Annotated in this window: 36 protein-coding genes, 1 tRNA gene and 1 pseudogene; 19 read left to right on the top strand and 19 right to left on the bottom strand. The window is 49.9% G+C overall.

Annotation, left to right across the window (positions count from 1 at the left end):
• Positions 1 to 532 precede the first annotated feature (532 nt).
• Positions 533 to 1,120, bottom strand: a complete 588-nt coding sequence (locus HMPREF0860_RS05995; RefSeq protein WP_021330484.1) for a hypothetical protein — start codon at positions 1,118 to 1,120, stop codon at positions 533 to 535.
• Positions 1,121 to 1,416: 296 nt separating this feature from the next.
• On the opposite strand from HMPREF0860_RS05995, the gene HMPREF0860_RS05990 reads away from it, so the two are divergent.
• Complete coding sequence (locus HMPREF0860_RS05990) at positions 1,417 to 2,907, top strand: acyl-CoA carboxylase subunit beta (RefSeq protein ID WP_021330424.1); 1,491 nt, start codon at positions 1,417 to 1,419, stop codon at positions 2,905 to 2,907.
• Positions 2,908 to 3,090: 183 nt separating this feature from the next.
• On the opposite strand, the gene HMPREF0860_RS05985 is transcribed toward HMPREF0860_RS05990, so the two are convergent.
• The 6 genes from HMPREF0860_RS05985 to HMPREF0860_RS05960 form a co-directional block, all read right to left on the bottom strand.
• Positions 3,091 to 4,026, bottom strand: coding sequence for an AEC family transporter (locus HMPREF0860_RS05985; RefSeq protein ID WP_021495593.1), 936 nt, complete (start codon positions 4,024 to 4,026; stop codon positions 3,091 to 3,093).
• 73 nt (positions 4,027 to 4,099) lie between these two features.
• The gene (gene lsrF / locus HMPREF0860_RS05980) at positions 4,100 to 4,984 is read right to left on the bottom strand and encodes a 3-hydroxy-5-phosphonooxypentane-2,4-dione thiolase (protein ID WP_021330480.1); all 885 of its coding nucleotides are present in this window, start codon (positions 4,982 to 4,984) and stop codon (positions 4,100 to 4,102) included.
• A 161-nt stretch (positions 4,985 to 5,145) separates the two neighbouring features.
• The gene (locus HMPREF0860_RS05975; RefSeq protein ID WP_021330428.1) at positions 5,146 to 6,222 is read right to left on the bottom strand and encodes a substrate-binding domain-containing protein; all 1,077 of its coding nucleotides are present in this window, start codon (positions 6,220 to 6,222) and stop codon (positions 5,146 to 5,148) included.
• A 76-nt stretch (positions 6,223 to 6,298) separates the two neighbouring features.
• A complete protein-coding gene (locus tag HMPREF0860_RS05970; protein WP_021330450.1) occupies positions 6,299 to 7,336 on the bottom strand; it encodes an ABC transporter permease in 1,038 nt (345 codons plus the stop codon).
• A 3-nt stretch (positions 7,337 to 7,339) separates the two neighbouring features.
• Positions 7,340 to 8,311: an ABC transporter permease gene (locus HMPREF0860_RS05965; protein ID WP_231364364.1), complete on the bottom strand. Its 972-nt coding sequence runs from the start codon at positions 8,309 to 8,311 to the stop codon at positions 7,340 to 7,342.
• 33 nt (positions 8,312 to 8,344) lie between these two features.
• Positions 8,345 to 9,841, bottom strand: coding sequence for a sugar ABC transporter ATP-binding protein (locus tag HMPREF0860_RS05960; RefSeq protein WP_021330444.1), 1,497 nt, complete (start codon positions 9,839 to 9,841; stop codon positions 8,345 to 8,347).
• Positions 9,842 to 10,130: 289 nt separating this feature from the next.
• On the opposite strand from HMPREF0860_RS05960, the gene HMPREF0860_RS05955 reads away from it, so the two are divergent.
• The 5 genes from HMPREF0860_RS05955 to HMPREF0860_RS05935 all read left to right on the top strand — a co-directional run bounded on the left by HMPREF0860_RS05955 (position 10,131) and on the right by HMPREF0860_RS05935 (position 16,283).
• Positions 10,131 to 11,057 (top strand): sugar-binding transcriptional regulator, encoded by a 927-nt coding sequence (locus tag HMPREF0860_RS05955; protein WP_021330437.1) that lies wholly within the window; start codon positions 10,131 to 10,133, stop codon positions 11,055 to 11,057.
• Positions 11,058 to 11,088: 31 nt separating this feature from the next.
• A complete protein-coding gene (lsrK, locus tag HMPREF0860_RS05950) occupies positions 11,089 to 12,663 on the top strand; it encodes an autoinducer-2 kinase (protein ID WP_021330465.1) in 1,575 nt (524 codons plus the stop codon).
• Positions 12,664 to 12,757: 94 nt separating this feature from the next.
• Positions 12,758 to 13,111, top strand: coding sequence for a cupin domain-containing protein (locus HMPREF0860_RS05945; RefSeq protein WP_021330467.1), 354 nt, complete (start codon positions 12,758 to 12,760; stop codon positions 13,109 to 13,111).
• Positions 13,112 to 13,211: 100 nt separating this feature from the next.
• Positions 13,212 to 14,987, top strand: a complete 1,776-nt coding sequence (locus HMPREF0860_RS05940; protein WP_021330466.1) for a hypothetical protein — start codon at positions 13,212 to 13,214, stop codon at positions 14,985 to 14,987.
• Positions 14,988 to 15,164: 177 nt separating this feature from the next.
• A complete protein-coding gene (locus tag HMPREF0860_RS05935) occupies positions 15,165 to 16,283 on the top strand; it encodes a CobW family GTP-binding protein (protein WP_021330470.1) in 1,119 nt (372 codons plus the stop codon).
• A gap of 73 nt (positions 16,284 to 16,356) precedes the next feature.
• On the opposite strand, the pseudogene HMPREF0860_RS05930 reads toward HMPREF0860_RS05935, so the two are convergent.
• From HMPREF0860_RS05930 to HMPREF0860_RS05915, 4 genes and pseudogenes are all read right to left on the bottom strand, one after another.
• Positions 16,357 to 16,614, bottom strand: a pseudogene (locus HMPREF0860_RS05930) (type II toxin-antitoxin system YafQ family toxin); the annotation flags it as partial.
• Positions 16,615 to 16,632: 18 nt separating this feature from the next.
• Positions 16,633 to 16,899 (bottom strand): type II toxin-antitoxin system RelB/DinJ family antitoxin, encoded by a 267-nt coding sequence (locus HMPREF0860_RS05925; RefSeq protein WP_021330427.1) that lies wholly within the window; start codon positions 16,897 to 16,899, stop codon positions 16,633 to 16,635.
• Positions 16,900 to 17,040: 141 nt separating this feature from the next.
• Entirely contained in the window at positions 17,041 to 17,961 is a 921-nt protein-coding gene (locus tag HMPREF0860_RS05920; protein WP_021330443.1) for an SPFH domain-containing protein, read from the bottom strand.
• 14 nt (positions 17,962 to 17,975) lie between these two features.
• Positions 17,976 to 18,416, bottom strand: coding sequence for an NfeD family protein (locus HMPREF0860_RS05915; protein ID WP_038081138.1), 441 nt, complete (start codon positions 18,414 to 18,416; stop codon positions 17,976 to 17,978).
• Positions 18,417 to 18,585: 169 nt separating this feature from the next.
• Between HMPREF0860_RS05915 and HMPREF0860_RS05910 the strand changes: the two genes are divergently transcribed.
• From HMPREF0860_RS05910 to rpmB, 4 genes are all read left to right on the top strand, one after another.
• Positions 18,586 to 19,941, top strand: coding sequence for an FAD-dependent oxidoreductase (locus tag HMPREF0860_RS05910; protein ID WP_021330423.1), 1,356 nt, complete (start codon positions 18,586 to 18,588; stop codon positions 19,939 to 19,941).
• A 144-nt stretch (positions 19,942 to 20,085) separates the two neighbouring features.
• Positions 20,086 to 21,141, top strand: a complete 1,056-nt coding sequence (locus tag HMPREF0860_RS05905) for an NAD(P)-dependent alcohol dehydrogenase (RefSeq protein ID WP_021330461.1) — start codon at positions 20,086 to 20,088, stop codon at positions 21,139 to 21,141.
• A gap of 79 nt (positions 21,142 to 21,220) precedes the next feature.
• Positions 21,221 to 22,123: a CobW family GTP-binding protein gene (locus tag HMPREF0860_RS05900; protein WP_021330459.1), complete on the top strand. Its 903-nt coding sequence runs from the start codon at positions 21,221 to 21,223 to the stop codon at positions 22,121 to 22,123.
• 64 nt (positions 22,124 to 22,187) lie between these two features.
• Positions 22,188 to 22,442, top strand: coding sequence for a 50S ribosomal protein L28 (rpmB, locus tag HMPREF0860_RS05895; protein ID WP_021330439.1), 255 nt, complete (start codon positions 22,188 to 22,190; stop codon positions 22,440 to 22,442).
• Between the two features lie 197 nt (positions 22,443 to 22,639).
• Here rpmB and HMPREF0860_RS05890 read toward each other — a convergent pair whose 3' ends face one another.
• The 6 genes from HMPREF0860_RS05890 to HMPREF0860_RS05865 all read right to left on the bottom strand — a co-directional run bounded on the left by HMPREF0860_RS05890 (position 22,640) and on the right by HMPREF0860_RS05865 (position 28,701).
• Positions 22,640 to 23,563, bottom strand: coding sequence for an MBL fold metallo-hydrolase (locus HMPREF0860_RS05890; protein ID WP_051169957.1), 924 nt, complete (start codon positions 23,561 to 23,563; stop codon positions 22,640 to 22,642).
• Positions 23,564 to 23,818: 255 nt separating this feature from the next.
• Complete coding sequence (locus HMPREF0860_RS05885) at positions 23,819 to 24,514, bottom strand: class II aldolase/adducin family protein (protein ID WP_021330422.1); 696 nt, start codon at positions 24,512 to 24,514, stop codon at positions 23,819 to 23,821.
• An 86-nt stretch (positions 24,515 to 24,600) separates the two neighbouring features.
• Positions 24,601 to 25,995 carry a GntP family permease gene (locus HMPREF0860_RS05880; protein ID WP_021330489.1) on the bottom strand — a complete coding sequence of 465 codons (1,395 nt, stop codon included), beginning with the start codon at positions 25,993 to 25,995 and terminating at the stop codon, positions 24,601 to 24,603.
• A 19-nt stretch (positions 25,996 to 26,014) separates the two neighbouring features.
• A complete protein-coding gene (locus HMPREF0860_RS05875; RefSeq protein WP_021330472.1) occupies positions 26,015 to 27,232 on the bottom strand; it encodes a Tm-1-like ATP-binding domain-containing protein in 1,218 nt (405 codons plus the stop codon).
• A 12-nt stretch (positions 27,233 to 27,244) separates the two neighbouring features.
• Positions 27,245 to 28,042 carry an N-acyl homoserine lactonase family protein gene (locus tag HMPREF0860_RS05870; RefSeq protein WP_021330441.1) on the bottom strand — a complete coding sequence of 266 codons (798 nt, stop codon included), beginning with the start codon at positions 28,040 to 28,042 and terminating at the stop codon, positions 27,245 to 27,247.
• Positions 28,043 to 28,113: 71 nt separating this feature from the next.
• Positions 28,114 to 28,701, bottom strand: coding sequence for a class II aldolase/adducin family protein (locus tag HMPREF0860_RS05865; RefSeq protein ID WP_021330454.1), 588 nt, complete (start codon positions 28,699 to 28,701; stop codon positions 28,114 to 28,116).
• A 235-nt stretch (positions 28,702 to 28,936) separates the two neighbouring features.
• Between HMPREF0860_RS05865 and HMPREF0860_RS05860 the strand changes: the two genes are divergently transcribed.
• The 9 genes from HMPREF0860_RS05860 to HMPREF0860_RS05815 all read left to right on the top strand — a co-directional run bounded on the left by HMPREF0860_RS05860 (position 28,937) and on the right by HMPREF0860_RS05815 (position 37,716).
• Positions 28,937 to 29,668: a FadR/GntR family transcriptional regulator gene (locus HMPREF0860_RS05860; protein WP_021330476.1), complete on the top strand. Its 732-nt coding sequence runs from the start codon at positions 28,937 to 28,939 to the stop codon at positions 29,666 to 29,668.
• Between the two features lie 186 nt (positions 29,669 to 29,854).
• Positions 29,855 to 31,114: a ribose-phosphate diphosphokinase gene (gene prs / locus HMPREF0860_RS05855; RefSeq protein ID WP_021330486.1), complete on the top strand. Its 1,260-nt coding sequence runs from the start codon at positions 29,855 to 29,857 to the stop codon at positions 31,112 to 31,114.
• Positions 31,114 to 32,334, top strand: a complete 1,221-nt coding sequence (locus tag HMPREF0860_RS05850) for an FGGY-family carbohydrate kinase (RefSeq protein WP_038082285.1) — start codon at positions 31,114 to 31,116, stop codon at positions 32,332 to 32,334. Before prs ends, HMPREF0860_RS05850 begins: the two co-directional genes overlap by 1 nt.
• Positions 32,331 to 32,987 (top strand): HAD family hydrolase, encoded by a 657-nt coding sequence (locus tag HMPREF0860_RS05845; RefSeq protein WP_021330458.1) that lies wholly within the window; start codon positions 32,331 to 32,333, stop codon positions 32,985 to 32,987. Before HMPREF0860_RS05850 ends, HMPREF0860_RS05845 begins: the two co-directional genes overlap by 4 nt.
• 52 nt (positions 32,988 to 33,039) lie before the next feature.
• The gene (locus tag HMPREF0860_RS05840; protein WP_231364381.1) at positions 33,040 to 33,894 is read left to right on the top strand and encodes an MBL fold metallo-hydrolase; all 855 of its coding nucleotides are present in this window, start codon (positions 33,040 to 33,042) and stop codon (positions 33,892 to 33,894) included.
• Positions 33,895 to 33,936: 42 nt separating this feature from the next.
• Positions 33,937 to 34,010: transfer RNA gene (locus tag HMPREF0860_RS05835), tRNA-Arg, on the top strand.
• 346 nt (positions 34,011 to 34,356) lie between these two features.
• Positions 34,357 to 35,388 carry a thiamine ABC transporter substrate-binding protein gene (locus HMPREF0860_RS05825; RefSeq protein WP_038081117.1) on the top strand — a complete coding sequence of 344 codons (1,032 nt, stop codon included), beginning with the start codon at positions 34,357 to 34,359 and terminating at the stop codon, positions 35,386 to 35,388.
• A complete protein-coding gene (locus HMPREF0860_RS05820) occupies positions 35,385 to 37,025 on the top strand; it encodes an ABC transporter permease (protein WP_021330478.1) in 1,641 nt (546 codons plus the stop codon). The genes HMPREF0860_RS05825 and HMPREF0860_RS05820 overlap by 4 nt, the downstream gene beginning before the upstream one ends.
• Positions 37,018 to 37,716: an ABC transporter ATP-binding protein gene (locus HMPREF0860_RS05815; protein ID WP_021330435.1), complete on the top strand. Its 699-nt coding sequence runs from the start codon at positions 37,018 to 37,020 to the stop codon at positions 37,714 to 37,716. Before HMPREF0860_RS05820 ends, HMPREF0860_RS05815 begins: the two co-directional genes overlap by 8 nt.
• Before the next feature lie 119 nt (positions 37,717 to 37,835).
• Here HMPREF0860_RS05815 and lysS read toward each other — a convergent pair whose 3' ends face one another.
• Both lysS and HMPREF0860_RS05805 read right to left on the bottom strand, forming a co-directional pair.
• The gene (gene lysS, locus HMPREF0860_RS05810; RefSeq protein ID WP_021330460.1) at positions 37,836 to 39,431 is read right to left on the bottom strand and encodes a lysine--tRNA ligase; all 1,596 of its coding nucleotides are present in this window, start codon (positions 39,429 to 39,431) and stop codon (positions 37,836 to 37,838) included.
• A gap of 306 nt (positions 39,432 to 39,737) precedes the next feature.
• The gene (locus HMPREF0860_RS05805; protein WP_021330438.1) at positions 39,738 to 41,399 is read right to left on the bottom strand and encodes a putative manganese-dependent inorganic diphosphatase; all 1,662 of its coding nucleotides are present in this window, start codon (positions 41,397 to 41,399) and stop codon (positions 39,738 to 39,740) included.
• Between the last annotated feature and the right edge of the window lie 224 nt (positions 41,400 to 41,623).

Genomic DNA, 41,623 nt, shown 5'->3' with positions numbered 1-41,623 from the left:
TACGGGCGGTGTTCCGCCTCCGCCTGAATCGCTGCCGTTCGAGCAGCTTATCGCCAGACCTGTAAGCAAAAGTGCGGCTGAGACGAGCGCCGCAACTCTCGTTTTCTTGTTGCTTGAGTTAAATCCGCTCATAAAAAACTCCTCTTAAATGATTTTGTTTGCAAAATAAAAAGCGCACCGAAGAGATGATTCTTTTCGGTACGCTTGTTGTGTAAGAATTTGAAAAGAGAGTAAGTTCCGGTATGGACGCCGGCAGAGTTGTTTGTCGATTATTTACGGATTTTGTGTTTTGAAAACAATTTACGCTACGCGAACGAACGAACGAACGAACGAACGAACGAACGAACGATTATACGGCGCCCGCGCGCTTTGTCAAGTACCCGAACGGGACTTTGTGCCTTTTGTTTTACATTGTGTCGCGCAAGGGGTGCAATGTTACGGAGCGGAATACTGTGTGCGCTGCGGTATTGTTCCATACTGGATATTATAACATAATTCGAGCAAAAAACAAGTTTTATGCCGAATTAATTGATTATATATTTTCCACTTCCTGCTTGGAAAGACCGGTGGCTTGCGTGATAATATCGATGGAAACACCGAGCCGTTTTAAGTTGCCTGCATCCTCTAAGGCTTTTCGGTGTGAACCGTCGGAGAAGCCTTGTTTGATTCCTTGTACAATGCCTTGTCTTCTGCCTTTGCTCATTCCGGCAACAACGCCTCTTTCAAAGCCGATTTTCTCGCCTATAAGGGAACCTTGTCTGAGTAAATCATCTCTATGAATATTCAATGACATATACACACTCCTGAACTTTTCGTTGTTTTTGGTGCTCTCAACAAGTCCATCGATAGTCTGCGTAAAATGACTTGTTGCCTGTTTTTCGCAAAGATAGCGCAGCAGTGCATGTAATTCATCGTCTTTTTCTTTGCCGTATGCACTTGCATTATAAAACACTTTATAGGATTTGTCAGCAAGAAAAAGGCCGCTCTCTTCTCTGCACGTATTTTCAAAGGTGTATACGGGAAACCCTTTGTTGAAAGGGTCTTGCGTGCAGATAAAGAGTACGTAACTGTCCTTGAGTTCGGCATAACTCTGCCCGCGCAGTAAACAATCTACGTCCATGAGGCTTTGATAGTACCGAACATAAAATCATCGGTAAAGGTAAGTTCCTCTACGCTTTTGTGACGGGGAAGAGAATCCATGTGCGCCTCCTTTAAACATAGGGTTTGAGCAGATAACCGCTCATCTTTATTATAGGCGCGGACAGTGCAAAAAGCGGAACAAAAGGGAAAAGTTTTTGCAATTATTGTCCCGGTACGACTTCGACATAAAATTGATTTTTGTCATATTGACAGCGCGGAAACGATGGGTTATCATAGAGCGTACGTTTAAATTATTTTGAAACGAGGAATTGTCTTATGGAATACAATGTCGAAAAACAACACGAAAAAGGAAAACTCCACGCAATAGAACGGATTCGCGCTCTGTGCGATGAAAATTCGTTTATGGAAATCTATTCGGGTGTGCGCCATAACTGCACGAGCTTCGGTATGGAAAAAAAAGACCTGCCCTACGACGGCGTCATCACCGGATTCGGAAAGATAAACGGAAGGCCGGTCGCGGTATACGCTCAGGATTTTACGGTGCAGGGCGGCTCGCTCGGCCTTATGCACGGCAAAAAAATCGCCGAACTCATCGACAAGGCGGTCGAAGCGCGGTGCCCCGTTATCGGTATAAACGATTCCGGCGGAGCGCGCATTCAGGAAGGCGTCGACGCGCTGTGCGGCTACGGAGACCTCTTTTATCAAAACGTCCGCGCATCCGGTTCGGTGCCGCAGATTTCGATCGTTGCAGGCCCCTGTGCGGGAGGCGCCGTGTATTCGCCGGGCATCACCGATTTTATCTTTGCAATCGACAAGATAAGCGAACTCTTTATCACCGGCCCGAAAGTCGTCAAATCGGTTATGTTTATGGATATCTCGTCGGAAGATTTGGGAGGAGCGGCTATCCACTCGAAAAAATCGGGCGTCGCGCATTTCCGCTGCGAAAGCGAAAACGACTGCTATCGAAAAGTGCGCGCTCTGCTCGACTACATCCCCCATTATTTCGGCGACGATCTCGCACAAAACGAAAAATACAAATTCGACGCGAAGAAAAAAGCGAAGCGCATTGAAGAAATCATTCCCGAAAACCCGCGCGCCGGTTACGATATCCGCGAAATCATCAACTGCTGTATCGACGACGATTCGTTTTTTGAAACGTCGGCCGAATTTGCGGTAAACTGCGTCACGGGTTTTGCAAAGATCGAAGGCAAATCCGTCGGCATCGTCGCAAACAATCCGATGGGTGTCGGCGGCGTGCTCGACTGCGATGCAAGCGACAAAATCGCGCGCTTCGTCCGTTACTGCGACGCGTTCGGCATACCGCTTTTAACTTTCGTCGACGTTCCCGGCTTTATCCCCGGCCCGCAGGAAGAACAAAAAGGCATCATCCGGCACGGCGCAAAAGTGATCTACGCGTACAGCGAAGCGAGCGTTCCGAAAGTGACCGTCATCGCGCGCAAAGCGTACGGCGGCGCATACATCGCGATGTGTTCGAAACACCTCGGTGCCGATTACGTATACGCGTGGCCGAAAGCGGAAATCGCGGTTATGGGTGCGGAAGGCGCGATCGGCATTTTGTACGCAAAAGAACTCAAAGATCCGTCGAAAGCGGCCGAAGTCGCGGCAAAATCCGAAGAATATAAAACGGAGATAATGACGCCGAAAATCGCGGCGAAGCGCGGTTATGTCAGCGAAGTGATCGAACCGCAGGAAACGCGAGAGCGCATCGCACGGAGCTTTGAAATACTCGCGCGAAAGCGCAGCATGGACACACCTTTGAAAAAGCACGGCAATATCCCGCTGTGAGAGCTGGCGGTACGGCGCGCGATACCGTTTCGCTGTAACCGCTCGCGGCACGATGCGCCTTGCAGTCCCTCATGCCGAAGACAGATTGAAAAGCAAATTACTGTAATGAACATACGGCTGCGCACATGCGCGGTCGTTTTTATTCGTGCGGATAGTAGTGAGAACGGCATAGTATTAAAAGGCTCACACGACAAAAGACGCAAGCACGATATAGCCGAAAATCGTAATGAGCGTATAGAGCGCCAAATACGCGCTCAAAAAAGAGCTTTCATCTTTTCCGTTTACAAATACGCCGTACGCATATGTCGGCGGCATGATAAAATACAGGACGGCACCGAAACGATACAGCGGATCGGAGGGGTACATCCGGCCGCCAATATAATAGACGATACCGCCCATAAAAAGTGCAAAGACGAGCATGCGCGCTAAAACGGTTTTCAGCGTATCGCTCCATTCGATATTCGAAAAAGTAAGTCCGTAACCAACCGTCATGATAATAATCGGTCCGACGGGTGCTCCGACAAAGTTCAAAACGTCTTCGAAAATACTCCCTGCTCGTGTCGACGAAAGATACTGCCCGAAGCCGGTTACGGAGCAGAGTATGCCTGCAAGGATCGCGATATTCACCGGAGTCGCAAGCGATTTTGCAAGTTCGGAAGCGCGGAGCTTTCCTTTTATACGAAGCTGCAGAATCGAGATGATGACCGCCCACTGTGTGACGGCGCCTCCCGCATCGAAGAGCGCAAAGTGATACAGATCGCTTTGTCCAAAAAGCAACATAAAAAGCGCATAGCCGATCGACCCTCCTTCTATCGTCGCGCACATAAACGGCGCAACGGGCGTTTTAATTTTTAAAAGAGCGCATACAAGGATTCCGAACGCGAACGCTGCAAGATTCATCAGAGCAAATACGCCGAGCGTGAGTGATTCCCTCCACGTAAAGCGCATATTATAAAAGGCTGCAAAGAGTACAGCAGGCAGACACACTTTTACAATGAGCGATTTGATTTCTTCGATACCGCTTTCGCTTAAAAATTTCGTTTTCCGCGCCCACGCCCCTATTGCGATCATGACGATGACGGGAAGCGCGACTTCCGATATCCCTAAAAATCTTTCCATAAATAATTGTCAACTAAACACACACAAAAAAAGCCCGCCGCGCTCCGCGCGGCGGGTTCACAAAATCTTTCGCTTATTTTCTATTGATCTGTTCGGTATAGAATTCGAACGCTTCTTTGTCGGTAAATTTTCTGTGAACGATTTTTCCGATCGCATCGGCCATTGCAACCGGATGCGCGCTTTGGAAAATATTTCGTCCCATATCGAGTCCGTGAGCGCCGTCGCGTATTGCGTGATACGCCATTTCGAGCGCTTCTTTTTCAGGCAACTTTTTACCGCCGGCGACGACGATCGGTACGGGACAGGCCGCCGCAACTTCGTCAAATTCTTCGCAATAATACGTCTTTACGATATTTGCGCCGAGTTCCGCAACGATACGCGTCGCAAGTTTAAAATATTTCCCCGTGCGTTCCATATTTTTTCCGACTGCAACGACGCCGAGCGTCGGTATGCTGTAGCGCATAGCTGCGTTTATCGTCTTCGAAAGGTTGTCGATGCTTTCGAGCTGACCGTCGGCGCCGATAAAGGTTTGAACGGCGACGCAGTCCGCGTTCATTCTGATCGCATCTTCGATATCGACCGCAACGACTTCGTGACTCAAATCGTCCTGCACCATGGACGAACCGGAAGACACGCGGAGCGCGATGGCTTTTTTGCAGTCAGGGCGTACACAGGTACGCAGTGCACCCCTCGTCGCCATGAGAACGTCGACGTGATTATTGAGAAGCGGAATCAAAAGGTCGAGGCGTTCGAGCCCCGAAACGGAACCCATAAAATAACCGTGGTCAAATGCAAACATCACGGTGTTGCCGCTTTTGGGATTGAAGATATTCGATAAGTGTTTTTTCATGCCCCAATCGAGGTTTCCGGCACCTTTTACATAAAAGGATCCGTCAACGGCGAAACGGACATCCGTGTGATAATCGTGAGCGATTTTCAAACCGTCTAAATCTGCCATAGTGTATTCCTAAAATTATTAAAATCGATAGCAATAATGTGTAAAGTTACGGAGCTGTCGAAAAAGTAACCGATTTTTGAGACAGTCCCCTTCCCTGATCGACAAAAGCCGACGCACGAAACGAATCATGCGCCGGTTTTACTACGCGTTATAATTTCGATTTAGAAATTATATTTGTCCATGTTTTCTTTGGTAAATACCGCGCGCTCGGGAAGGAGCACGACGCCGGAATCGTTTGCCGTATAGGCTTTCGGATCGAGCACGGTGTTCGGTTCGACTTTTACGGTACCGATCGTCGGGATATCGATCGTATCTCCGACTTTCATACTGTGACCGGTCGCAGCCCAGTATGCGAGATAGCAGGAAATCGCGCCTTGGATACCGCAGTCCCACAAACCCCAGCGGGTGAGGATACCTGCGCGGCAGTAATCTTTGATCGCATTCGGAGTTGCAAAACCGGTGATCGTCACGTTCTTTTGATTGAGTCCGAGGTTTTGCGCAGCCTGGCACTGGCCCGGAAGAGCGGTCGAATCGTTACAGATGATCAAGTCGATGTCTTTGTGCGCGGAAAGGACGGCTTCTCCGACGGTGATTGCGCGCTCGGCATCCTGATTCGAATAGTAATTGGAAGGAGCGACGTTGACCCATTTCGGATATTTTTGACGGATATACTGTTCACCCGCTACGTGCCACGAGTTTTGATCCGTGACCGTCGCCTGCGAATAGTGCCAGCAGTATTTGATCGTATCCGCGTCGGGATTTTTGCCTCTCTCTTTCAAAGAAGCGACGCCCATGTCGACGAGCATCTTACCGAGTATATCGGGTGTACCCTGACTTGTCATAAGCAAGCGTGCGTCGGGATTTGAATCGGAATCCCATGTCATAACCGCGAGTCCCGCTTTGCGCGCGGCTTTCAGAGCCTGATCAACGCCGGCCGCATCGACGGTCGAAATCGAAATCGCGTCCGCCCCCTGCTGAATCGCATTGTTGATAATATTGACCTGATTCGCGACCGCCGCATCGGGACTGCCGTCGTACTTTACGGTAAAGCCGACTTGCTTTGCAAGTTTTTGCGCGCCTTCGTTTGCCACTTCAAAAAAAGCGTTGCCGCTGATTTTCGGAATGAACACGACAACAACGTTTTTTTTCGAACCACCGCCGCCTTCGTTCGCGCCGTTCGCAAATGCAAACGAGCCGACCAAAAGCGCCGCCAACATGATCGACAACAGTTTTTTCATAAATACCTCCTGATATTTTTCGTCGTCTGGCAGTTTTATTTATTAATAATTTTTCAAAAACGGGCATTTCGAAAAATTATTTTTGCACAGCACTAAATTCTCCCGCCGTCCGCCGCGTGCACTCCGGACGGAATTTTCCGACAATGCATTTCAGCGAAAAACCCTGCGCTGAAAGCCCTCGGGACGCGACGATGATGAGCAGCAGTATGCCGACGGGTATGTCGAGGTACTGCGTGTTCAATCCCGCCATCGATAAACCGAAACGCATAATGCCGATGACGAGCGCCGAAAGTGCCGTCCCTAAAATCGTACCGGTACCGCCGGTGATCGCCGTTCCGCCGAGCACGACAGCCGTAATGATCGGAAGCGTGAGCTCTTTACCGAAATCCGCTTTTGCCGTGCCGAGGTACGACGTAAGCACGATGCCTGCAATCGCCGAGCCGATACCGGAAAGCGCGTATGTCGTCATCACGATAAACTTCGTATTGATGCCGGAAAATTCCGCGGCGTTCGGATTGATACCGCAGAGGTACACATAGCGGCCGTACTTCGTACGGTGCAGAATAAAATAAGCGATAAACGCGATCGCGATAAAGAGCAGTATCTGCGACGGAACGATGCCGAAAAAGCGGAACTGCGTAAAGGCCGTAAACGCGGAAGGAAAACCGCTGATGCCTTTGTAGAGTTCGACTTTTGCAATGCGCGTGATCGAAATCGCCATACCCGAATATAAAAACGAACCGCCGAGAGTTACGACCATGGGTGGAACCCTCGCATAGGCGATGATAAAGCCGCTCAAAAGACCGCACAGCGCTCCTGCGACAACTGCGATGAGGCAGGCGGCATACACGTTCACGCCGCTTTGGAAAATGACACCGACGACGATCGACGTGAGACCGACGATGGAACCGGCTTGAATGTCCATGCCGCCTGCGATGATGACCATCGTCACAAAGAGCGAAATGATACATATCGAAATAAAATCGTTGATCGAACCGAGCAATACCATCGGACGCAAAAAGCGCGGATTCAAGATGCCGAACAAAACGATTTCGCACGCGATGACGGCGACGAGCAGCAATTCGTTTGTAAAAGTAAATCGTTTCTTTTCCATAAATTATCTGCTCCCCTCTTCCGCCGTCTTTGCCAAAAGCCGCGCTTTGCGCGCTTTTTCGATCGAATGATGTTCCAAAAGACCGTCTACCGTGACGATCGTTATCAACAGGATGCCCGTAATCGTACTGTCGTAGTCGGAAGAAAATTTCAAAAACACGAGGATGCGGTCGATCGACGCCATAATGATCGCCCCGACGGATGCGCCGAACAGAGAGCCGACGCCGCCCGAAAGGCTGATACCGCCGAGCACGCAGGCCGCGATCGCTTTCATCTCGTAGCCGTTTCCCGCAATCGGCGTTACGAATCCGATGCGGCTCACATAGATGCATCCGGCAATCGACGCGAAAAGCGAACACAAAACAAACGCGCTTATCTTCGTCCGCTTTACCGGAATGCCGATGAGTTCGGCTCCGCCGACGTTGTCGCCGACCGCGTAAAAATTGCGACCTAAAGAAACGCGGCGCAACAGCACAGAACCTCCGATCGCAATCGCAATCGTTACAAGATAAAACCACGTAATGCCGCCAAGCGTTGCCTGGCTCAACGCTTTGTATGCGAACGGGACGTTTTCCACCCACTTGCCGCCCGTATACACGTAGATGAGGCCGCGCACGACGCCGTTTACGCCGAGCGTCATGATGATGGAAGGAATGCCGAGGTAGACGAGTCCGAAACCGTTTATAAGGCCGCACACGATGCCGATAGCGACTGCGGCAAAAATCGCGAGCGCCCACGGAGAGCCGTCGCGGATCAAGCTCGCGCTCACGGCGGAAGCAAGCCCCATGACCGCGCCGACCGAAACGTCGATTTCACCGATGATGAGCACAAAGGCGATCCCGATCGATAACAGAGCAAACACGACGCTCGAATTGACCGTCTGCATAAGATTCCGCGCGGCAAGAAAATCGTGATTGACGATGCCGACGAGCAAAAACAGTACGACCGTGACGATGAGTGAAGAAAGGCTTCTCATTTTGAAAAATCGATTAAAAGACATGCGCCGCATTTATCCCACCTTTTCCTGTTCTACACCGAACGATGCCGCCATCAGCGCGTCTTCGTTGATTTTGTCTTTTGCGAATTCGTGATTGATCCTGCCGCGATACATCGTGACGACGCGGTCACTCATCGCGACGATCTCTTCCATATCGGAACTGATGAGCAAAATCGCTATGCCCGTTTTTTTCAATTCGTTGATGATCGCGTATACATCGCTCCTCGCTCCCGCGTCCACGCCGCGCGTCGGTTCGTCGAGGATGACGAGGCGCGGATTCGTCGAAAAGCATCTGCCGATGATAACCTTTTGCTGGTTGCCGCCGGAAAGGGAACCCATCTCCTGCGTATCGTCGGTCACTTTGATATGAAAGCCCGATATGTATTTTTCGGCAAGCAATTTTTCGCGCGCCGTATTGATGAGGATCTGCTTTAAGCTCGCAAGCCTGACCGGCGTGATATTGTTGCGCACCGTCGTCAATTTGAAAATACCGTTTAAAAATCTGTCTTCGGGAAGATAGTTGATGCCCTTTTCGATGATCCGCTTCGTCTTTAAGCCGGTGATGTCTTCGCCGTTCAGATACACTTTTCCGCCGAGCACTTTATCGCGTCCGTATACGGTCGTCGCAAGTTCGGTCTTTCCCGCGCCGACGACGCCCGTCATGCCGAGCACTTCGCCCGAATACACGTCAAGGTTCACGTCGGCGAAACCGTAACCGCTCAAATTTTTCAAAGAAAGCACGAGTTCTCGTTTTGACGGAGCGGCTGAAAGATTTTCGACATGCACTTTGCTCATGCTTTCGGGAGCAAGCCCTTTGAGCAGCATATCGTACGTAAAATCCTTTGTGTCGCCGTTCATCGTAATCGTGCCGTCGATCAAAAGCGCGATACGGTTCGCGATGACAAACACTTCGTTGAGCCGATGCGTAATATAGATGACGCTGACCTTTTTTTTCTGCAGCTCTTTGATGATTTTAAAAAGCGAGTTCACTTCGTCGAACGTAAGCGACGAAGTCGGTTCGTCGAAAAACATAACGCGCGCGTCTCGCATGAGACCGCGGAGGATTTCGACGAGCTGCTGTTCCGCAATCGAAAGCGTACGCGCCGTGCGGTTGAAATCGAGCTTCCAGCCGAGCTGAGAGACGATATCCGTCAAGCGATCGTGCAGTTCGCTTTTATTACCGGGAATTCCCATGACGACGTTTTCTTCGAGCGTCATATTCGGGAAGAGCATCGGCTCCTGCGGAATGAGGTAAACACCCGACGCGAGAGATGCCGAAGGATTTCCGAAGTGCAGCGATTTCCCGTCGACGAGTATTTCGCCTGAATCGGGCTTTTTGATACCCATAATCGTCTTTACGAGCGTGCTTTTTCCCGCGCCGTTTCCTCCGATAAGCGCGAGCACGTCGCCGGGATACACATCCAAGTCAATGCCTTTGAGCACAGCGTTGGAACCGAAAGATTTATAGATTTTCCGTACCGACAACATCGGGCTTACATCGCCGCCCATAGTTCGATTCCCCTTTTATATCTATTTTATATTAGAACTTTTGTTCCAATCAAAAACATTTTTATTATCTCAAGTATAAAACGGAAATTTCGTTTTGTCAAATAAAAACTATAAAATTTAACGAAATTTATATATTCGATACCGATAAACCGATATACTGACAAAATACCGGCAGAATCGGCTGAAATTTATTACCGATATATATATTTTTTTGTTGTGTTTTTTTTAATATCGTGATATTATGTTCATAAAGTGATATTTTGTTCAAATTAGGAGAAAAAAATCGAAAATGACGGCCGACTGGGAAAAAGAGCTTATCGTGCGAACAGCATGGTATTATTATATCAGGAAAAAAACGCAAAAAGAGATAGCCGATATGCTTTCCGTTTCGCGGATGCGCGTCATCCGTCTACTCGAAAAAGCCGAGCAGGAAAACGTTGTTCAAATCACGATCCACACGAATTTTCGCGGCAGACTCGAAGCGGAACAGGCGCTCATCGATTCGTACGCTCTTGCCGACGCTATCGTTATTCCGTCCGATGAAATGTACACGTCGGCTTCGCTTAACGACGCGATTGCAAAAGCGGCGGCTATGTATATAGATGAACATTTTTCCGACAATCCGATCATCAATATCGGTTACGGAGACACGACCGGCCGCTTTATGAATTATTTTTCACAGATTTCGAAAAAAAGGCCGACTTATGTATCGCTCACCGGAGGGGTCAGCATCTATTTGCTGAATACGCAGTCGTCTGCAGGCAACGCTTCCCTCTACCTTATCCCTGCGCCGTTGGCCGCATCGACGCCGGAAATGGTAAAAGCGATCAAAAAAGAAAGCGCCGTCATCGAAATAGCACGTATGCATACGACCGCAAGCTGTTCGGTTATCGGTATCGGCGGCGTCGACGACAATGCGACCGTCATCAAATCGGGTATCATACAAAAAAGCGATTTCGATTTTTTGAAAATGTGCGGCGCCGTCGGAGACGTACTCGCCCATTTTTTCGACGAAAACGGCAAGTTTATCACAAGCGCTACCGACGAACACTTGGTGACCTACCCTCCCGAATCGTTGAAAAAACTGCATAACGTTATCGCTGTCGCGGCAGGAAGCGCAAAGTACGTTGCGATCAGGGCGGCACTTCGAGCGCACTACTCCGATATCCTCATAACCGACGAGGATACCGCGCGTTGGCTTGTAAAAAATACATGATGATCGAGCGACAACACGAGGAGGCATAGTTATGGATAAAAAGTATTTGATGGCCGTAGATGCCGGTACCGGAAGCGTCCGCGCCGTCATTTTCGACGTACACGGAAACCAGATCGAATGCGTGCAGGAAGAGTGGAAGCACCTCGAAGATCCGAACTATCCGGGCAGCATGAATTTCGATTGGGAAAAAAATTGGAACGCGGCAAAGCGCTGCATATCGGAAGCGATAAAAAAATCGAACATCGAAAGCGGCGATATCGCAGCCGTTTCCACGACGTGTATGCGCGAAGGGATCATCCTCTACGATAAAAACGGAAAGGAACTGTGGGCTTGTGCAAACGTCGATGCTCGCAGTACTGCCGAAGTCATCCAATTGAAAAAGATGTCGCCGACGCTCGAACACGAACTCTATCTCGAATCGGGGCAAACGTATTCGCTGAGCGCCCTCCCGCGCATCCTTTGGGTAAAAAACAATCTCCCCGACGTATACGAAAAAACCGCCGCGGTCGGCATGTTCAACGATTGGCTCATCTATAAGATGAGCGGTGTCCTCGCCGTGGAACCGAGCAACGGTTCTACGAGCGGACTTTTTTCGCTTGAAACGAGAACATGGGACAAAACGATAGCGGAACGCTGCGGCTTAAAAAGCGATATATTTCCCGAATCGAAAGAATGCGGTACGCTTGCCGCCCGCGTCAGCCGCGAAGGCGAAAAAGAAACGGGTCTCAAAGAAGGCACGCCTCTCATCGTCGGCGGAGGCGATGCGCAGCTCGGCACGATCGGCGTCGGAGCGACGGAAGCGAACGATGCGGCGGTTTTCGGCGGAACATTTTGGCAATACGAATACAATACCGCAAGCGGAAAAATCGACGACCGCTGCGACATCCGCGTCAACTGTCACGCTCAGCCCTCGCTGTGGCAATACGAAGCGCTCGCATTTAAACCCGGCCTTTTTATGCGGTGGTACCGCGACGGATTTTGTGCCGAAGAAAAAAAAGAAGCCGCTTCTCTCGGAAAAGACGTATACGCACTTATGGACGAACGCTCGGCAAAAATTCCCGTAGGTTCGCACGGTATGTTTTGTACCTTTACCGACGTCATGAATTTTTCCGCGTGGCGGCACGCAGCTCCGACGTTTACGAACTTCGATTTGGATGCCGACAAATTCAACAAATATACGTTTTACCGCTCCATACTCGAAAGCACGGCCCTCGTCACCTACGGCCATATGCAGCTCGTCAAATCAGCGACGGGAAGCATGCCGCATGTCGTCACCTTCGCAGGAGGTGCTTCGAAAAGCAGACTGTGGTCGCGGATTGTCTGCGATGCGCTCGGCCTTCCGCTCCGCATTCCCGCAGTAAAAGAAGCGACGGCGCTCGGAGCTGCAATGCTTGCGGCAACGGGAGCCGGCATATACGCGAACGTCAAAGAAGCGGCGGACGCGATGGTAAAAATCGAAGCGACGCTCGAGCCTGATGCGGAAAATCATAAAAAGTATATGGAAATGTATAAAACGTGGCGGAAAATATACGATGCGGAGCTCGGTTTAAGCGACGCGGGCGTCACAAACTATATGTGGACTGCCCCGGGCATCGGCAAACATTGAGTTTTTAGAGGCACAAATTATTAATTAATAATCAACAATGATTATCGATATCGGCTGCGATGCATACGTATGCAAGTTTTTATGGAGGAATACAATGTTTATAGTGGATGAAAAAGACAAAGAGTATCGTTTTAAGGACAGCGGTCCGAAATATCTGATGAAAGGGCCCCGCATGAATTTCGCAATTGTGCAGTTCCAAGCGGGGCAAGATTTCCGCGCTCACTATCACGACATAATGGAAGAAGATTTTTACATACTTGAAGGCGAAGTCGATATTGTCGTAGATAACGTCGTCCATCATTTGACAAAGGGGCAGTTTATCCACATTGAACCGAAAGAAGTTCACTACGTGATCAACCGTTCGAAAAGCGTCATGCGCATGGTTTCATCGCTCGCACCGTACCGGGAAAACGATAAAATCGAAGTCGATAATCCCGTACTCGATTGAAAACTTTAAAATGAGGAAGTCATTACAGATGACGGCGTAATCGACATCGTCGCCCGCGAATTCGAGTTTGGTTGCAAACTTGATTATACAGGAGGTGTATATGAATCGATTGAAGAAAAAAGGAATGCGGCTGGTATTTGCTGCGGCATTCGTCGCAATTCTCGCATCCTGCACATCGAACCGCGTCGCAGTATTAACCGAACGCGTCCGCGTCATTCGAAATCAGGAAGACATGAACGCTCTCCTCGGTTTCAACGGAGACTGGTCGGCAAACAGTAAAATCGGTTTTTTAAACGGCGATGTCCGCGAATGGAAAGCGGCCGATACGGGTTTGCCGTTTGACGGCGTCGTCATCGAACGCGGCGCAGATGTCAAAGTATGCGTACCCGGTAAAGTCGTATCCTACGGACAAAAAACGCTTTTTGTTCCGGCAGGAAAATTTATTAAAATAAAATCGGGTGCCAAACTGCAGATCTGGAGCGGCAAAACTCTGTACGATTTCGATACGTTCCACTTTATCGTCGGCGGCACGGGTACAAACAATCCCGAAGTATCGCAAAAAACGGCCGGCACGGCGGCGGTAAGCATTCTGAACGATTCTTTCAAACATGCGATCGACATCGATAAGGGCGGCACGCTCATACTCGGTTCGAATAACGCAAATGCAAACGACTCGGCGGTTCTCTGGCTCGCAGACGGCAGGTCGATCGGAGCAGATGGAAATCCGAGTCCCTATGCAGGTTCGATCCGCATTGACGGTGATCTCCAAATTGCATGCGGCGCAGGTGCGGGCGTCGCTAAAATCCGTACGGTGCGAAATCTCAGAGGCGCAGGTTCGACGCTGACGGGAAGCGGCAGATTGTATATTCACGGATTAAATAAAATACACGGAAATGCGATCTTCGCGATCAACGAATTCGACCGCGGAGAATATTCGGACGGTATGGATTGGATCGACGAGCCGTATATCAAACTGGGCACAATCGAAATCGTCGCGGACGGAATCGAAGGCATCTACAATCCCGACGGCACTGTCGACGGAAGCCCCGGATACAGAAACAATGCAACGGCTGGCTTTTACTATGTCGCACCGAGCGGTACAATCGACGTCGATCACATGATCGTAAAATGCAATAACAAAGGTACGACGGCTGACGCGACCGTCGCGTTGGCAAATTTCAACACCGAGCGCGGTATTCTCGGCGGCAAAGTAACGCAGGCCGGACCGAAAGCCCGGCTCGGAGATGTGTACGTCTACAATGCGGCCGAAAAAGACAAAGACGGCCCGCTTTCGGCAATATATACCGTACAGGGCGTTTTCGACGCGACCGTCGACGGTAAAGTAAAAATCGAATGCCCGAACGGAGGAGCCGCGGCAATTGTCGCGACGGGACACAACCGGTGGACAGGTGCGGAAAAAACGGTTTCGCGGATGGGCTCGGTCGAAGCGACGGCAAAAGGGAAAAACGCGTTTTTCCAAAGCGCAGCCTTTAACGGATTCGGCACCTATGTAAAAGGCGACGTCAAAATCAGCGGATACAATGACGGCAAGATCGCTCCGTTTATCGGCGCGGTTCCTCCGGGTCCCGATATGGGAAAAGGCGGCAAGCCCGGCATTGCGCCCGAAGCAGAAGACGTGCGCAATGAACAATTTATCGTTCAAGGCGGCATCGTCGACATAGGCGGAAAAGTTTCGGTTGAAAATACGAATAAAAATTTCTACGCGCTCGTAAGCAACGAAAAAGATGCGACGACGACGGTAGGTTCGCTCTTTATCAACGGAATGCCTATCGGTGCAAACGAAAACGCCGTAACGCTTGGAACGAGCGGACAATCGCGTTTTGTAAATGAAGGTACGTTTACGATCAAGCAATAAACTTCGCATAAAACGGGTGTTTTAAAACTTGCGGCCGCGCATACGCGCGGTCGTTTTTATTATAAAAAAGCATTCGAGTGCTTGATAAAAAAATCGATGCCGTATATATTTTATTAAACAGACCGCATTTGTCATTTTTTCGTTTTTTCATTATATTATAGCGATAAGGATATTATCATGGAAAAAAAATTGACACCGATTACGCTCCTGTGCGGATACCTCGGAGCGGGAAAAACGACGCTTTTAAATAACGTTCTGACGAATCAAAAAGGCTATAAAGTCGCCGTCATCGTAAACGATATCGGAGAGGTAAACGTCGACGCGAAACTCATCGCCGACGGCGCGAAGATCACCGACACGAGCAGCATCGTTCCGCTTACCAACGGCTGTATCTGCTGTACGCTCAAAACGCAGCTCGCGCAAAATATCGAAAATCTTATTAAAACGGGCAAATACGATTACATCATGATCGAAGCGAGCGGTGTATGCGAACCCATGCCGATCGCGCAGGAACTCGAAACGATTTCAAACGGCAAACTCGACAATGTCGTCGGCGTCGTGGACGCGAAACGCCTCGTCGACGAATTTTCAGGCGGAGATGCGCTGCTCAAAGAAAAGGAAGAAGACGACATCGAATCGCTGCTCGTTCAGCAAATCGAATTCTGTTCGACATTATTAATTAATAAAATCGATTTGGTGAGCGAAGCCGAATTGAAAAAAGTCCGCGCCGTCATCAATACGATCCATCCGAACGTAAAGATCATCGAAACGCAAAACGGCAAAGTACCGGTCGAAGACATCATGGGCACGGGATCGTTCGATTTTGAAAAAGTATACGGAAGCGCCGGCTGGTGCCGTGCGATCGAAGAAGAGGAAGAAGAAGGAGAGCACCATCACAAAGAAGAAGGCGACAGCGGCAGCGACGAAGACGAATACGGCATCAGCACTTTCATCTACACGAGACGAAAACCTTTCGACCGTGTAAAGCTCGATTCGTACGCGAACCGCTGGCCGAAAAACATTATCCGCTGCAAAGGCGTCATGTGGTTTAAAGACGAACCCGATATGGCGTGGGTATTCGAAACGAGCGGCCGCCAAATCCAAGCGGGGTATTCGGGCGCATGGCTCGCCTCGTGTCCGAAAGCCGAACAGGAAAAAGTGCTCGCGGAAAATCCGCAGATGAAAAAAGATTGGGATGCGAAAGTCGGCGACAGAATGATAAAGCTCTGCATCATCGGGCAGGATTTGGATAAAGAAAAAATTTCAAAAGAACTCGACGAAGTTCTCGCGGATTAAAAAAAGCAAGTTTTCGCTCATCGGCACAGGCCGCCGATGAGCAATCGATTTTCGGGCGGCGCCTTTTGCACGGCTAAAACAGATCGGAGTGCGTGCCTGTTCGCAAAAGCGAAAGGATAAGGGTACTCTCAAATTTCCGATAGACGAGGAGCCAATCCGGCGTAATATGGCATTCCCGGAAGCCTTTAAATTCTCCCGTAAGCGCATGATCCCTGTGCTTTACGGAAAGCGTGTCACCGTTTGCCAATTTTGCAACGACTTCATGCAAGAGCGAAATATCATAATTCCGTTTTAAGATGCGTTTATAATCTTTTCTAAATTGTGCAGTTTGAGAAACACGATATTTCTTTCATTCTTCAATATCTCGCCACATTTCATCGAGATCGGTATAATATTTCGTATTAGGATCATGCAACATACGTTCGCTCTCTCTCATCGCTGCGCGCGTTACCGCATTCGGTACATCCGCCACTTCAAACGGAATCCGTTTTTCGCGAACCGCTTGGCGCAAAAACAGATTGAGCGCACTTGTCATATTCATGCCCAAATCCGCAAACAGTTTCCCCGCCTGCTTTTTTAATCGGGCATCGGTTTTAATATTGATCGTCGCAGTCATAATCCCCTCTTGTAAAAAATTCGATATGTCCGTACAAGCGACGTACCTGCCCAGCTTGAGTTTATCAGCACGGACTGTTAAAAAACAATCGATTTTCGGACGGCGCCTTTTGCACTTCTGCCGCCCGTTTGCAACCGCCGATTACTTTTTTCCGATTTCGCCGATTGCCGATACGACGCCCGCAAGATTTTGAAAATCCGCCGGCACGATGATTTTCGTCGCCTGTCCGTTCGCGGCTTTTTCAAGCGTTTCAAGGCTCCGAAGCTTCACGACCGCTTCGTCGATGTGCACGTCTTTGATCATCTGCAATCCGGCTGCCGTCGCCTGCTGCACTTCGCGGATCGCCTGAGCTTCGCCTTCGGCTTTTCGTATCTGCGCTTCTTTTTCGGCTTCCGCATGTAAGATCGTCGCCTGCTTTTGCGCTTCGGCTTCGAGAATACGCGCCTGCTTTTGTCCTTCGGCGACGAGGATTTCCGACTGCTTTTGCCCTTCTGCGATCAATATCTTTTCGCGCCGTTCGCGTTCGGCACGCATCTGCTTTTCCATCGCTTCACGGATCGCTTCCGGCGGCATGATGTTTTTCACTTCGACGCGGTTTACTTTGATGCCCCACGGATCGGTCGCTTCGTCGAGTATCGAACGCATCTTCGTGTTGATGACGTCGCGGCTCGTAAGCGTCGCATCCAAATCCAGCTCTCCGATAATGTTGCGCAGCGTCGTCGCACTTAAATTCTCTATGGCGAGCATCGGGTTTTCGACGCCGTAGGTGTACAGCTTCGCATCGGTGATCTGCATATAGACGACGGTATCGATTTTCATCGTAACGTTATCTTTTGTGATAACCGGCTGCGGCGGAAAATCGAGTACGCGTTCTTTGAGCGACACTTTATTTGCGATGCGGTCGATAAACGGCGTCTTTACATGCAAACCCGTCTGCCACGTCGTAATATACGTGCCGAGCCGCTCGATCACAAACGCGCGCGCTTGCGGAACGATTTGAATATTCGTGATGACAAGCACCATGACGATGACAACCAATGCGATGACAACATATAAGTTCATAATTCCTCCCAAAATTATATCGGCACGACGACGGCGGTATTGCCTTCAAGCCGAACGATTTTGCACTCCTCCCCTTTTTCGATCGTCTCGCCGCTTTCCGATCGCGCAGCCCACACGATGCCGCCCGCTTTTACCGCACCCTTATCGAACTCCGTCATGCGCTCCGTGACGAGCACTTTTTTGCCGATAAGGCTGTCCGCGTTCGTCGGCATTTTTTTTGCGAGTTTTTTTACCGCAAGCGGCCGCGTAAAGATAAGCAGCGCAAGTGAAATCACAACGAAAATAAAAAGCTGCCATCGAAACGGAATCGGTGCGAGCGATAAAAAAACCATCGCCAAAGCGCCGAATGCAAACCAAATCGTCGTGAGTGCCAGCGTAAGCGATTCGATGACAATGCAGAGAACGACGACGATGAGCCAAAACCACGGCAAATTATTCAAAATAACCATCGGCATGGTTGCAGTATAGCATAAAAACCGTTTTTTGTGTACGCATCGTGCGTTCCGCGCTGACGCATTTCGTTTAATATATGCTTCTTTTTCGTGCATACCTTTCCGGCACCCCCTGTCCATCGGCTTTTACACGGTGCTGTTTATTTGTTATTAAAAGCGATATAATAACTGTATGAAAACATACGATACCCTTATCATCGGATTCGGCAAAGCGGGAAAAACCCTTGCGGCAAAGTCGGCAAAAAAAGGCGAAAAAGTCGCTCTTATTGAAAAAGATCCGGCAATGTACGGCGGTACATGTATCAACGTCGGCTGTATTCCGTCAAAACGCCTCATAACGGAAGCGGCTCTTGCGCCCGAAAACGACTTCGATCTGCAAAAGATCCGTTATAAATCGGCAATCGAAAATAAAAACGCGCTGACGGCAACGCTCCGAGCCGCCAATTACAATAAATTGATTGAAGCGGGTGTCGACGTGATAAACGGTACGGCTTCTTTTTTGAGTTCTTCATCCGTCGAAGTAAAGGACGCAGACGGAAAAACGCAAACGCTTGAAGCGAAAAAATTCGTCATCAACACGGGTTCGCTTCCTTTTATTCCGGAAAATTTAATAACGGAAAACAATACCCGCGTTTTCGTTTCCGAAACGATTATGAACTTAACCGAGCTTCCGGAACGACTGACCGTCGTCGGCGGCGGGTACATCGGACTGGAATTTTCTTCGATGTACGCAAACTTCGGATCGAAAGTTACGATCGTTCAGCGTGAAGAAGAATTTCTTCCCAAAGAAGACCGCGACATTGCCGAAGCGATTAAAGGCGTACTGGAAAGCAAAGGTGTCTCTCTTATAACGGGTGCGCATATAAAAAATATTGACGGTGCGAATCTTTCATATATGAAAAATATGAAAAACGCACAAGATCTTACCCTTGCAGGAGACGCCGTGCTTTTGGCGCTCGGACGCCGGCCGAACCTTGCCGCGCTGCACGTCGAAAAGGCCGGTATTGCGCTTACCGAAAGAGGTGCGATCGCAACGGACGAGCATTTGCGGACTTCCGTGCCGAATATATGGGCGGCGGGAGACGTATGCGGCAATTTGCAGTTTACGTATATTTCGCTCGACGATTCGCGGATTATTTTATCCGATATGAATGGAACGAAGGAGCGCACGACTGAAAACAGGGGCGCTTTTTCTTATTCGGTTTTTATCGACCCGCCGTATTCAAAAGTCGGACTCGGGGAAAAAGAAGCGAAAGCGCAAAAGCTCGACTATCGTGTCGTAACGATGAATGCGGCGGCAATCCCGAAATCGAAAGTTTTGAAAAAGAGCGAAGGCGTACTCAAAGCGATCATCGACAATAAAACCGGCTCGATTTTAGGTGCCGCGCTCTTTTGCGCCGAATCGTACGAAATAATCAATACGATAAAGCTTGCCATGGACCATAATATCCCGTATACCGCGCTGCGGGATTTTATCTATACCCATCCGACGATGTCGGAAGGTTTAAACGATCTGTTCGCACTGTAGTATACGGATTATACAAGTGCAGGCTTGACGCTACCGCAGGCATGACGCTCGTATTTTTTTGTTGCAAAATCCGCAATTCTCATATATACTGTTATTGTATTTCATATACTTCAAGTATACTGAAAAAAAACAGGAGGATTTAATATGAAAGGATTTGCAATGCTCAAAATCGGCGAAACGGGCTGGATCGAAAAAGATCGCCCGAAATGCGGCCCGATGGATGCCATCTGTAAACCGCTCGCGCTCAGCCCGTGTACGTCCGACGTTCACACTGTCTGGGAAGGTGCAATCGGTGACCGGCACAATATGATTTTGGGTCACGAAGGCTGCGGCGAAGTCGTCGAAGTCGGCGCATTGGTCAAAGATTTCAAACCGGGCGACAAAGTTTTGGTTCCCGCGATCACACCGGACTGGAACTCCCTCGAAGCGCAGGCAGGCTATTCGATGCATTCGGGCGGCATGCTCGCCGGTTGGAAATTTTCCAACTTTAAAGACGGCGTATTCGGCGAATTCTTTCATGTAAACGATGCGGACGGAAACCTCGCTCACTTGCCGGACGGCATCGAAGTGCAGTACGCTCCGATGCTGTCGGATATGGTTCCGACGGGCTTCCACGGAGCCGAACTCGCGGACGTTCAGTACGGAGATTCGGTTCTCGTTATCGGAATAGGACCGGTCGGTCTCATGTCGGTAGCAGGTGCGAACCTGCGCGGCGCTTCCAAACTCTACGCCGTCGGAAGCCGCCCCGCCTGTATCGAAGCTGCGAAATTCTACGGCGCGACCGATATCATCAACTACAAAAACGGACCGATCGACAAGCAGATCCTGGATTTAACGCACGGCAAAGGCGTCGATAAAGTCATCATCGCAGGCGGTACGGTCGACACTTTCGACGAAGCCGTCAAATCCTTAAAAGCCGGCGGAAAAATCGGAAATGTAAACTACCTCGGCGAAGGTACCTATATCAAGATTCCGCGCGCCGAATGGGGCGTCGGTATGGGACACAAACAGATCAACGGCGGTCTCATGCCCGGCGGCAGACTCAGAATGGAAAAACTCGGAAGTCTCGTCGCATGCGGCAAACTCGATCTTTCCAAACTGATCACGCATAAATTCAACGGTTTTGAAAACGTTGAAAAAGCGCTGATGTTGATGAAAGACAAACCGGCCGATTTGATTAAACCGGTCGTCATCATCTGATCTGAAAATATACGCGGAGGGGGCGGCAAGCGATTTCAAATCCGATTTCAAGCCGCCCTCTTCTCTTTTTCAAAACCCTATGCACATATTGATCGTTTCGGGATTTTTGGGCGCAGGCAAAACGACTTTTATCCGAAAGCTTGCCGAAAAAACCGATAAACGCTTTGCCGTCATGGAAAACGAATACGGAGATGCCGGCATAGACGGAAATCTGCTCGAACAAAACCGCTTAAAAGTATGGGAACTCACCGAAGGCTGCATCTGCTGTTCGAAAAAATCGGACTTCGCCATGTCCGTACTGACGATTGCAAACGGCGCAGACTTCGAATACCTTGTCGTCGAACCGACCGGTGTCGGCTTGTTAAGTTCCGTCATCGCAAATCTGCATAAAATCGAATATGAGCACATACGGCTTTTAAAACCCGTTACCGTAGTCGATATCGACTGTATCGATTCGTATCTTGCGACCTTTGAAAAATTTTACGCCGATCAAATCGAAAACGCTTCTCATATCGTCGTCTCCAAAATCGAAAACAAAACCGAAGCGGAAATCGAAAAAGCCGTCCGTACGCTCAAAGGCCTCAACCCCGATGCGGATATAACGGCACAACCCTACGATTCCATCAATGCGGCATGGTGGGGAGCACTTTTCGATATAACGAAAAATGCGTTTACCGGCAAAACTGCGTTGTTTCCGCTTCCGCTTTCGGCCGCCCCCGATTTGGAAACGGCGAGCTTTACCGGCATCGCGATTCAGTCCATAGAAGAATTGATAAGCTATCTTTCGGCGCTCATCGCCGAGCGCTTCGGCCGCGTCTACCGCGTCAAAGGCTTTGTCCCGATAAACGGACAGTGGGCGAAATTCGACGTCGTCGACAAACGCTACAACATCGAAACCTGCGATGCGATGAGCGAATCGAAGCTTACCGTCATCGGCAAAGACCTCGACAAAAACGCGCTCAAGCTGATGTTTAGCTGTTGACAGAATTGCCTTTTTCCGATAGAGTGATAAAATATCGTACAATTCGGTAAAGGTAGGTACAAATATGTCCAGAACTTGTGATGTTTGCGGAAAATCGCTCATGTACGGTCACAAAGTAAGCAATTCATATAATCATACGAAACGCACGTGGCGGCCGAATCTCCACAAAGTAAAAGCGATCGTCGACGGAACGACGCGCACGATCAACGTGTGCGCAAACTGCATCCGCTCGGACTATATCGACAAAAAAGTACGCATCCCTAAAGACGTGCGCATGGCTTTCGCCGAACAGGATAAAAAAGCCGCCGAAGCGCAATAGGGTAAAGTTACCTCTAAAAACTGCAGCTTTTAGAGGTTCCCAAAAGCCGTTTTGCCGTATCGTTTTATCGCAGTCGTAAACCGCCTTTCGGGCGGTTTTTTCTTTTAAAAAGCGGCAGCGATCGGCGGAAACGTATTTACCAAAAGGGACACACGGAAGTTTTCGGATACCCGCCCTGCGACCGCTTTTTCCGAACGCTACACATCGAGGACGAGACCGTCGTATGCGGGAAACACCGAACCGCCGGCTTTCGCGATTTCCGACAAAACCGGAAGATCTTCCGTCCGCCGTATGCAGTACCGCGTTATATCGGCATGGCTCATATTGTGGCTCATGTGCGTAAGCCAGGTACGGTGCGGCCTTATAAGAGCTGCGCTTTCCATCGCTTGAAAATACGAAAAATGCGTAGCGTGAGGTTTTTCGCGAAGTCCGTCTATGACCGCGTGTTCTATGTGTCCGCCGTATACGACGAGCGTTTCGATCGAGCTTTCGGGTATGCGGCTGCAGTCGGTGAGATAGGCGATCGAACGGAATAAAGCTCCGTCTCGGACGCTCAAAAGCCAGCCCGTCGTTTCGAGCTCGCCGTGAAACATCGGAATCGGAATAACGCGCACTTCTCCGATATAAAGCGGCTTCTTTCCCGAAAAGCGCGATGCGTTTATCAAATGCAGCTTGGGTTTTCCCCCTCCGATCTGCGTCGGCTTAAAGATATAGTCGAATCTCTTTTGTATGCCCGAAATCGTATTTTCATCCGCATATACGGGAAGCCCCGCTCCCGGCGATTCATCCGTCTCCGCTCGATGCGTACCGCGGAGCGCTCCTTCGGATTTCGTGTGACTGTAGATGCGCAGGTCGTCGAGTCCCGCAATGTGGTCGGCATGGGCGTGCGTCAAAAGCACGGCGTCGAGAGAATCGATATGATGTGCGAGCGCCTGCATGCGGAACTCGGGCCCCGTATCGATGACGATGTGCGTTTCGCGCCCGTCGGCGTTTCGATGCGATATGTACGCGCTGCACCGAAAGCGCTTATCTTTCGGATCGAGCGAAGTACACACGCTGCAATGACAGGAAATCGCAGGTACGCCGTGACTCGTACCGGTGCCGGTTAAAATCATCCGCATACGGTCAGTATAGCGCCGATACGTACGGGAAGCAATCGCAATGCGCAGTTTACGAGCAGTGTCGAAAAAGCGCACGGTAAAGATAACAGATCGATACACTTAAGCAAAACAAGAACACAAAGGTTCCCGCCCGACTTTACCTGTACGTCTAAACTCGGAAAATATTCGAAGCGTTTTTTATTTGTATGAAGAACCGGACCGCGTAAAAGCAGTACGTCATACCGGCTCCGTCGTATCTGCTATACATCTTCCATATCAGCTCGTCCATTCCTTTGGCACGCCGCCGGTCTTTACACCCATACTTTCACGGATCGAGACAAGGTCGGCGCATTCGTCTTTAGTAAAACCTCTGATTTTTCTACCCGTCAATTGTGCGAGTATCATCGAATACAAAAGAATATGTGCATGATGTTCAAGAGCTTCCATGCGGTATACGGCTTGTTCCAGATTCATACCCCACGTGAGCGCACCGTGGCTCTCAAGCAGAACGCCGTTGTACTTTTTTACAAACGGAGCTATGCCGTCCGGTACATCATAGGTGCCGGGTTTTGCGTAAGGCGCAATCAAAATATTGCCGGTTACAAGAACCCCCTCTGCGACGACAGGATGATCCAAGGGCAGTCCGATTACGGAAAAAGCGGTTGCAACTTGAGGATGTACATGTACAACAGCGTTGATTTCCGAGCTTTCCGTGTAGGCACGCAGATGCATTTTAGTTTCGGACGACGGTTTACCTTCTCCCAGCACTTCTCCCGTCACTTTCATTTTAACCAGCATTTCCGGTCTCATAAATCCTTTGGAAACGCCGGTGGGAGTTACAAGAATGGTATCGTCCGCAATGCGACAGCTGATATTGCCGTCATTTGCACCGACAAAGCCTTTCATATATACCCGTTTTCCCATATCAACAATCACATCTCGCGCTTCGTTTTCCGATAAATAACTTCCCATCACGCAACTCCATGTAAGGATGCAATAGCAACCCACAATATAAAACGCCGGAACAGCATATCTCCGGCGTTTTCAAGAAAATCAACCTAGTATCGTAATCCAAGCGATGCAAGCAATACGATTATGAGTACGGTACAGATTGGAATGACAACGGAACACATAAACATATCAAGGTAGCCTTCCCGATGACTGATTCTACACAGCGAAAGCGTTGTAACCGTCGCTCCGTTATGCGGCAGGGAATCCAAGCCACCTGAGGAGATCGATGCAATGCGATGCAGCACTTCCGGTCCGATTCCGACCCTGGCTCCCGCTTCGATAAAGGTCGGTGCTAAAGCCTGCAATGTAGCACCCAAACCTCCCGATGCAGATGCAGTAAGCCCGCAGAGCAGGTTGACGGCGAGCACTTCGGAAATCAGAGGGTTGGCGGATACTGACAAAATGAATGATTGGACGATAGCAAAGATAGCAAGCCCTCTGATGACGGCGCCGAACCCGACGACAGCACAGGAATTTATCAGCGGAAGCAAAGAGTTTCCGGCGGCAACCCTCAAATCATTTTTCAAGCGATTCCGCAGCCGCGGTATACTGACCAAAATCAAGTATCCCGTCGCTACCAGCAGCGCGATTAAAACCGACCAGTTGCCTGATACGGCGCTGATAGTCGTAGAAAATTTATCCAAATAGGAAGAATCGATACGCGGATAGATCACTTTAGAAAAAAGCAGATTTACCGCAACGATCAAAATAAAAGCAATGATAGGATGCACGATACCCGGAAGGTCTTTTTTTTCTTTTTCTTCGATCGGTCCATCGTCATGAATGCCGTACCCTTCGCCTGCTGTGCGGGCTTTTTTTGCACTGTATGACAGCCACAACATACCCGCCGTAAACATGATAATAGATGCAATTATACCGAGTACGGGGGCGGCAAAAGCGTCGGTTCCGAAGTATATCATTGGAATAGTATTTTGTACCTGAGGCGAACCCGGCATCGCGGTCATAGTAAACGTAAAAGCGCCGAGTGCGATCGCTCCGGGAATCAAGCGTTTCGGAATATCAGCGGAACGATAGAGCGAAATGGCAATCGGCAAAACGACGAACGTAACGACAAACAGAGAAACGCCGCCGTAGGTCAGGATCGCACAGATCAAAACAATACAGAGGATCGCTTTATCGGCACCAAGCCGCTTCGCTATCGCCTGTGAAATCGAATCGGCATATCCGCAGACCTCCATAATTTTCGCGAAAACGGCACCGAAGAGATAAAGCGGAAAATAATTTTTTGCATAATTTGCAAAACCGCGCATATACACTTCAGTATAGTTCGCCATTAGATGCGGTTCGAATCCCGACGCAAAGAGCACCGCGACCGTCGCAACGATAGGAGCGATAATAATAACGCTGTGTCCTTTGAATGCAAGAAAAATCAGCAAAAACAATGCTAAAAACAATCCGATAACCGAGATTACTGTTGTCATATAGTTTCCTCCTATTTCTTTACGCAAGATGTATTAATTCTTTTGCGATCACTTCTTGAACGGCTTCGTCATTGATATTGCCGTGAACATCGACGACACGAATCTCCTTTTTTAAGAGCGACTTTATCGTTTCGATAAATGTTTTATCGACTTCCGAATCGTACATCGGTCCGTTGACCGCCGCCGCTTCACAAAAACCTCCGTCGGGCAAAACGAGCGTCACAGGCATCTCTGCCCGATTCAAACGATCGGCGAGCGCTTGCGCGAGTCGTAGTGCTTCGTTTTTACGGATTTTAGTGTGACAGATACTGGCGTTATGGAAAACTTTTTTTCTGCTGTCTATATCGTCGGGAAGCCCCTTTCCGTCTTCATCGATGAAAAAGTCCAGCATATCGAGCGCACCGGGAACGACAACCATCGGTATGTTATTTTCAATAGCCGCCGTCAAACGATTCGGCGCACCCGTACAGTAGCCGCCGAACAGTTCACAAGTGATTTCGTGAAGCGTCATGTCGAGCACGAGATCGAATTTGCCTTCACGGATAAGAGACTCCATACATCTGCCGCCGGTACCGTTCGCATGGAAACAGATTTTTTCAAACGAATCGTCCGGCAGTCTGCGAAGTACCCCCTCGGTACCGCGACAGGTAATGCCGAGCATCGTTGCCGCAACTTTTTTACGAATATCTTTTTCAATGGGTTTCCGATGTTCAAGCATACCGATCACCGCGTGACAGACGTTATAGATAACCGTTTTCGTGATTTCGTTGAGACCGGATATATCCGCTACCGTATGGACAACCATAATATCCTTGTCTCCGACGTATTGCTCCATTGTCCGTTTCCCGCACGCAAGCGAAGAAGCGACGATTTTCGGAACGCCGAACGGGAGAGCCTTCATTGCCGCTGCCGCCATTCTGGCATTTTGTCCGCCGCCGATTGAAATGACGGCATCAAAAAGGCCTTCCCGATACAGATCGAAAACGGCAGCGTTGAGTGCTTTCGACATGGTTTCGATGCGATCGGCTTTTCCAAGCAAATCAAAATCTTTCCACTCCATACCGTAGCGCTTTAGAATTTCCACCGGTGTCACCTCAGCCCCGGCGTCCAATACCGTCTTCGCACTGATATCGATAATCAATCCCTCGCAGCCGCAGCTTTCGATTTCCTTTTTGGCAAACAGCGTTTCGTTTAACTTAGTGTCCAATGAAGCGATGAGTGCTATTTTCTTTCGCATGGGATCCTCACTTTATTTCCCGTACACTCTGCCGGAAGCGATAATATCAAGCATTTCAGGCGCGTGAGTTGGGAGAATGAATTCGATGCTCTTGGCACGTCGTTTAAGTTCGACGATACTGTTCCATTCATCGACGATATTGAGGAATCTGCCCGGCGGTGTTATTTCATAATGAATCTGCGGTATTTCTTTTAAATTATCATAAGTAAAAATCAGATCACCACAGCAGTGATATTGCCCTTCGGAAGTATTGACGACGACGGTCTGGTGGGCGACGGAATGTCCCGGACTGGGATATACATAGATGCCGTCCATTATTTTCGCTTCACCGTCAAGGAAGTTGAATGCACGCCCTTTGAATTGCGGTTCTCGACCGATTACCGGATATTCGTAAGACTTATAGTAAATCGGAATCGGATTTACCGCAAAGTCGTACTCTTTTCTCTGCACATACAAATCTGCGTTCGGAAATTTATCAAGGTTGTAAACGTGATCCCAGTGGAGATGAGTAAAAATTACATCCGTGATTTCCTTAGGATCGATGCCGAGCTTTGTCAGCTGTTCGTGCACCGCCATACCTTCCGATTGTATAGACCCCGGATGGTGGTATTTACCGGCAATTTCGGTATCGCTCATGCCGAGATCGACCATAATCTTTCTGCCGCCGCCTTGGACGAGAAAAACGGTTACGGGAAGTTTTACGTCGCCTGTGACATCGTAAAATTTATGCGTACTGAAATGATACAGGTACGTCGCCTTGTTGGAATTGACGAGTCCGGTATTGATGGGGGTGATAGTATAATTGGTCATCTTTTTCTCCTTGATGAATAAAATCGTTTAATCCGTGTTTTATAGAAACGATATCTCTGTCGTTGCGATATTCATTTCATCTGTTCCCATGCGATTTGAGCCGTTTCTTCGATTAACTCTGCGATCTGTCCGGCTTTAACGGGGTTGGAAGCTACAGCTACGATGCCGTGCCCTTTCAAAATAAACGCTGCGGTCTCAGGATCGCTGTCCATCACTGCAAACACTTTCGGAAGCTCATCTTCCGTAACGGCCTGTGTTTTGACATCAATGCACTGTACGGGTTTTTTGAGTTTCAGCTGAGAATGCATCGTTACCAAAGGCAGTTCGTCAAAATTCAGCGAAATCAAAATGGCGTAAGGGCTGTGCGTATGCACAATACCGCCGATATTTGCATAACGCTTGTAGAGATTGCCGTGAAGCGTAGACTCCCTTGTCGGTTTATACGTACCTTCTTGAAGATTGCCTTCGAAATCGGTTACGGTCAGATTCTCTTCATTGCACTGTCCATAGGAATAACCGCTGGGCTTTACGATCATCAGATCCGTCCCGGGTATGCGGACACTGAGGTTGCCGCCCGTCCCCGTTTGGATGCCGCTTTCGTAAGTCCTTGCTGCCGCTTGCAGGAATTCGTTTTTTGCTTTCAAAAATTCTCGATACATACAGCAAAATCCTCCTTTTCAAATAATTTACAACTGGATTATAATATACATACCAATATCCGTCAAGCATAAAATTACCTAATATTACTTATTCTTTATATTATAACAAGTTACATATAATTATTTGGTATATCCGAATACAACCGGTAATATATTCATCAATTATTGGAATAATATATACCAAAGACTGATTGCCAGTTACTATAAATCGAAATTTCAGCTATAATTAAAAAATATGACACGCAGAAGATTGAGCGATGACATTTATCATGATCTCGAGCAAAAGATTATGACGGGGGAATATCATATCGGAGATAAGTTTCCTGCAGAACGCAAACTGGCGGAGTTTTACAATACAAGCCGTATCCCTGTCAGAGAAGCCATCAAACTGCTTGCGATACGGGGCTTTATAAAAACTACGAGAGGATCCGGTACCGTCATAATTTCACAGGGAGACGGCTCCTTTGACATGGACGGCATCGAACGAGAACGCAAGCTGGATTCCGAACGGTTGCTGCTGGAATCCATTAGAATGCGTATCGTGATCGAGTCCGAAGCGGCCAGAGAGGCGGCTTTAAATCGAACGTCGGATGATATTAAAGAAATACAAAATGCGCTGTTCGATTCGATCAATGAAATTCGAAAACTCAAATTAAAAAAAGCAAATAGTTTTTTCGAATCCGATTTGCGTTTTCACAGATCCATCGTCAATGCATCATACAACGATTTTTTAAAGCAATGCTATGAAACCCTTTCATATTCGATCTCCGCTCATCAATTTTGGAGTCTTAAATATACGACGCCGCGCGACGAAGTCGTCACGTATCACACGCAGATATATGAAAGCGTTCTCGACGGCAATGAAGGCAAAGCGTACGCTGCAATGAAAAATCACTTAAAACGAGTGGAAATGCTGTTATCGCAAAAAGCATCGGATGACAGGCAGCCGCAAATCGAAGATATATAGCCTTGAACGGTTGGAAAACCAAAACGCAAACGTAAGCTAAAAATCGAAATCCCGCCGTTAGACCAAAAATTGTCGCACTTCAAGACAGCAGATCGCCGCCTGTTCACAATCGTCCGATTGTCACATCGCAAAAAAAATGATACTATGAAAACCACGCGTGAAATCGCGAAAGAGGGGTCTTGAATCATGCCGTATTCCGAACCGATGAACCTGGCCGTCGTTGCATGTCCGGGCGGAGAACGTTTCGCCGACGAAGTGATCACGCATCTGAAGCACATGTACAAGCATCGTTTTACGCTTAAAAACGATGTCATTTCAAAACGCTACGAACTGAATAAAGACGATCTTGTCAAAAAAATCAATTTCGAAAACGATATCGACGCGCCCGAACTCTACATCAAAGGCGATGTGACGAAATATCGCGCGCCGTCTTTTAAAATTCCCGCGCGCTTTACGTTTTTTGCAAACGGCGAATTCAAAACCGAACTGCTCGAATCCATACGCGGAAAAGACGTCTATATCTTCCAAGACATAGAAAATCACGAAGAGCTTTCGCTGAACGACGGCACGAACAAAGCCGTTCTTTCCGTCAACGACCACGTCATGTCCATGCTCGTGACGATCGATGCGGTCAGGCAGGCGGGATCTGCGGCCATTACGCTTGTCGTGCCCGCCTACCCCTACAGCCGGCAGCACAAAAAAAAGGGACGCGAAGGACTGACTGCGAGTATGCTCGGCCACATTTACGAATGGCTCGGCGTAACGCGGATCATTACGCTCGACATCCACTCGCGCGAAATCGTCAATGCGTTCAGTTCCGTCAATCTCGAAAACCTGCACGCAAGCTATCAAATCATCCGCGAGCTGAGCAAGATCGTCGACTTGACCGGTGAAACGGAGGATTTGGTCGTCGTATCTCCCGACACCGGCGCGATCGACAGAAATAAATTCTACGCGGTCGGATTAAAGCTGCCGCTTGCGATGATCTACAAAGAACGCGATTATTCGATCGTCACGCAAAACGCAAAGAATACGAACATCAAATCGATTAAACTGCTCGGCGACGTGCACGGTAAAGTCGCCTTCCTTGCCGACGATATGCTCGGCACCGGCGGCACCCTTTTAAAAGCGATGGGCTTTTTGAAAGAACAGGGTGCGACGAAAGTGATCGCCGCGATCAGCCTGCCGTTTTTTACCGGCAACGCGATCGACCTCTTCGACGAAGCGTACCGACAGGGGCTTTTTTACCGCATCATCGGAACGAACGCCGTCTATCACGAAGCGCTGTGCAAACGGGAATGGTATATCAACACGAGCGTAAGCGGTCTTTTTGCAAACGTCATCATGCGCGTTCACTATAACCAATCGCTGAGCCGCCTGCTCGAAAACCGCACGCTCATTGAAAAGATGGAAAAGCAGACCCAGCCGCTGCAACCGAAAACATGATGAAAAAGACCGTACTCTCGGCCGACATCGGAACGACATCGCTGAAAGCCGCACTGATCGATGCCGAGGGCAATGTCAAAGCGTTTGCGAAAGAATCGTTTGAAAAGCCGGATGAACGGCATATCGCGCAAAGATGGTTTCCCGCTCTGTGCAGTGCGTCGAAAAAACTCATCGATGCGGCCGGAAAAGACGATATAGCGGCGATCGGCATTTCGGGAAACGGGCCGACGATCGTTTCCGAAGACGGAACGACGCTCTTGTGGAACGCCGACATAAAGCCCGTACCGATCGCGGGAACTCTTGCCGCGCATTCTCTTTTTATCCCGCGCATCGCGGCGTTTCGCGAGCTTTTTCCCGCCGAATGGAACGCTTCCCCGTATATCTATTCCGGGCCGGAATACCTCATTCATAAACTCACCGGATCGAATTTGACGATTTTACCGGAAGCGCGCTACGAGAGCGCATATTGGACGCGCGAACAGCTCGAAGCGGCATCCCTGCCTGAAAGCAAACTCCCGCCCTACGTTCCGATCGCAAGCGATGCGGGAGCGACGCACGAAAAAGCGACGGCTTCTCTCGGCTTAAAAAAACCGGTACGTGTTTTTTGCGGAGGCCCGGATTTTATCGCCGCGATGATCGGAACGAATTCCCTTGCCGTCGGAAAGATATACGACCGCGCAGGTTCCAGCGAAGGCGTCAATATCTGCACACCCTTTCCGCTGCACGCAGAGCGCGTGCGCTCCCTGCCTTCCGTCATGAGCGGACTTTGGAACGCGTCCATACTGCAGACCGAAAGCGGGCGCATGTTCGTCAACTACAAGACAATCGTCGAAGCGATTATGGAAAGAGAGTTTTCATACGAAGAACTCATCGCGTACTGCCTCGAACACCCCGAAAGCGACGGCTTCGAAATCCTGTCGCTCATCGCCGAAAATTTGCACCGGTCGTTTTCCGTCCTGCTCGCAGCTGCCGAAAAAAACAATATCCGCGTCATCCTTCCGGTCGTCGTAACCGGCGGCCAGACGAAAAACGAACAATGGATGCAGATGAAATGCGATTATGCAGGCATTCCGCTTGCGCTCACTTCCTGTCCCGACGCGGAGCTTATAGGAGATGCGGCTGCGGCCTTTACGGGATTGGGCGTGTACGGATCGCTCGAAAAAGCCGCTTCTTCCCTCGTAAAAATTATTAAAACATACAAGCCGCGGAGCGCCCTATGAAAATCTGCCGCCTGCCCGAAAAGATCAAAACAATTATCTTCGACATCGATTCGACTCTGTACACGAACGGCGCATACGTGTCTCATCAAAGCGAAGTTCAGCTCCGCCGTTTCGCAAAAGTACGCGGCATATCCGAAAGAGAAGCCCGAACGATGTTCGACGATTACCGAAGCGAATGGTCGAAAACGCACGGCGGACAAAAAATAAGCGAAAGCAATACCTTTGCCGCGCTCGGCATCCCGATCGAAACGTGCGTCGCGTGGAGGAACGAGCTCATCGAACCGGCCGATTTTTTATCGCGCGACGAAAGACTCCTCGAAGCTTTGCAGACGCTTAAAAGATCGTATGCGCTCGTCTGCGTTACGAACAATCCCGTAAGTGTCGGACGTAAAACGCTTTGTGCGCTCGGCGTCGAAGACTGCATCGCGAGTGTCATCGGGCTCGATACGTTCGGAAAATCGAAACCCGCGCGGGAACCCTTCGAAAAAGCAGCCGAAGAGACGGGAGCCGAGATCGCAGAATGCCTCAGCGTCGGAGATCGTTACGATATCGATATCGTTCTGCCGCTTGCAATGGGCATGGGAGGAATCATCGTTGACGGGGTTTCGGACGTGTACGAACTGCCGAATGTGTTGAATTTTTCGTGTAAATAATTTTTGCACGACAAATTGTTTTTATTTCATTTACCGTGTATAATATAGAAATATGAGGTCTATCGTGAAAATCAAAAAGCTTGAGCAGACAATCGAATTTACGAGCGACGGCAGTCTCCGTTTCTTTTTTATCGGAACGGGAAGCGCCTTTGCGAAAAAGTATTTTCAAAACAACGTGTTGATTATAAAAGGCAAAGATCACGTGCTCGTCGACTGCGGAGCCGTCTGCCCTTATGCGATGTACACGTATCATTCGTCCATCGCGTCCGTAAGAAATTTGCTCATCACACATTCTCACGCGGATCACATCGGGGGGCTCGAAGAAGTCGCGCTCGTCGGCCGCTATACGACGAAGATCCGGCCGAAGATGGTTATCACCGATCAGTATAAAAAAATTTTATGGAACCAATCGCTCAAAGGCGGCTGCGCATACGGCGAATATACCGACGGCGCTTTTATGACCTTCGAAGATTATTTCGATCAGATAACGCCGCGCCAAATCGCGCGACAGCCCCGTCCGCTCTACGAAGCGAACGTCGGATCGATCAACATCAAACTCTACCGCACGCATCACATTCCCGATAAAACGGGTTCGTGGCGCACATCGTTTTATTCGGTCGGCGTACTTATCGACGATCGCATCCTCTTTCCGGGCGATACGCAGTTTGACAGGGAGCTCCTCGATTGGATGTGCGGTTCGTACGACATCGAATACATCTTTCACGACTGCCAATTTTTCCCCGGAGGAGTACACGCGTATTACGAAGACTTGAAAACGCTTCCGGCAGACATGAAAAAGAAAATGCTTCTGTGCCACTACGGCGACAACGTCGATCAATACGACGCAAAAAAAGACGGTTTTGCGGGATTTACAAAGCGCGGCGTCTATTACGATTTCGGAACATAATGCGTCCGGCTGCCGCGCCCGTATATTAAAAAAGTGTTGTTTGGTCCATTAGCTCACCTGGATAGAGCGATTGCCTCCTAAGCAATAGGTAACGCGTTCGAATCGCGTATGGGCCGTAATTAATAATTATTAAAATTTTGAAACGGGGCGTTGCGGGCTTCGCCCGCCGGTGCCTGCGCAATTCCGCTTTCGCTCCAGCCGTCCCGCTCGCATATCTCGCTCCGACGGCCGCTCCGCGTTGCTCCGGCGCCTAACGCGTGTGCCCAAGCTTGCGCAGATCTTGCCTGAGTGCCGCACAAAATCCTTGACACAAAACCGCACGTGCCTTGACGCAAAAAAAAACTTTTACTATACTGCTCTCATAACCGGGGTGGAAACGGCACTGCCGCGACCTGAGATTATACCCGCAGAATACCGTATGGTATTCCAACCTGATCCGGATAATGCCGGCGGAGGAAGACTATGAACGCTCATCGTTTTATTCTTTCAATTTTATTAATCATCAATCTTTTCGTATCGGCTGCATGCAGTAAAAAGGCCGTGCAAAGCGCACAAAAAAAGGAAGTCGTCATCTACACATACGATTCCTTTATGAGCGAATGGGGACCGGGAAGCGCGATCGCAAGCGGCTTTGAAAAAGCGACGGGCTTTTCAGCCGTATACGTAAACTGCGGAGACGCCGCGCAGGTGCTTTCGAAAGCAGTCCTCGAAAAAAACAACGTACAGGCGGACGTGCTCCTCGGCGTGGACAACAATTTAATAAACAAAGCGCGGAAGGAAAACGTCCTCGTTTCTTTTAAGCCCAAAGGCGCCGATGAGGTCATCCCTTCAGAGCTTTCGGACGGCTTGGGCGGCGATTGGCTCCTTACGCCCTACGACTGGAGTAAATTCGCACTCATCTACGATACGCAGTCGAATACACCCGCGCCGAAAAGCCTTGAAGATTTAATAAAGAGCGAATACGCAAAAAAACTCATCCTTATGGATCCGAGAACGAGCACGCCGGGGCTCGGATTCGCCGCGTGGACGATCGCCGTATTCGGAAGCGATTACGAAAGCTATTGGCAAAAGCTCAAGCCCGCAGTATTGACGATGGCATCCGGCTGGAGCAGCGGTTACGGTCTTTTCACAAAGGGGGAAGCGCCGCTCGTTGTCAGTTACGTGACGAGCCCCGCCTATCACATCTATGCCGATAAAACGAACCGCTACCGAGCGCTCGTCTTTCCGGAAGGGCACGTCGAACAGATCGAAGGCGCGGGTATCGTAAAAGGCGCGCCGAACGAAAAAGGCGCAAAAGCGTTTATCGCCTACCTTATCGGAAGTGAAGCGCAAAACGCAATCCCGCTCACGCAGTGGATGTACCCGGCAAATAAAACCGTCGTCCTTCCCGAATGCTATGCGCTTGCATCGCCTGCAGAGTCGAAAACGCTCACGTACAACGCGGGCGAAGTCGAAGCTGCCGTTCCGCGCATCATCGAATCGCTCGGCAAATGACGAGAAGCCGCACCGGAAGCGTCGAATACGGAGTATGCGTGTTCGCTTCGGTACTTTTCATTTTAATAATCGGCGCTTTCGCTGTTCCCCTCGCCGCTGCTTTTTCACCGCTTTTTGTAAAAACCGAAAGCACTCGCATCGCAGGCGGATATATAGCACGTACGGCGCTCCGTACCCTCGCCATCGCATTTTTTTCTACGCTGACGGCTGCGGCAATCGGCATTCCCGCAGCTTTTTTTACCGCAAACAGAAGCTTTCCGGGAAAACGCTTTATCCTTTCGCTTTCCGCCGTTCCGTTGTGCGTTCCGTCGCTCATCGTCGCCCTCGGTTTCGTTTCCGTATTCGGCATCAACGGTGCGGTTAATTCTATTTTAATCAAAATCTTTCATCTGAAAAATGCACCGTTCACGTTCCTCTATTCGACGGCGGGCATCGTCATCGTACAGGGCTTTTACAATTTTCCGCTCGTCACCGCAGTCGTTTCCGCCTTTTGGGAAACGCTTTCGCCCGTAAAGCGCGACGCCGCACGCATGCTCGGAGCGAACGAGAGGCGCATCTTTTTTACCGTAACGCTGTACGAGCTTTCACCTGCCGTAACCGCGGCATGCGTCCCCGTTTTTCTTTACTGCTTTTTCAGCTTTATGATCGTACTCCTGTTCGGGAGCGCGGGTTCTTCGACGCTCGAAACGGAAATATATCGAGCCGCGCGCGCTTCCCTCGATTTTAAAACGGCGGCAACCCTCGCACTCATCGAAACGATGTGTGCCATGATCGTGCTCTTTGTCTACGGCGCTTGTCGAAGTACGCAAGAAAGGGGAACAGCCGAGTATATGGAGAAAAAAGACTCACCTCCGATAGGGCACGCGCCCTATGAAGAAAAACGCACGAAAATACTCGAATGCGCTTTTGCTTCAGTCCTCGCCGTCCTCATCGCCTTTTTTTTTCTTGCACCGCTTGCGGGTATCGCTGCCGGAGGATTTTCCGGAAAAGGCGGCATTTCGTCCTTTATTAAAATTATCAACTCAGCGGGATTCAAAAGCGCGCTTTTCGGTACGTGCATAACGGCCCCCTGTACCGCCCTTTTGTGCATCACCGCAGGATTTACCTATGCCGCATATATCCGCATCCGCGATCCGTTCGGAACATCCGAAATGCTCAGGACACTTCCCATGCTCCCGATGGCGCTTTCCTCGGTCGTCATGGGAGTCGGCATGACGATCGCCGTGCGCCGCGCATCCGTAGCGACGCTCGTTTTTGCCGAAGCCGCCCTCGCGTGGCCGCTCGCATTCCGGCAAATTTACGCATCGCTGTGCGCCGTGCCGCAGTCAACGCTTGACGCAGCCCGCATGCTTTCGCCGGTCGCACCCGATACGGTGTTCCGCATCATGATTCCGTCGGCAAAGCGCGGTATCGTTTCGGCATTCGGTTTTTGCTTTGCGGTGAGTATGGGAGATACGGCGCTGCCGCTCGTTCTTTCCGTACCGCGCTTCGACACGCTTTCGCTATACACCTATCGCCTCGCATCGGCATACCGATTTTCCGATGCGTGTATCTCCGGCACGATCCTGTGTGTCTTGTGCGCCCTTGTCTTTGCGCTCGGGAAAAAAATTAATAATTTCGGAACCGTTTATGGATAATTATTTTTGTGCGAAAAATCTCTTCCGCGTGTGGGATTCGGTTACCGTTGACTTTTCCTTTACGGCAGTAAAGGGTACGATGACGGTCATCGTCGGAAAAAGCGGCAGCGGAAAATCGACCGTACTTCGCCTCATCGCAGGACTCGAAGAGCCGAGCAGTCGAAACGATAGAAAAGCATGCGTCATAACGCTCGCCGGGAAAGAACTTTCAAAGCTCGCTCCGGGAAAACGAGGGATCGGCATGGTCTTTCAAAGTCCCGCGCTCTTTTCACATTTGACGGTTGCCGGAAACGTCGCGTACGCGCTCCGTTGCAAGGGTGTCGGCAAAAAAGAGGCGGAAGCCGAAGCTGAAGCTTATATCGCTGAGTTCGCTCTTACAGGCTTCGGAAAACGGATGCCCGATACGCTTTCGGGCGGCGAAGCACAGCGCGTATCGCTCGCGCGCACGCTCATCGCAAAGCCCCCCCTCGTCCTCTTCGACGAACCGCTTTCGTCGCTCGACGCGCCGCTTCGAAAAAAACTCGCATACGATATCCGCAAAAGCCAAAGGCGCGAAGGCTTTACCGGCATCTTCGTTACGCACGATATAGCCGAAGCGAAAGCCGTCGCAGACAAAATCATCGTACTGGAAAGCGGACGAAAAAAATGGGAAGGGCTGCCTGAAAATTTCAGCGAAGCGATGCTCGAATAACGGGACATTTACATAAAAAATCGGCGGCCCCCCCCCCGTCGTCTGCACGGGGAACTTCGCGCAGGATTTACGAGCATATCCTTTCACAAAGTGCACCGTAAACGCCGCACTTTGTATCCTCAATATTCGGCGAATATCCTTTCGAGCTTTTCTTTTCCGATAATCTTCATAAAGCTTGCAAGGCGCGGCCCCTGCTCTTTACCGATGAGCACGCGGTACATGATACCGAAAAGCTCTTTCGGCTTAATGCCGCATCCGACGGCAGCGTCGTAGATCTTTTGCGAAAGCTCCTGCTCTCCGCTCGATTCGACAAAGGGCAGCACATCGCTTTTCATCTTTTCGACGACCGCTTTTTCCGCGTCGCTTAACGCGACCGCCCCGCTTTCGATCCGGAGCGCAAATTTAAAATCTTCCGGCGCGCATTCGGTGATCCAATACCACGCACACTCGCATCGCCGCTTCAAACAGTCTTTTTGTTCGTCCCGGACATCGCCCAAAGATGCGATAACCGCGTCGATGTCGCCGGAATACGTCTGTAAAAGCGTCGTCAGCATTCTAAAGCCGATTTGATAGGGCATGACACGCGGCAGCTCGGACTCCACTTGAGCAAGCAAATAGACGCGCTTTTCGTGATTTGCAACGTCGTCGTTTTTCGCCTGTTCGAGCCCCCATGCGATGCGCTCGGTGCGGTCGTATGCTTCATACATCGTAATGACGTCGAGATCGAAGCTGATCGCAAATTCGTGATCGACTTTGTTGACGGCAAAAATATAGCGCAGCACTTCCGGCTGGTACACGCAAAGCGCATCGGAAAGCGCGATGACTTTGCCCTTCGACGACGACATCTTTCCGGGGATTCCCTTTAAGCCGACAAAATCGTATTTCATCGTAACGGGTGCATCCCAGCCGTACACTTTTTTCGAAACGAGTTTTGCCGTATCGTAAGAACCGCCGGGACTCACGTGATCTTTTCCGCCCGGCTCGAACACCACTTTTTCTTCGTTCCATCTCATCGGCCAATCGACTCTCCAGCCGAGCTTAAAGCCCTTCGACGTGCGGAGATCTTCCGCCGCTTCATGTCCGCATTCGCACTTATACGATACGCCGTATTCGCCGTCGTAGCCGGTGATCTCCGTCGTATCGCGATCGCACTTCGAACAAAACACCGAAACGGGCCAATACGCTTCGTCGGCTTTCATCTTGTGCGCGTCGTCGCGGTATTCGTTCAGACACGATTTAATAAGCTCGCGATTTTGCATCGCCTTTTTCATGCCTTCGGCGTAGCGGTTTGCACGGTAGCGCTGCGCCTGATATAAAAATTCAGGATGTATACCGACTCTCGGAAGCTCCCGCTCGATATCGACTTCGTGATGGCGCGCATAGTTTGCATCGCGCCCTGTCGTATCGGGCACCATCGTAATCGGAAAGCGCAGATATTTTTTCAGCTCGTCCTGATTCGGCATATTCGCGGGCACTTTGCGGAACACATCGTAATCGTCCCACGAATAGATAAATCGCACGTTTTTGCCGCGGTCGCGCAGCGCGCGCACGACCAAATCGACCGTGATGATTTCACGGAAGTTCCCGATATGCACGGTACCCGACGGCGTTATACCCGAAGCGCAGGTATATAAATCTCGCTCGCCCCGTGCCGAAACGATATTGTCCGCGACGCGGTCAGCCCAATGGCACAAAAGTTTTTTATCGATACCCATAACATTCCCTTATTAAAAATTATTCGTGCGGAGGGTTTAATACCCCGACGCTCTGCGTCGTAACAAAAGGTATTAAAGCCGACTGCAACCACCTTATGAGAACACACAGTGCGAAACGTTGAGCACTGTGCCCCGACGCTCGCGTCGGGGTTGTTGATTAATTATTATTCCGACCGATCGACGGCACGGATATTTTGCTATAATAGCACGCGGTCGGAAGAAAAACAACCGCCCGTTCAAAGCTATTCGCCCGCGCGAAACCTCTCGCAAAGCCCACGTGCAACTACCTGCGCGCAAAGCCTCCCGTCACGCTTCGTATGCGTGCAGCTGCTCGGTCACAAGCGGGATGAGCTGCTTTTTGCGGGACACGACATCTTTCAAATAGTAGATATGCTCTTCAAGGCGGGGAAAGGTAACGAGAGATAAAAATTTTTCGTCTCCGACCAAAAACAGCATACTCGACAGCTGCGTGATGTCCGTAACGAGGAGCGCCGAAAAAAGCGCTTTTCGCGATCGCTGCTCGATTTCGAGCTCTTCGATGAATTCTTTTTTGCGGTCGAAAATCTCTTTCGTATCGTCGACTTCGATTTGACTCACCGTATAATTCACTTTGCCCTGCACATACTCTTTCATATCCTGTCCGACAAGGTCGTGCGTGCTCCGCCCTTTGATGCGGCTGCCGGCGGCGATCACGTCTTTGCCGAGCTGCTTGACGTCGAGACCGGTGATGTCGGAAAGGTATGCTGCCGTCTCCCGATCTTCGTCGGTCGTCGTCGTCGACTGCAGGATGAGCGTGTCCGAAAGGATACCGCACAGCAAAATGCTCGCAATTTCGCGCGGGATCGATACTTTATTTTCACGGTAGAGATTCGTTATCAGTGTTGACGTAGAACCGATGGGTTTCGAAATAAACATAATCGGATAATCGGTGGAAAGAGTTCCGAGCCGGTGATGATCGATCACTTCGCGTATGCGGTAATGCTCGATGCCGTCGACTGCTTGAGAAGCTTCATTATGATCCACCAATATCAATTCGATGCCGGGCTCCTGCAAGAGATCGTGTTCGGAAATCAAACCGACGAGTTTTTTATCGTCGTCGATGACGGGAAGGCAGCGGCACGGAGACTCCTGAATGAGCGGTCGTATCTTAGCTACCGTATCTTCAGGATGCACGGGAGGAACGTCGGCGTCCGCCATAACCGAAACGGGTGCAGCATACGGAATGAGCATGGCCGTTGGGGACGTCGCATAGGGACTGATGATAACCGACACTCCCCTCTCTTCGGCTTTTTCGCGCAGCTCTTTTTTCAGCGCCTTTCCGAGCGTGACGATAAGGAGTTTGACACCCGCATCGATCGCCGCACTCTGTATGTCTTCACGGTCTCCGGTGATGACGACGGCGTTTTCGTTGTTGTGCTCCGAAAGCGTTTTTGTAAAGGTTTCAAGCGACGCCGCCCCGACAAGTACCGACGCTTTAAACACGGCGTTTTCGTCTTTGACGATTACCGGCTGCGCGTGTATCGTGCGCGCGATGAGCGCGATACTCGCCGGAAATGCCGTCTTGTGTTCGGGATTTAAAACGGCGAGCACGTTTTGCGCAAATATATTGTAATGCAGCATCGCCATATACGCGCCCTTTTCGTCGACGACCGGCAGCACGCGGCTTTCGAACCTGTCCATCGCGCTGATGGCATCCCACACCGATTCGTCTTCCCCGACCGCATCGCACGAACCGCTCATAAAGTAGGCGACTTTCGGAACGACGTTGGGGATATATTTCGGATAAGGCACTTTAAAGCGGTTAAACACGTATTCCGTCTGCGGAGAAAAATGCCCCGCTCTGCACGCGACATAATTTTTTTGACCGAGCAGCTCTTTTAAGCGCGCATACGCGGTCGCCGCAACGCCGCAGTCGGTGTCGGGATTTTTATGTCCGATTATGTAAACGGTCTTCTCTTTCATATTCATAGACGATATTTTCGTGCAAATTTCCCCCTTTGTCAAACAATTATAACCGGGCGGGAATCCATCAACCGGCGGATACAAGCGTCACGGAAATCCATTTTTAATTTTCAATGGGCAATGAGGCGGTCTAGAGTTTTCCATTTCAATGAGGACGCGAAGCGACACCGTGCCGTACATCGAGCGAAGTTCCCCGCGCAACCTTGCAACGAGCGCGAAGCGCGAAGTTC

It is taken from the genome of Treponema socranskii subsp. socranskii VPI DR56BR1116 = ATCC 35536 (assembly GCF_000468115.1).
GTDB classification, from domain to species: Bacteria; Spirochaetota; Spirochaetia; order Treponematales; family Treponemataceae; genus Treponema_D; species Treponema_D socranskii.
The sequence above is the reverse complement of the archived record's forward strand: the minus strand, read 5'-3'. Positions and strand labels throughout refer to the sequence as shown.

Excerpts from the sequence above, each read along its gene's own strand:
- HMPREF0860_RS05990 (WP_021330424.1), top strand. The coding sequence starts at position 1,417 with ATGGAATACAATGTCGAAAAACAACACGAAAAAGGAAAACTCCACGCA.
- HMPREF0860_RS05995 (WP_021330484.1), bottom strand. The coding sequence starts at position 1,120 with ATGGACGTAGATTGTTTACTGCGCGGGCAGAGTTATGCCGAACTCAAG.
- HMPREF0860_RS05905 (WP_021330461.1), top strand. The coding sequence starts at position 20,086 with ATGAAAGGATTTGCAATGCTCAAAATCGGCGAAACGGGCTGGATCGAA.
- HMPREF0860_RS05820 (WP_021330478.1), top strand. The coding sequence starts at position 35,385 with ATGACGAGAAGCCGCACCGGAAGCGTCGAATACGGAGTATGCGTGTTC.
- HMPREF0860_RS05965 (WP_231364364.1), bottom strand. The coding sequence starts at position 8,311 with ATGAGAAGCCTTTCTTCACTCATCGTCACGGTCGTACTGTTTTTGCTC.
- HMPREF0860_RS05815 (WP_021330435.1), top strand. The coding sequence starts at position 37,018 with ATGGATAATTATTTTTGTGCGAAAAATCTCTTCCGCGTGTGGGATTCG.
- HMPREF0860_RS05845 (WP_021330458.1), top strand. The coding sequence starts at position 32,331 with ATGAAAATCTGCCGCCTGCCCGAAAAGATCAAAACAATTATCTTCGAC.
- HMPREF0860_RS05890 (WP_051169957.1), bottom strand. The coding sequence starts at position 23,563 with ATGCGGATGATTTTAACCGGCACCGGTACGAGTCACGGCGTACCTGCG.
- prs (WP_021330486.1), top strand. The coding sequence starts at position 29,855 with ATGCCGTATTCCGAACCGATGAACCTGGCCGTCGTTGCATGTCCGGGC.
- HMPREF0860_RS05910 (WP_021330423.1), top strand. The coding sequence starts at position 18,586 with ATGAAAACATACGATACCCTTATCATCGGATTCGGCAAAGCGGGAAAA.
- HMPREF0860_RS05960 (WP_021330444.1), bottom strand. The coding sequence starts at position 9,841 with ATGGGCGGCGATGTAAGCCCGATGTTGTCGGTACGGAAAATCTATAAA.
- rpmB (WP_021330439.1), top strand. The coding sequence starts at position 22,188 with ATGTCCAGAACTTGTGATGTTTGCGGAAAATCGCTCATGTACGGTCAC.
- HMPREF0860_RS05840 (WP_231364381.1), top strand. The coding sequence starts at position 33,040 with ATGAGGTCTATCGTGAAAATCAAAAAGCTTGAGCAGACAATCGAATTT.
- HMPREF0860_RS05880 (WP_021330489.1), bottom strand. The coding sequence starts at position 25,995 with ATGACAACAGTAATCTCGGTTATCGGATTGTTTTTAGCATTGTTTTTG.
- HMPREF0860_RS05875 (WP_021330472.1), bottom strand. The coding sequence starts at position 27,232 with ATGCGAAAGAAAATAGCACTCATCGCTTCATTGGACACTAAGTTAAAC.
- HMPREF0860_RS05870 (WP_021330441.1), bottom strand. The coding sequence starts at position 28,042 with ATGACCAATTATACTATCACCCCCATCAATACCGGACTCGTCAATTCC.
- lsrF (WP_021330480.1), bottom strand. The coding sequence starts at position 4,984 with ATGGCAGATTTAGACGGTTTGAAAATCGCTCACGATTATCACACGGAT.
- HMPREF0860_RS05925 (WP_021330427.1), bottom strand. The coding sequence starts at position 16,899 with ATGACTGCGACGATCAATATTAAAACCGATGCCCGATTAAAAAAGCAG.
- HMPREF0860_RS05885 (WP_021330422.1), bottom strand. The coding sequence starts at position 24,514 with ATGGGAAGTTATTTATCGGAAAACGAAGCGCGAGATGTGATTGTTGAT.
- HMPREF0860_RS05920 (WP_021330443.1), bottom strand. The coding sequence starts at position 17,961 with ATGAACTTATATGTTGTCATCGCATTGGTTGTCATCGTCATGGTGCTT.
- HMPREF0860_RS05975 (WP_021330428.1), bottom strand. The coding sequence starts at position 6,222 with ATGAAAAAACTGTTGTCGATCATGTTGGCGGCGCTTTTGGTCGGCTCG.
- HMPREF0860_RS05915 (WP_038081138.1), bottom strand. The coding sequence starts at position 18,416 with ATGCCGATGGTTATTTTGAATAATTTGCCGTGGTTTTGGCTCATCGTC.
- HMPREF0860_RS05900 (WP_021330459.1), top strand. The coding sequence starts at position 21,221 with ATGCACATATTGATCGTTTCGGGATTTTTGGGCGCAGGCAAAACGACT.
- HMPREF0860_RS05970 (WP_021330450.1), bottom strand. The coding sequence starts at position 7,336 with ATGGAAAAGAAACGATTTACTTTTACAAACGAATTGCTGCTCGTCGCC.
- HMPREF0860_RS05945 (WP_021330467.1), top strand. The coding sequence starts at position 12,758 with ATGTTTATAGTGGATGAAAAAGACAAAGAGTATCGTTTTAAGGACAGC.
- HMPREF0860_RS05805 (WP_021330438.1), bottom strand. The coding sequence starts at position 41,399 with ATGAATATGAAAGAGAAGACCGTTTACATAATCGGACATAAAAATCCC.
- HMPREF0860_RS05860 (WP_021330476.1), top strand. The coding sequence starts at position 28,937 with ATGACACGCAGAAGATTGAGCGATGACATTTATCATGATCTCGAGCAA.
- HMPREF0860_RS05940 (WP_021330466.1), top strand. The coding sequence starts at position 13,212 with ATGAATCGATTGAAGAAAAAAGGAATGCGGCTGGTATTTGCTGCGGCA.
- HMPREF0860_RS05985 (WP_021495593.1), bottom strand. The coding sequence starts at position 4,026 with ATGGAAAGATTTTTAGGGATATCGGAAGTCGCGCTTCCCGTCATCGTC.
- HMPREF0860_RS05935 (WP_021330470.1), top strand. The coding sequence starts at position 15,165 with ATGGAAAAAAAATTGACACCGATTACGCTCCTGTGCGGATACCTCGGA.
- HMPREF0860_RS05825 (WP_038081117.1), top strand. The coding sequence starts at position 34,357 with ATGAACGCTCATCGTTTTATTCTTTCAATTTTATTAATCATCAATCTT.
- HMPREF0860_RS05865 (WP_021330454.1), bottom strand. The coding sequence starts at position 28,701 with ATGTATCGAGAATTTTTGAAAGCAAAAAACGAATTCCTGCAAGCGGCA.
- HMPREF0860_RS05850 (WP_038082285.1), top strand. The coding sequence starts at position 31,114 with ATGAAAAAGACCGTACTCTCGGCCGACATCGGAACGACATCGCTGAAA.
- lysS (WP_021330460.1), bottom strand. The coding sequence starts at position 39,431 with ATGGGTATCGATAAAAAACTTTTGTGCCATTGGGCTGACCGCGTCGCG.
- HMPREF0860_RS05955 (WP_021330437.1), top strand. The coding sequence starts at position 10,131 with ATGACGGCCGACTGGGAAAAAGAGCTTATCGTGCGAACAGCATGGTAT.
- lsrK (WP_021330465.1), top strand. The coding sequence starts at position 11,089 with ATGGATAAAAAGTATTTGATGGCCGTAGATGCCGGTACCGGAAGCGTC.